General features: G+C 60.3%; 54 protein-coding genes and 1 tRNA gene (2 of these 55 cut by a window edge). 40 read left to right on the forward strand and 15 right to left on the reverse strand.

Going from position 1 to position 56,515, the window contains the following annotated elements; genetic code table 11:
- The 15 genes from leuD to L6Q67_RS00590 all read left to right on the forward strand — a co-directional run.
- On the forward strand, nt 1–442 hold the 3' portion of the coding sequence (gene leuD / locus L6Q67_RS00520) for a 3-isopropylmalate dehydratase small subunit (protein ID WP_296563593.1). Its footprint begins 197 nt before the window's first position; only the last 442 of its 639 coding nucleotides appear in the window; its start codon lies beyond the left edge, outside the window; its stop codon occupies nt 440–442.
- Between the two features lie 51 nt (nt 443–493).
- Entirely contained in the window at nt 494–1,555 is a 1,062-nt protein-coding gene (gene leuB, locus L6Q67_RS00525) for a 3-isopropylmalate dehydrogenase (protein WP_296563595.1), read from the forward strand.
- Nucleotides 1,556–1,595: 40 nt separating this feature from the next.
- On the forward strand, nt 1,596–2,720 hold the full coding sequence (gene asd, locus L6Q67_RS00530) for an aspartate-semialdehyde dehydrogenase (protein ID WP_296563598.1): 1,125 nt from the start codon (nt 1,596–1,598) through the stop codon (nt 2,718–2,720).
- A 133-nt stretch (nt 2,721–2,853) separates the two neighbouring features.
- Nucleotides 2,854–5,781, forward strand: a complete 2,928-nt coding sequence (locus L6Q67_RS00535) for a FimV/HubP family polar landmark protein (RefSeq protein ID WP_296563601.1) — start codon at nt 2,854–2,856, stop codon at nt 5,779–5,781.
- A 30-nt stretch (nt 5,782–5,811) separates the two neighbouring features.
- Complete coding sequence (locus tag L6Q67_RS00540) at nt 5,812–6,414, forward strand: CbiQ family ECF transporter T component (RefSeq protein WP_296563604.1); 603 nt, start codon at nt 5,812–5,814, stop codon at nt 6,412–6,414.
- Nucleotides 6,408–7,205, forward strand: a complete 798-nt coding sequence (gene truA / locus L6Q67_RS00545) for a tRNA pseudouridine(38-40) synthase TruA (protein WP_296565168.1) — start codon at nt 6,408–6,410, stop codon at nt 7,203–7,205. The genes L6Q67_RS00540 and truA overlap by 7 nt, the downstream gene beginning before the upstream one ends.
- A 5-nt stretch (nt 7,206–7,210) precedes the next feature.
- The gene (locus tag L6Q67_RS00550) at nt 7,211–7,834 is read left to right on the forward strand and encodes a phosphoribosylanthranilate isomerase (RefSeq protein ID WP_296565170.1); all 624 of its coding nucleotides are present in this window, start codon (nt 7,211–7,213) and stop codon (nt 7,832–7,834) included.
- Nucleotides 7,821–9,032 (forward strand): tryptophan synthase subunit beta, encoded by a 1,212-nt coding sequence (gene trpB / locus L6Q67_RS00555; protein WP_296563606.1) that lies wholly within the window; start codon nt 7,821–7,823, stop codon nt 9,030–9,032. The genes L6Q67_RS00550 and trpB overlap by 14 nt, the downstream gene beginning before the upstream one ends.
- Nucleotides 9,033–9,088: 56 nt before the next feature.
- Nucleotides 9,089–9,901: a tryptophan synthase subunit alpha gene (gene trpA / locus L6Q67_RS00560; protein WP_296563609.1), complete on the forward strand. Its 813-nt coding sequence runs from the start codon at nt 9,089–9,091 to the stop codon at nt 9,899–9,901.
- Nucleotides 9,898–10,773 (forward strand): acetyl-CoA carboxylase, carboxyltransferase subunit beta, encoded by an 876-nt coding sequence (gene accD / locus L6Q67_RS00565; RefSeq protein ID WP_296563611.1) that lies wholly within the window; start codon nt 9,898–9,900, stop codon nt 10,771–10,773. The genes trpA and accD overlap by 4 nt, the downstream gene beginning before the upstream one ends.
- 1 nt (nt 10,774) lies before the next feature.
- A complete protein-coding gene (gene folC, locus L6Q67_RS00570) occupies nt 10,775–12,046 on the forward strand; it encodes a bifunctional tetrahydrofolate synthase/dihydrofolate synthase (RefSeq protein WP_296563617.1) in 1,272 nt (423 codons plus the stop codon).
- A 16-nt stretch (nt 12,047–12,062) separates the two neighbouring features.
- Nucleotides 12,063–12,848, forward strand: a complete 786-nt coding sequence (locus L6Q67_RS00575) for an SPOR domain-containing protein (protein ID WP_296563620.1) — start codon at nt 12,063–12,065, stop codon at nt 12,846–12,848.
- A 13-nt stretch (nt 12,849–12,861) separates the two neighbouring features.
- Complete coding sequence (locus L6Q67_RS00580) at nt 12,862–13,353, forward strand: CvpA family protein (protein WP_296563623.1); 492 nt, start codon at nt 12,862–12,864, stop codon at nt 13,351–13,353.
- Nucleotides 13,354–13,363: 10 nt separating this feature from the next.
- Nucleotides 13,364–14,893: an amidophosphoribosyltransferase gene (gene purF, locus L6Q67_RS00585; RefSeq protein ID WP_296563625.1), complete on the forward strand. Its 1,530-nt coding sequence runs from the start codon at nt 13,364–13,366 to the stop codon at nt 14,891–14,893.
- Complete coding sequence (locus tag L6Q67_RS00590; protein WP_296563628.1) at nt 14,890–16,080, forward strand: O-succinylhomoserine sulfhydrylase; 1,191 nt, start codon at nt 14,890–14,892, stop codon at nt 16,078–16,080. Before purF ends, L6Q67_RS00590 begins: the two co-directional genes overlap by 4 nt.
- A 6-nt stretch (nt 16,081–16,086) precedes the next feature.
- On the opposite strand, the gene L6Q67_RS00595 is transcribed toward L6Q67_RS00590, so the two are convergent.
- From L6Q67_RS00595 to L6Q67_RS00615, 5 genes are read right to left on the reverse strand one after another with little or no spacing between them, the layout of a single operon-like run.
- The gene (locus L6Q67_RS00595; protein ID WP_296563631.1) at nt 16,087–16,824 is read right to left on the reverse strand and encodes a UDP-2,3-diacylglucosamine diphosphatase; all 738 of its coding nucleotides are present in this window, start codon (nt 16,822–16,824) and stop codon (nt 16,087–16,089) included.
- A gap of 26 nt (nt 16,825–16,850) precedes the next feature.
- Entirely contained in the window at nt 16,851–17,345 is a 495-nt protein-coding gene (locus L6Q67_RS00600; protein ID WP_296563636.1) for a peptidylprolyl isomerase, read from the reverse strand.
- A gap of 27 nt (nt 17,346–17,372) precedes the next feature.
- Entirely contained in the window at nt 17,373–17,942 is a 570-nt protein-coding gene (locus tag L6Q67_RS00605; RefSeq protein ID WP_296563662.1) for a peptidylprolyl isomerase, read from the reverse strand.
- A 32-nt stretch (nt 17,943–17,974) separates the two neighbouring features.
- Entirely contained in the window at nt 17,975–19,171 is a 1,197-nt protein-coding gene (locus tag L6Q67_RS00610; protein WP_296563666.1) for a L,D-transpeptidase family protein, read from the reverse strand.
- Nucleotides 19,171–20,295 (reverse strand): tetratricopeptide repeat protein, encoded by a 1,125-nt coding sequence (locus L6Q67_RS00615; protein ID WP_296563668.1) that lies wholly within the window; start codon nt 20,293–20,295, stop codon nt 19,171–19,173. The genes L6Q67_RS00610 and L6Q67_RS00615 overlap by 1 nt, the downstream gene beginning before the upstream one ends.
- Nucleotides 20,296–20,512: 217 nt before the next feature.
- Here L6Q67_RS00615 and cysS point away from each other — a divergent pair, with 217 nt between their 5' ends.
- On the forward strand, nt 20,513–21,895 hold the full coding sequence (cysS, locus tag L6Q67_RS00620) for a cysteine--tRNA ligase (RefSeq protein WP_296565172.1): 1,383 nt from the start codon (nt 20,513–20,515) through the stop codon (nt 21,893–21,895).
- An 85-nt stretch (nt 21,896–21,980) separates the two neighbouring features.
- On the opposite strand, the gene L6Q67_RS00625 is transcribed toward cysS, so the two are convergent.
- From L6Q67_RS00625 to grpE, 4 genes are all read right to left on the reverse strand, one after another.
- Entirely contained in the window at nt 21,981–23,135 is a 1,155-nt protein-coding gene (locus tag L6Q67_RS00625) for an ABC transporter substrate-binding protein (RefSeq protein WP_296563671.1), read from the reverse strand.
- A 145-nt stretch (nt 23,136–23,280) separates the two neighbouring features.
- A complete protein-coding gene (dnaJ, locus tag L6Q67_RS00630; RefSeq protein ID WP_296563674.1) occupies nt 23,281–24,414 on the reverse strand; it encodes a molecular chaperone DnaJ in 1,134 nt (377 codons plus the stop codon).
- A 114-nt stretch (nt 24,415–24,528) separates the two neighbouring features.
- Nucleotides 24,529–26,460, reverse strand: a complete 1,932-nt coding sequence (dnaK, locus tag L6Q67_RS00635; protein ID WP_296563677.1) for a molecular chaperone DnaK — start codon at nt 26,458–26,460, stop codon at nt 24,529–24,531.
- A gap of 95 nt (nt 26,461–26,555) precedes the next feature.
- A complete protein-coding gene (gene grpE / locus L6Q67_RS00640; RefSeq protein ID WP_296563680.1) occupies nt 26,556–27,146 on the reverse strand; it encodes a nucleotide exchange factor GrpE in 591 nt (196 codons plus the stop codon).
- Between the two features lie 161 nt (nt 27,147–27,307).
- Here grpE and L6Q67_RS00645 point away from each other — a divergent pair, with 161 nt between their 5' ends.
- Nucleotides 27,308–28,669, forward strand: coding sequence for a serine/threonine-protein kinase (locus L6Q67_RS00645; RefSeq protein WP_296563683.1), 1,362 nt, complete (start codon nt 27,308–27,310; stop codon nt 28,667–28,669).
- A 25-nt stretch (nt 28,670–28,694) separates the two neighbouring features.
- On the opposite strand, the gene trxC is transcribed toward L6Q67_RS00645, so the two are convergent.
- Nucleotides 28,695–29,138: a thioredoxin TrxC gene (gene trxC, locus L6Q67_RS00650; protein ID WP_296563685.1), complete on the reverse strand. Its 444-nt coding sequence runs from the start codon at nt 29,136–29,138 to the stop codon at nt 28,695–28,697.
- A gap of 245 nt (nt 29,139–29,383) precedes the next feature.
- Here trxC and L6Q67_RS00655 point away from each other — a divergent pair, with 245 nt between their 5' ends.
- The gene (locus L6Q67_RS00655; protein ID WP_296563689.1) at nt 29,384–29,833 is read left to right on the forward strand and encodes an AP2 domain-containing protein; all 450 of its coding nucleotides are present in this window, start codon (nt 29,384–29,386) and stop codon (nt 29,831–29,833) included.
- Nucleotides 29,834–29,845: 12 nt separating this feature from the next.
- Here the strand turns inward: L6Q67_RS00655 and L6Q67_RS00660 are convergent, their stop codons facing one another.
- From L6Q67_RS00660 to hrcA, 3 genes are read right to left on the reverse strand one after another with little or no spacing between them, the layout of a single operon-like run.
- Nucleotides 29,846–30,190 (reverse strand): phage holin family protein, encoded by a 345-nt coding sequence (locus L6Q67_RS00660; RefSeq protein ID WP_296563691.1) that lies wholly within the window; start codon nt 30,188–30,190, stop codon nt 29,846–29,848.
- Between the two features lie 34 nt (nt 30,191–30,224).
- Nucleotides 30,225–31,322 carry a ferrochelatase gene (gene hemH / locus L6Q67_RS00665; RefSeq protein ID WP_296563694.1) on the reverse strand — a complete coding sequence of 366 codons (1,098 nt, stop codon included), beginning with the start codon at nt 31,320–31,322 and terminating at the stop codon, nt 30,225–30,227.
- Nucleotides 31,323–31,335: 13 nt separating this feature from the next.
- On the reverse strand, nt 31,336–32,367 hold the full coding sequence (hrcA, locus tag L6Q67_RS00670) for a heat-inducible transcriptional repressor HrcA (RefSeq protein WP_296563696.1): 1,032 nt from the start codon (nt 32,365–32,367) through the stop codon (nt 31,336–31,338).
- Between the two features lie 132 nt (nt 32,368–32,499).
- Between hrcA and L6Q67_RS00675 the strand changes: the two genes are divergently transcribed.
- Together L6Q67_RS00675 and recN are read left to right on the forward strand one after the other, a co-directional pair.
- Nucleotides 32,500–33,384 (forward strand): NAD kinase, encoded by an 885-nt coding sequence (locus L6Q67_RS00675; RefSeq protein ID WP_296563699.1) that lies wholly within the window; start codon nt 32,500–32,502, stop codon nt 33,382–33,384.
- 33 nt (nt 33,385–33,417) lie between these two features.
- Complete coding sequence (gene recN / locus L6Q67_RS00680; protein ID WP_296563702.1) at nt 33,418–35,079, forward strand: DNA repair protein RecN; 1,662 nt, start codon at nt 33,418–33,420, stop codon at nt 35,077–35,079.
- Nucleotides 35,080–35,149: 70 nt separating this feature from the next.
- Here recN and fur read toward each other — a convergent pair whose 3' ends face one another.
- Nucleotides 35,150–35,587 (reverse strand): ferric iron uptake transcriptional regulator, encoded by a 438-nt coding sequence (gene fur / locus L6Q67_RS00685; protein WP_296563705.1) that lies wholly within the window; start codon nt 35,585–35,587, stop codon nt 35,150–35,152.
- Nucleotides 35,588–35,709: 122 nt separating this feature from the next.
- Between fur and L6Q67_RS00690 the strand changes: the two genes are divergently transcribed.
- The 7 genes from L6Q67_RS00690 (at nt 35,710) to L6Q67_RS00720 (ending at nt 45,208) form a co-directional block, all read left to right on the forward strand.
- Complete coding sequence (locus L6Q67_RS00690) at nt 35,710–36,054, forward strand: outer membrane protein assembly factor BamE (RefSeq protein ID WP_296563707.1); 345 nt, start codon at nt 35,710–35,712, stop codon at nt 36,052–36,054.
- A 58-nt stretch (nt 36,055–36,112) separates the two neighbouring features.
- The gene (gene dapB / locus L6Q67_RS00695; RefSeq protein WP_296563710.1) at nt 36,113–36,919 is read left to right on the forward strand and encodes a 4-hydroxy-tetrahydrodipicolinate reductase; all 807 of its coding nucleotides are present in this window, start codon (nt 36,113–36,115) and stop codon (nt 36,917–36,919) included.
- 159 nt (nt 36,920–37,078) lie between these two features.
- Nucleotides 37,079–39,652 (forward strand): response regulator, encoded by a 2,574-nt coding sequence (locus tag L6Q67_RS00700; protein ID WP_296563713.1) that lies wholly within the window; start codon nt 37,079–37,081, stop codon nt 39,650–39,652.
- Nucleotides 39,653–39,785: 133 nt separating this feature from the next.
- Nucleotides 39,786–40,967 carry a glutamine-hydrolyzing carbamoyl-phosphate synthase small subunit gene (gene carA, locus L6Q67_RS00705; RefSeq protein WP_367171613.1) on the forward strand — a complete coding sequence of 394 codons (1,182 nt, stop codon included), beginning with the start codon at nt 39,786–39,788 and terminating at the stop codon, nt 40,965–40,967.
- Nucleotides 40,968–41,038: 71 nt separating this feature from the next.
- The gene (gene carB, locus L6Q67_RS00710; protein ID WP_296563716.1) at nt 41,039–44,263 is read left to right on the forward strand and encodes a carbamoyl-phosphate synthase large subunit; all 3,225 of its coding nucleotides are present in this window, start codon (nt 41,039–41,041) and stop codon (nt 44,261–44,263) included.
- On the forward strand, nt 44,260–44,736 hold the full coding sequence (gene greA / locus L6Q67_RS00715; RefSeq protein ID WP_296563719.1) for a transcription elongation factor GreA: 477 nt from the start codon (nt 44,260–44,262) through the stop codon (nt 44,734–44,736). Before carB ends, greA begins: the two co-directional genes overlap by 4 nt.
- 10 nt (nt 44,737–44,746) lie before the next feature.
- On the forward strand, nt 44,747–45,208 hold the full coding sequence (locus L6Q67_RS00720) for a DUF4149 domain-containing protein (RefSeq protein WP_296563722.1): 462 nt from the start codon (nt 44,747–44,749) through the stop codon (nt 45,206–45,208).
- A gap of 10 nt (nt 45,209–45,218) precedes the next feature.
- Here L6Q67_RS00720 and L6Q67_RS00725 read toward each other — a convergent pair whose 3' ends face one another.
- Complete coding sequence (locus L6Q67_RS00725) at nt 45,219–45,668, reverse strand: YhbY family RNA-binding protein (RefSeq protein WP_296563725.1); 450 nt, start codon at nt 45,666–45,668, stop codon at nt 45,219–45,221.
- A 38-nt stretch (nt 45,669–45,706) separates the two neighbouring features.
- Between L6Q67_RS00725 and L6Q67_RS00730 the strand changes: the two genes are divergently transcribed.
- The 13 genes from L6Q67_RS00730 to nuoF all read left to right on the forward strand — a co-directional run.
- The gene (locus L6Q67_RS00730; RefSeq protein WP_296563728.1) at nt 45,707–46,327 is read left to right on the forward strand and encodes an RlmE family RNA methyltransferase; all 621 of its coding nucleotides are present in this window, start codon (nt 45,707–45,709) and stop codon (nt 46,325–46,327) included.
- A gap of 118 nt (nt 46,328–46,445) precedes the next feature.
- Complete coding sequence (ftsH, locus tag L6Q67_RS00735) at nt 46,446–48,338, forward strand: ATP-dependent zinc metalloprotease FtsH (RefSeq protein WP_296563730.1); 1,893 nt, start codon at nt 46,446–46,448, stop codon at nt 48,336–48,338.
- 212 nt (nt 48,339–48,550) lie between these two features.
- Complete coding sequence (gene folP / locus L6Q67_RS00740) at nt 48,551–49,342, forward strand: dihydropteroate synthase (RefSeq protein ID WP_367171614.1); 792 nt, start codon at nt 48,551–48,553, stop codon at nt 49,340–49,342.
- Between the two features lie 39 nt (nt 49,343–49,381).
- The gene (glmM, locus tag L6Q67_RS00745) at nt 49,382–50,740 is read left to right on the forward strand and encodes a phosphoglucosamine mutase (protein WP_296563736.1); all 1,359 of its coding nucleotides are present in this window, start codon (nt 49,382–49,384) and stop codon (nt 50,738–50,740) included.
- A 133-nt stretch (nt 50,741–50,873) separates the two neighbouring features.
- Nucleotides 50,874–51,638: a triose-phosphate isomerase gene (gene tpiA, locus L6Q67_RS00750; protein WP_296563741.1), complete on the forward strand. Its 765-nt coding sequence runs from the start codon at nt 50,874–50,876 to the stop codon at nt 51,636–51,638.
- A 15-nt stretch (nt 51,639–51,653) separates the two neighbouring features.
- Nucleotides 51,654–52,025, forward strand: coding sequence for a preprotein translocase subunit SecG (gene secG / locus L6Q67_RS00755; protein ID WP_296563744.1), 372 nt, complete (start codon nt 51,654–51,656; stop codon nt 52,023–52,025).
- Between the two features lie 61 nt (nt 52,026–52,086).
- A tRNA-Leu gene (locus L6Q67_RS00760) sits at nt 52,087–52,171 on the forward strand.
- 85 nt (nt 52,172–52,256) lie between these two features.
- On the forward strand, nt 52,257–52,631 hold the full coding sequence (ndhC, locus tag L6Q67_RS00765) for an NADH-quinone oxidoreductase subunit A (protein WP_296563747.1): 375 nt from the start codon (nt 52,257–52,259) through the stop codon (nt 52,629–52,631).
- 46 nt (nt 52,632–52,677) lie between these two features.
- The gene (locus L6Q67_RS00770) at nt 52,678–53,154 is read left to right on the forward strand and encodes an NADH-quinone oxidoreductase subunit B family protein (RefSeq protein ID WP_079433620.1); all 477 of its coding nucleotides are present in this window, start codon (nt 52,678–52,680) and stop codon (nt 53,152–53,154) included.
- 12 nt (nt 53,155–53,166) lie between these two features.
- Nucleotides 53,167–53,769 carry an NADH-quinone oxidoreductase subunit C gene (locus L6Q67_RS00775; RefSeq protein WP_296563756.1) on the forward strand — a complete coding sequence of 201 codons (603 nt, stop codon included), beginning with the start codon at nt 53,167–53,169 and terminating at the stop codon, nt 53,767–53,769.
- On the forward strand, nt 53,762–55,015 hold the full coding sequence (locus L6Q67_RS00780) for an NADH-quinone oxidoreductase subunit D (RefSeq protein WP_296563759.1): 1,254 nt from the start codon (nt 53,762–53,764) through the stop codon (nt 55,013–55,015). Before L6Q67_RS00775 ends, L6Q67_RS00780 begins: the two co-directional genes overlap by 8 nt.
- A gap of 49 nt (nt 55,016–55,064) precedes the next feature.
- Nucleotides 55,065–55,541 carry an NADH-quinone oxidoreductase subunit NuoE gene (nuoE, locus tag L6Q67_RS00785; protein ID WP_296563761.1) on the forward strand — a complete coding sequence of 159 codons (477 nt, stop codon included), beginning with the start codon at nt 55,065–55,067 and terminating at the stop codon, nt 55,539–55,541.
- On the forward strand, nt 55,538–56,515 hold the 5' portion of the coding sequence (gene nuoF, locus L6Q67_RS00790; protein WP_296563763.1) for an NADH-quinone oxidoreductase subunit NuoF. Its footprint extends 333 nt past the window's final position; 978 of the gene's 1,311 nt are visible here — the first part of the coding sequence; the start codon lies at nt 55,538–55,540; the stop codon falls past the right edge of the window. Before nuoE ends, nuoF begins: the two co-directional genes overlap by 4 nt.

Raw genomic sequence — 56,515 nt, forward strand, 5'->3', positions numbered from 1 at the left:
TTTCGTGCTCAATCAGGCGCGCTATCAGGGCGCCCAGATTCTGCTCGCCCGCGACAACTTCGGCTGCGGCAGCTCCCGGGAGCACGCCCCCTGGGCGCTGGAGGATTTCGGCTTCCGCGTCATCATCGGGCCGAGCTTTGCCGATATCTTCTTCAACAACTGCTTCAAGAACGGCCTGCTGCCGATCAAGCTCGATGCAGCTGAAGTCGATGCGCTGTTCGCCCAGTGTCTCGGTACGGGCGGCTACCGCCTGAATGTCGATCTCGAAACCCAGACCATCACGCGCCCGGATGGCAAGGTGATCCCGTTCAGCGTGGATCCCTTCCGCCGCGAATGCCTGCTCAACGGCTGGGACGATATCGGCCTGACCCTGCGTCACGCAGACAAGATCCGCGAGTTCGAGGCCCGTCGCCGCATCGAACAGCCCTGGCTGTTTGCCTGATTGCCCGCCGGCCCGAGGGCCGGCGTCATCCAACCAAAACAGAAAGACATAATGAAAATCTGCGTTCTGCCGGGAGACGGCATCGGCCCTGAAATCATGGAGCAGGCCCTGCGCGTGCTCGACGCCCTGCGTGGTGATGGCTTCAACTTTGAAGCAGAAACCGCTTTGATCGGGGGCTGTGCGGTGGATGCAACCGGCACCCCTTATCCCGAAGCCACCAGCAAGCTGGCCAAGGCTGCTGATGCGATCCTGCTTGGCGCCGTTGGTGGCCCCCAGTGGGACAACCTGCCGCGTGAGCAACGTCCCGAGCGTGGTCTGCTGGCCATCCGCAAGGAGCTCAACCTGTTTGCCAATCTGCGTCCGGCCATCCTTTATCCGGAGCTGGCCAACGCTTCCACCCTCAAGCCGGAAGTCGTGGCGGGGCTGGACATCCTGATCGTCCGCGAGCTGACCAGTGACATCTACTTCGGCCAGCCCCGCGGTATTCGCGAGGAAGGCGGCGAGCGCGTCGGCTTCAACACCATGGTGTACGCCGAGTCGGAGATCCGCCGTATCGGCAAGGTCGCCTTTGAAGCCGCGCGCAAGCGCGGCAAGAAGCTGTGCTCGGTGGACAAGATGAACGTACTCGAGTGCACCCAACTGTGGCGCGACGTGATGATCGAGCTGTCGGCCGATTATCCGGACGTGGAGCTGTCGCACATGCTGGTGGATAACGCCTCCATGCAGCTGGTGCGCGCGCCCAAGCAGTTCGACGTGATGGTGACCGGCAACATGTTCGGCGACATCCTCTCCGACGAAGCGTCCATGCTCACCGGCTCCATCGGCATGCTGCCGTCCGCATCCCTCGACGCCAACAACAAGGGTCTCTACGAGCCCAGTCACGGCTCCGCACCCGACATCGCCGGCAAGGGTCTGGCCAATCCGCTGGCCACCATCCTGTCGGCGGCCATGATGCTGCGCTATACCTTCAATCTCGAGGCTCAGGCCGTGCGTATCGAGAATGCCGTGAAGAAGGTGCTTGCCGCTGGCTACCGTACCGGCGACATCTATGAGGCGGGCACCCGCCGCGTTGGTACCAAGGAAATGGGCGACGCGGTCATCGCAGCGCTGTAAGCAATCAAGAAAAACATATCAAGTCTGATCGGGGATCAAAATGAAGAGAGTAGGTCTGGTTGGCTGGCGTGGCATGGTCGGTTCCGTGCTCATGCAACGCATGCGCGAAGAGAACGATTTTGCACTGATCGATCCGGTGTTCTTCACCACCTCCAATCCGGGGGGCAAGGCGCCCAATTTCGGCAAGGAAGCGCCTGCGCTGAAGGACGCGAAGGACATCGACGCGCTCAAGTCGATGGACATCGTCATCACCTGTCAGGGCGGTGATTACACCAACGAGGTGTATCCCAAGCTGCGCGCCGCCGGCTGGAATGGTCACTGGATCGATGCGGCTTCCTCCCTGCGCATGGACCCGAAAGCCGTCATCATCCTTGATCCGGTCAACCTCAACGTCATCAAGGACTCCCTGGCCAAGGGCGGCCGTGACTGGATCGGCGGCAACTGTACCGTGTCCCTGATGCTGATGGCTTTGGGTGGGCTGTTCCAGCGCGATCTGGTCGAGTGGGCCACCTCCATGACCTACCAGGCGGCTTCCGGTGCCGGCGCCCAGAACATGCGCGAGCTGCTGTCCCAGATGGGCGAGCTCAACCGCTCCGTCAAGGAACTGCTCGACGATCCGGCTTCCGCCATCCTCGACATCGACCGTGAAGTGGCCGGCACCATGCGTGAAGATGCCTTCCCGGCCTCCAACTTCGGCGTGCCCCTGGCCGGCTCGCTGATCCCCTGGATCGACAAAGATCTGGGTAACGGCCAGTCCAAGGAAGAATGGAAGGGCGGTGTCGAAACCAACAAGATCCTCGGCCGTGGCGAAGGCTTCGGCTCCCCGGTGGTGCCCATCGATGGTCTGTGCGTGCGGATCGGTGCAATGCGCTGCCACAGCCAGGCCCTGACCCTGAAACTGCGCAAGGACATCCCGGTCGACGAGATCGAGGGCATGCTGGCGTCGGCCAACGATTGGGTCAAGGTGGTGCCGAACCAGCGCGATGTGACGATGCGTGACCTGACCCCGACCGCCGTGACTGGCACTCTGACGGTTCCTGTCGGCCGTCTGCGCAAGCTGGCCATGGGGGGCGAGTACCTGTCGGCCTTCACCGTGGGCGACCAGCTCTTGTGGGGGGCGGCGGAGCCCCTGCGGCGCATGCTGCGGGTCCTGCTGGAGGACTGATGAAAAAGGCGGCCATGGCCGCCTTTTTTATTGATGCAGGAAGGGTGAGCCAACTTCAAACATGGCTTGAACTTGCCTCACCAAACCCATGATGTTATGTTCATCAGCAACTCGATTTCGACGATAAGCCTTCGTGCATAAGAACCTCGTGAAAAGCCGGCTCAAACGCACCCTGATCGCGGCATCCATTGGCGCCCTGTCTCTGGGCGCCAATGCCGCTGGCCTCGGACGCATCACTGTTCTCAGCGGCCTCGGCCAGCCTCTTCGCGCTGAAGTGGATATTGCCGCAACGCCTGAAGAACTCCAGAACATGACCGCGCGGCTTGCTTCAGCCGAAGCCTTCAGGCAGGCGGGCATCGATTTCGCACCATCGGTGAGTGGTCTGCGCATGTCCATTGAGCGGCGGGGCAGTGGGGCTGTGGTCAGGGTGAGCAGCGATCGTCCGATCAACGAGCCTTTCGTCGATATGCTCGTGGAGCTCAACTGGTCTGCTGGCCGGCTGATCCGTGAATACACCTTTCTGCTTGACCCGCCCGATCTGGGTTCCAGCCGCGCAGCGGCACCCGTGGCTTCTCCCGAGATGCGTCCCGGTGTTTCCAGTAGTGGCATAGCTGCTGCGCCCAAGCGCCAGCCCGTAGCCCGGGTTGCCCGCCCAGCGGCAGCGCCGGCGGCCGGGGCTGGGCGCACTTATATGGTTCAACCCGGTGACACCCTGAATCGCATTGCCGCCGAGAATCGTCCCGAGGGCGTCTCGATGGAGCAGATGCTCCTGGCCCTGTTCCAGGGCAATCGTTCTGCTTTTGATGCGGACAACATGAACCGCCTGCAGGCCGGCAAGATTCTCCGCATTCCTGATGCCGAGAGCGCCCGCCAGCTGGCCGGTGATCCATCGCGGCAGCAGGTTGTTGCCCACTCGTCAGATTTCGGTCGTTACCGCCAGAAGCTCGCCGAGCAAGCTGCCGCCATGCCGGCCAAGGATGCGCCCGCCCAGCAGGGAAGCAGCGGAAGGATTGGGGCCAAGGTGGAGGATCGCGCACCCGCTGCGGCAGGGGCTAGTGATCAGTTGAAGGTTTCCAAGAGTGATGAAGGCCTCAAATCCGGTTCGGCGCCGGGGGGTGAAAAATCCGTAGCCCGCCTGCAAGCCCTGGAAGAAGATCTCGTTTCCCGGGACAAGGCCCTGCGTGAAGCCAACACCCGTCTGGCCGAGCTTGAAAAGAGCATCAAGGAACTGCAGCGTCTGGTGGAACTGAAGAGCCAGGGTATGGCCCAGGCTCAGCCCGAGGCGCCGCGGGCCGAGGCGCCAGCGGCTCCGCAGCCTGCCGAGGCAGCGCCGCCGGTCCCCCCGGCCGCTGGAGCAGAAGCACCCAAGGCCCCCGAACCCGTTGCCGAGGTCAAGCCGGCTCCGCAGCCCGAAACGAAGCCTGTTCCGCCGGAGCCTCCAAAGGCGCCCCAGGTGCAGGCTAGCGCCCCTGAAGACATGTCCCTGCTGCTGGGCGGGGGCGGAATTCTGGCCCTGCTGCTTGGCTGGGGGGGGTACAAGATTTACCAGCGTCGCAATGGCGGCGGGGCGCCGACCACGACGCCGGCACTCTCCGAGTTTGGTGATGGCTCCAACTCCGTGTTCGGTAGTGCTGGCGGACAAAGCGTCGATACCGGCAGCACCAGTCAGATCCAGACCGACTTCAGCCAGTCGGGGCTGTCGTCCATCGATACGGATGAAGGTGTCGATCCGGTAGCCGAAGCGGATGTGTACATGGCTTATGGGCGTGATGCCCAAGCCGAAGAGATCCTGCTCGATGCGCTCAAGACTGATCCGGGGCGCACTGGCGTTCATCTCAAGCTGCTCGAGATCTATGCCCAGCGGAAGAACCTCAAGCAGTTCGAAACGACCGCAACAGAGCTCTACTCCCTTACCGGTGGCAACGGCCCCGACTGGGAGAAGGCTGCCTCGATGGGCAGAAAATTTGATCCGGACAGCCCGCTGTACCGCATTCCTGCGCCTGGTGCCGCGCCGGTTGCGCCGCCGGTCAGGCCGGCCGTTGCAGCCGCGGCTGCGGCGGCGGTTGCCGCAGGCGAGACGGGTTTTGTGCAGGCGGGGCAGGTTCGACCCGTCGTCCGGGAGCCGGTGCCGAGTCAGGCCGATTTCATGGCGACTGCCACGGCTTCCGACCCCCTTGAGTCCCCTTCGCAGCTGAAGGACACCTGGGCTTTGCCGGGCGAGCTCAATCAGTATGCAAGCCTTGAGGACATCGAGCGGGCAGCTTCGCCGTCTCCGACGACGACGTTGACGCCGAATATTCCTGACACTTCGGTTCTTGATTTCGATCTCGATCTGAATGCGGATGCACATGTCTCCGCGTCTACCGTGACGGCTTCGCCCGCAGGGGGCGAACTGGGCGGCGGGCTCGATTTCGATCTCGGGCTTGACATGGACACCACCTCTGCCGTTCCGGCGGGGGCGGGGGCCACGCTGGTTGCGGGTGACGCAATGGCGCGCAGTTTCGAGGAGACATCCACACGCCCGCAGCGTGTGACGGAAGACTTCAGCCTTCCCGATCCCAGCGATCTCGACTTCGAGATCAGCTCGGAGTTTGGCGAACGGCAGGTGTCGCCGCGTGCGGACGCCACGGTGGATGTCGATCTCACTGCCACCCTCTCCGACGACGGGCTCAGATTGCCCCTGGATAGGGCAACGGTCGATCTCGAGAAAACGAGCTTCGACAGCAGCCTGCTCGACTTCGACTTTGAACTGGACGAAAAATCCGACACGAGTCCTGCGCCTGTCAGGTCCTTTACGCCTGCTGCCGATCTGAGTGCCATCGATCTTGAACTCAATATCCCGGCGACCACACAGATCGAGTTGCCGGATGCCGGCCCGCCGACGGAGCCGCCCCTTGATCTCGATCTGCAGCAGGAGGTTGCGACCAAGCTGGAACTGGCCCGCGCCTATGAAGAGATGGGTGACAAGGACGGCGCGCGAGAGCTGGTTGAAGAGGTCTTGCGCGAAGGGTCTGGTCGGCAGAAGGATGAGGCTCAGGCCATTCTGGCCCGCCTGTCCTGATCTCTCCGAGGAAGCTTCCAGCGACGATTGATGCCTGCGTTTCATCCGGCCACCCGTCTGATTGTCTGGGCGGCGCTGGTCGTGCTGGTGCAACTGGCCCGAGGCCCCTTGCTAGGGGGTTTCGGGCTTTTCATTGGGGTCGTGGCGCTGAGGTTTGCGGCCCGGCGTTCGTGGTTGCTGGTCCGTCGGGTTCGCTACCTGCTTCTTGTGTCAGTTGTGCTGTTTGCCTTTTTTACGCCCGGCGAGCTTGCCCTGCCTTTGCTGGGGCAAGTGAGTCCGAGCCTTGAAGGCCTGGGGCTTGCCCTGACCCAGGGGCTAAGGCTGGTGGCCGTCGTCCTGCTCGTGGCGCTGCTTCTTGAATACACCGATGAGCGTGCGCTGATTTCCGGAATGCTGACCCTGTCCCGTCCCCTGTCCCTGCTCGGCATGTCATCCGGGCGACTGGCAGTGCGTCTGCTGTTGGTCTTTCGATATGTAGAGAACCCGCCGGCCGGGGGCTGGAGAAGCCTGCTTGCCAAGGGAGGGGATGTGGAAGAAGGCGTGTTGGCCTTGCGGGATGTGGCCTTGCATTGGGGCGATCGGGTGGTCATCGCTGGTGTGGTGCTGGTGGGTGTAGGAGGGGTGTTCTGGTGAGGGTGGCGATTGGCGTCGAGTACGCAGGCAATGCGTTTGAAGGCTGGCAGACCCAGCCCCATGGACGGACCGTCCAGGATGCGCTCGAGCAGGCCCTGGCCGTCATTGCCCAGGAACCGATCAAGCTGGTCTGCGCGGGGCGGACCGATACCGGCGTGCATGCCACCGCTCAGGTCGCCCATTTCGACACGACCGTGGACCGTCCGCTCGAGGCCTGGGTGCGTGGTGTCAACAGTCATGCCCCGGCGAGCGTCGGGGTATTGTGGGCTGTGCCGGTGGATGATGAGTTTCACGCCCGTTTCAGCGCCGAGTCCCGACGCTACCGGTATGTGCTGCTGAATCGGCGGGTGAGGCCGGGGATGCTGAACGGCCGGGTCGGGTGGACCCATGGCCCGCTTGATGAGGTGGCCATGAATGAGGCTGCCCAGTGTCTCCTGGGGGAGCACGATTTCACGTCATTCCGGGCCGCCCAGTGCCAGGCAAAATCCCCTGTGCGTTTCATGCACTCCGTCTCGGTGAAGCGCTCGGGTGATGTGTTCGTGTTTGACTTTCACGCCAACGCCTTTCTTCACCACATGATTCGCAATCTTGTCGGCTCGCTCGTGTATGTCGGCAAGGGGAGGCGCCCGGTTGCCTGGATGGGCGAGCTTCTCGCCGCCCGCAAGCGCAGTCTTGCAGCGCCGACCTTTGCCCCCGATGGTCTCTATCTTTGTGGGGTGGAGTATCCGGAGCGGTGGCCGCTGCCCGGTGGGGGGCGTATCATCGCGCCTCCGCAACTCCTTATCCCGTGATCGCCGTGCATCGCACCCGAATCAAGATCTGCGGCCTGACCCGAGAGGGCGATGTTGTCGCGGCCGTAAACGCAGGAGCGGACGCCATCGGCTTCGTCTTCTATCCCCCCAGCCCGCGCTATGTGAGCCCTGCCAGGGCCGCCGAGCTCGCGCGTCTGTTGCCACCCTTCGTCACCGCGGTCGGCCTGTTTGTCAATCCGTCACGGGATGATGTGGCCGAAGTGCTGGGTAGTGTGCCTTTGCAACTGCTGCAGTTTCACGGGGATGAGGTGGAGTCTGATTGTCTCGGATACGGGCTCCCTTACATCAAGGCTGCGCGGATGCGGTCGGGTCTCGATCTGTTAAAATACGCGGCTTCCTTCGCGGGCGCCCAGGGATTGCTCCTGGACGCCTTTGTCGAAGGCTATGGTGGTGGTGGCGAAACGTTTGACTGGTCGCTGATTCCTTCGGATTTGCCCATGCCCCTGATCTTGTCTGGTGGCCTGCATGCAGGCAATGTTGCCGAGGCCGTGAGGCGCGTCCGGCCGTGGGCCGTGGATGTGTCCAGCGGTGTCGAGAGCGCGAAGGGCATCAAGGATGCCGCCCGTATCACCGAGTTTGTTGCCGGAGTTCGAAATGCACATGGCTGATGCCCCCTATGATCTTCCCGACGCACGTGGTCACTTTGGTCCCTACGGCGGTATCTTCGTCGCGGAGACCCTGATCCCTGCATTGACCGAGCTGCGAGAAGCTTACGAAGAAGCTCAGCGTGATCCTGCGTTCGTGGCCGAGTTTGAGTACGAGCTCAAGCACTATGTCGGGCGTCCCAGCCCTATCTATCACGCCAAGCGCTGGTCCGAGCTTCTTGGCGGCGCCCAGATCTATCTCAAGCGTGAAGACCTGAATCACACCGGCGCCCACAAGGTAAATAACTGCATCGGTCAGGCCATGCTGGCACGTCGCATGGGTAAGCCGCGGGTGATCGCCGAGACGGGCGCTGGTCAGCACGGCGTGGCCACGGCGACCGTGGCGGCCCGCTACGGAATGGAGTGCGTGGTGTACATGGGCTCCGAGGACGTCCGTCGTCAGGCGGCAAATGTCTACCGCATGAAACTGCTCGGTGCGACGGTCGTGCCGGTCGAGAGCGGCTCGAAGACCCTCAAGGATGCCCTCAATGAGGCCATGCGTGACTGGGTCACCAACATCAACAACACCTTCTACATCATCGGCACGGTGGCAGGCCCGCACCCGTATCCCATGATGGTGCGGGATTTCCAGGCGGTGATTGGCAAGGAGTGCATCGAGCAGATGCCTGACATGGCCGGTCGTCAGCCGGATTACGTGATTGCCTGTGTGGGCGGCGGCTCCAACGCGATGGGGATCTTCCATCCCTATATCGGCCACGGGGACGTACGTCTGGTTGGCGTCGAAGCCGCCGGTAGCGGTATCGACACGGGCCGGCATGCCGCTTCCTTGTCGGCTGGTCGGCCCGGTGTCCTCCATGGAAACCGGACTTACCTGCTGCAGGACGAGGACGGTCAGATCATCGAAACCCACTCGATCTCGGCGGGGCTCGACTATCCTGGCGTCGGCCCCGAGCATGCATGGCTGAAGGACATCGAGCGAGCCGAGTACGTCGGGATCACCGACGCCGAGGCGCTCCAGGCCTTCCATAACCTGTGTCGTTTCGAGGGCATCATTCCTGCACTGGAGTCGTCCCACGCGCTGGCTTATGCTGCCAAGCTCGCTCCGACCCTCCCGAAGGACAAGGTCCTGCTGGTGAATCTGTCCGGTCGTGGCGACAAGGACATGCATACCGTTGCCGAGAAGTCCGGCATCCAATTCTGATTTTCGTGGCCCTGGCCGGGTTTCCGGGCAGGGCCACTGACCATTGATACCCATCCATGTCCAGAATTCAACAGACCTTCAAGCGGCTGGAGAGCGAAGGGCGCAAGGCGCTCATTCCCTTCATCACCGCTGGCGATCCTGCCCCTGATATGACCCTGCCCTTGATGCAGGCGCTTGTTGCAGGCGGCGCGGACATCATCGAGCTCGGTGTCCCGTTTTCAGATCCGATGGCTGACGGCCCGACCATCCAGCGCGCTTCCGAGCGTGCCCTGGCTGCCGGCATGAGCATGCGCAAGGTGCTCGATATCGTGCGCAGCTTCCGGGCCACAGGCGACGAAACCCCTGTCGTGCTGATGGGGTACGCCAACCCCATCGAAGCCATGGGTGCCGATCGCTTTGCCAAAGCAGCCGCGGAGGCGGGGGCTGATGGTGTGCTGGTGGTGGACTATCCGCCTGAGGAGTGTCGTGCCTTTGCCGACATCTGCAAGGCCTCGAGCCTGGATCCGGTCTTCCTGCTGGCGCCCACTTCCACTGAGCAGCGTTTCGATGACGTGGCTGCGGTGGGAGGCGGTTACATCTATTACGTCTCCCTCAAGGGTGTCACCGGCTCGGCCACCCTTGATCTGGAAGAAGTGGCCCGCCGGATTCCGGCGATCCGGGAGCGTGTAGGCATGCCTGTCGGGGTCGGCTTCGGTATCCGTGACGGCGCGACTGCGGCAAAGATTGCCGCTTTGGCCGATGCCGTGGTGATCGGCAGCCGGATTATCGAAGAGATCGAGGGCAGTACGCGCGAACAGGCGCCGGCCAAGGTTGAAGCCTTTCTGCGTGGTGTCCGGACTGCCATCGATGCAGCGGGAGCACAGGCATGAGCTGGCTGAAAAAGCTGTTACCTCCCAAGATCAAGCGCGAGACCCCCTCCGCCCGGAAGTCCATCCCGGAAGGCTTGTGGAGCAAATGCCCGGCCTGTGAGGCGGTGCTGTATCGCTCCGATCTGGAGAGCAATCTCAATGTCTGCCCCAAGTGCGGTCATCATCAACGCATCCGGGCACGTCAGCGCATTGATTTTCTGCTTGATCCTGAAGGTCGTTTCGAGATCGGTGCCGAGGTGGTGCCGGTCGACCCGTTGAAGTTCAAGGATTCCAAGCGCTATCCGGATCGCCTGGCCGCTGCCAATGAGGACACCGGGGAAGCGGATGCGCTGGTGGTGGTGCAGGGGGCGATCAAGACCGTCCCGGTCATCATCGCCTGCTTCGAGTTTGAATTCCTCGGTGGTTCGATGGGTTCGGTGGTTGGCGAGCGTTTCGTGCGCGGCGTCAAGGCTGCGCTGGAGCAGCGCCTGCCCTTCATCTGCGTCACCGCAACCGGTGGCGCACGGATGCAGGAAGGTCTGTTCTCGCTGATGCAGATGGCCAAGACGACAGCGGCCATCACCCGGCTTGCCGAGCGTCGGCTGCCCTTCATCACTTTGCTGACCGACCCTACCATGGGCGGTGTGTCCGCCAGCTTCGCCTTCATGGGTGATCTGGTGATTGGTGAGCCGGGGGCGCTCATCGGCTTTGCCGGGCCCCGGGTGATCGAGCAGACCGTGCGTGAGACGCTGCCAGCCGGTTTCCAGCGTTCCGAGTTTCTGCTCGAGAAAGGTGCGCTGGACATGATCATCGATCGCCGTGAGCTGCGGGACAGGCTGTCGGAGCTCATCACGCTGCTGACCCGGCAGGCGTCTGTTGCGACTGCGTCCTGACATGCAGTTGCCTGAAACTCTTGATGGCTGGCTGGGCCTGCTGGAGGCCCGCCATGGTCAGTCCATCCAGCTCGGGCTGGATCGGGTGCGGACGGTGCGGGATGCCCTGCAGCTTCCTCAGACCTGCCCGGTCTTTACCGTGGGTGGTACCAATGGCAAGGGCTCGACCTGCGCGCTGCTCGAGGCCGTGCTGCTCGCTGCCGGGTATCGGGTCGGGGTGTACACCTCTCCCCATCTGCTGCGCTACAACGAGCGGGTGCGGATCAATGGGCGTGATGCCACCGATGGCGTGCTCGTGGATGCCTTCGCGGAAGTCGAGCGTGCACGGGGCGACATTCCCCTGACCTATTTCGAACATGGAACCCTGGCGGCCTGGGCGGCGTTCTGCCACGCCGGGCTCGATGCGGTGATTCTCGAAGTGGGCCTGGGTGGGCGTCTTGATGCCGTCAATGTCTTCGAGCCCGATTGTGCCATCGTCACCAGTGTGGCCATGGATCACATGGATTACCTCGGCGACACCCGCGAAGCGATTGGTTTTGAGAAGGCCGGAATCTTCCGCGCGGGTCGTCCGGCAATCTGTAGTGATCCCATGCCGCCGGCCTCGCTGGTCGAGCATGCGGAAGCGATCGGTGCAAAGCTCTGGGTCAGCGGTCGCGATTTCGGTTTTTCCGGCGACCAGAACCAGTGGGCGTTCTGGATCGCGGGTGGTAGTCGACGGGGTGGGTTGGCCTATCCGTCACTGCGAGGTACCAACCAGTTGCTGAACGCGGCGGCGGTGATGGCGGCCTGTGAGGCTGTCCGTGATCTGCTTCCGGTGCCCATGCAGGCGGTGCGCCAGGGGTTCATGCTGGTGGATCTGCCCGGGCGTTTCCAGGTTTTGCCGGGCCGTCCGACGGTGGTGCTCGATGTCGCCCATAATCCCCAGGCTGCCGGTGTGCTGAGTGAGAACCTCGCCAGCATGGGATTCTTCCCTGAGACCTGGGCGGTGGTCGGCATGCTCGCCGACAAGGACGTGGCCGGCGCCGTTCGCCTGCTGCGGGATAGGGTCGACCATTGGGTTGTCGCGAGCCTCCCCGGCCCTCGGGGGCTGGAAGCACAGAGGCTTGCTGCGATCCTCCGCGAGTGCGGTGTTGCCGGTGGCATTTCTGAGTGCGCCTCGCCTCAGGAGGCCTACGCGCTGGCACATGAGCAGGCGGCCGAGGGTGATAGAATCGTGGTCTTTGGCTCTTTCCTGACCGTGGCAGACGTGCTTGCCGCCCGGAAAGCCCCGTAATTGGTATAGCAGCAAGATGGCGGACAACGATTCCCAGGTTGACCTCAAGAAGCGCGCCCGCAGGCGCCTCGTCGGATCCGCTGCGCTCGCCCTCGCGGCAGCCATCGTCCTTCCGATGGTGATGGATCATGAGCCTCGCACGCCCTTGCAGGACGTTCAGATTCGCATCCCCGGTCAGGAAGGCAGCAACTTCACATCCCGCGTGATCACTGGCAAGGGGCCGACGCCGAGCCAGCCTGTTGCGGGTGCCGTGGCTGAGGAGACCGCGCCTCCTATTGTGGATGACGTCGCGCGTCGCAAGTCTGAGCCTGAGGCGGACAGCCCGGTGTTCAAGCCGGGCGAGGAGCTCATTCCTCCTCCCCGCAAGGTGGATCAGCCCAAGGCAGATGCCCGGGCCGAAGTGCCTTCCAAACCAGATCCCAAACTTGAAGCTGCAAAGCAGAAAGAGAAAGAGCGGGAGAAGGAGCGTGATCGGGAACGCGAGCGGGAGAAGGAAAGAGAGAAGGAGAAGGCCCAGGCTGAGGCTGCTCGTGCGAAGGCACTGCTTGCAGGCACCACTCCGAAGGCGAGTGGCCCGGACAGCCCCCACGTGGTGTCGCTCGGAGCCTATCGCGAGGCCTCCAACGTTGCCGGACTCCGTGCCAAGTTGAAGGCCGAGGGCTATTCTTCTTACGTGGAGCCCCTGGGCGACAAGGTGCGGGTTCGGGCCGGGCCGTTTCCGAACAAGGCTGCTGCCGACAAAGCTGCAGCACGGATCAGCAAGATCCTGGGCGTTTCTGCGTCCGTGGCGGCCAAACCCTGACAGCGTCTGACACTTGAACGGTCTTGATTACGCCCTTCTGGGCCTGCTGGGATTGTCGGCTGTGCTGGGTTTCTGGCGTGGCCTGCTATCCGAGATCGTGGCATTGGGTGCCTGGATATTGGCGTTTTTCACGGCTAGGGCGTTCATGTCCGACGTTCAGCCGTATACCTCCACCTGGGTCAAGGAGCCCATGCTCCAGGGCGCGGCAGCTTTTCTGCTGGTGTTTGTCGCCATCCTGATTGTGGTGGCGCTGGTGCGTTGGTTGTTGAGTGAGTTGATTCGGGCTGCCGGACTGGGTATCGCAGACCGTTTCCTGGGTGCCTGTTTCGGCTTGATGCGTGGTGGCGTGATCGTTTTTGCAGTGGCCTTGCTCGTCGGCATCGGCGGCTTTGCCAAGGAGGCGTGGTGGCAGGCGGCCCAGTTGTCGGCCCCCCTCGAAACCGCTGTGATGGCTTCCAGACCGTGGCTCCCCGAGCTTCTGGCAAATAGACTTAGATACCGATAGGTGGTTTGAAATGTGTGGGATTCTGGGCGTAGTAGCGACGACACCCGTCAATCAGCTTCTTTATGATGGTCTGCAGGTGCTTCAGCACCGGGGGCAGGACGCGGCCGGCATTGCCACTGCCGAGGGCGGAAAGTTCCACATGCACAAGGCCTCCGGTCTTGTTCGTGATGCGTTTCGCACGCGCAACATGCGTGACCTGCCGGGCAACTGGGGGATTGCACATGTCCGTTACCCTACCGCTGGTTCGGCTTCGGCTGCCGCAGAAGCGCAGCCTTTCTATGTGAATTCGCCTTTCGGGCTGATGTTGGCCCATAACGGCAACCTCACCAACTCCGAAGAGCTCAAGCGGGAGATGTTCCTCTCCGACCTGCGGCACATCAACACCAACTCGGATTCGGAAGTGTTGCTCAATGTGCTGGCCCATGAGTTGCAGGCCGCAGCCAAGAGCTTCCGTCTGGACGAAGAAACCGTGTTCACGGCAGTTGCAGGTGTGCATCGCCGTTGCCGTGGTGCCTATGCCACGGTCGCCATGATCTCCGGAACCGGCCTGCTGGCCTTCCGTGATCCTTACGGCATCCGGCCGTTGGTCATCGGGCGCAATGACACGCCCAAGGGTACCGAATGGCTGGTGGCGTCCGAGAGCGTGGCCCTTGATGTGATGGGCTTCAAGCTCGTCCGCGATGTGGCTCCGGGCGAGGCCATCCTGATCGATACGGAAGGCCGCTTCCATAGCCGCCAGTGCGCGAGCCACACGGTACATGCGCCCTGCATGTTCGAGTTTGTCTATCTCGCCCGTCCGGATTCGCTGATCGACGGGATCTCGGTGTACGACGCACGTATCAAGATGGGCGAGTTCCTTGCGCGCAAGCTGCGTTCCACGATGCCGCACCTGAAGGTGGATGTGGTCATTCCCATCCCCGACTCCAGTCGCCCGTCGGCCATGGAAATGGCCCATCAGTTGAACGTCCCTTATCGTGAGGGGTTCGTCAAGAACCGCTACATCGGCCGCACCTTCATCATGCCGGGGCAGGCCATCCGGCGTAAATCGGTGCGTCAGAAGCTCAATACCATCCATCAGGAATTCAAGGGCAAGAACGTGCTGCTGGTGGACGACTCCATCGTGCGAGGTACCACCAGCCGCGAGATTGTCCAGATGGCCCGGGATGCAGGTGCAAGCAAGGTCTTCATGGCCTCCGCGGCACCTCCCGTGCGTTACGCCAACGTGTATGGTATCGACATGCCGACCAAGGGCGAGCTGATTGCGAGCGACCGCACCGAGGAAGAGATCTGCGCCGAGATCGGTGCCGATGCCCTGATCTACCAGGATCTGGATGACCTGAAGCTGGCTGTTCAGGCAATCAATCCGGCCATTTCGGTGTTCGAAACCTCCTGTTTCGATGGTTTCTACGTAACCGGTGACGTCACGCAGGAATACCTCACCGGGGTTGAATCCCTGCGTAACGATGCGGCTGGCAAGCCTGTCAACGAGGATGGCGGTGGTCAGATGGACCTCAATCTTGTGTCCCGGAGCGAAAGTTGAGCCAGCATCCCAAGGAAGGGCTGGATCTCGATACCCTGGCCGTCCGGTCGGGGATCGAGCGTAGCCAGTTCAACGAGCATTCCGAAGCCCTGTACCTTACGTCCAGCTTCGTCTTCGAGAGCGCCGCCCAGGCGGCGGCGCGTTTCTCGGGTGAAGAGGAGGGGAACGTCTACGCCCGCTTCACCAATCCCACCGTTACGGCGATGCAGCAGCGTCTGGCGGCCCTTGAAGGGGCCGAGGCCTGCGTGGCCACGGCCTCGGGTATGGCTGCAATCATGTCGACCGTGATGGCGTTGCTCAGCGCCGGTGACCATATCGTTGCGTCGCGCGGCCTGTTCGGTGCAACGCAACAGCTGTTCGGTAACATCCTTTCCCGCTTCGGTATCGAAACGACCTTCGTGCCGGCGACCGACCTGGATGCCTACCGTGCTGCGGTGACGCCGAAGACACGCTTGTTCTTTGTCGAGTCCCCGTCGAACCCGCTTACCGAACTGGTGGATATCCCGGCCGTGGCCGCGATTGCGCACGAGGCTGGCGTGCTGCTGGCAGTGGACAATTGCTTCTGTTCGCCGGCCCTGCAGCAGCCCCTCAAGCTGGGCGCCGATCTGGTGATCCACTCCGCCACCAAGTATCTGGACGGTCAGGGGCGGGTGCTGGGTGGCGCGGTATGTGGCAGCAAGGCCTTGGTGGACGAAGTGTTCAAATTCCTGCGCACTGCAGGTCCGTGCATTTCGCCGTTCAATGCCTGGGTGATCCTGAAGGGGCTTGAAACCTTGCGCATCCGCATGGAAGCCCAGTCTGCTGCGGCGCTGGAGCTGGCCCGCTGGCTCGAGGCCCAACCCCAGGTGGCCCGCGTGTATTACCCGGGTTTGCCATCGCACCCGCAGCACGAATTGGCGTGTCGGCAGCAGAGCAGCGGCGGTGCGATTGTCAGCTTCGAGGTGCGCGGTGGGCGCGAAGAGGCCTGGAAGGTGGTGGATGCGACCCGTATCGTGTCGATTACCGCCAATCTTGGGGATACCAAGACCACCTTGACCCATCCGGCGTCGACAACCCACGGGCGCATCTCCGCGGAAGCACGTGAAGCCTCGGGGATTCTTGAAAGTCTGCTGCGTGTTGCGGTGGGACTGGAGTCGGTGGATGACCTGAAGGCCGATCTGGCCCGTGGTCTGGCGCTTATCGCCTGAGCAAGTTCATGCAAGGGGCTGGCGGGACAAGCTTCCGTCAGCCCAGACGAGCACTTCTCCGCTCGCCTTTCCCGCTTCTTCCCTCCAGTCGGCCAGCACCCAGCGTTCGCAGCTGTGACCATCCACGTCAAGGTGGTGGAGGGCGGGCCGATGGGTATGGCCGTGAATCAGGCCGGGATAGCCATGTTCGCGGAGAAGGGCGGCGATGGCCTCTTCATTCGCATCCATGATCTCGGCGCTCTTGCCTGCCTTGGCGGCTTCGCTTTTCTGGCGTACGCCCGCGATGAAGTGTTTGCGGGCGGCAAGGGGCTGGCTCAGAAACTGTGCCTGATAGGCCGGGGTACGGACTTGCGCGCGAAAGGCCTGGTAGGCCACATCATCGGTGCATAGGCTGTCGCCATGACACAGCAGCACAGCCTGGGGGCCGAGATGAATCAGTGAGGGCTCGGGCAAGATCTCGAGCCTGGCCCGGCGGGCAAAATCGGCGCCGATCAGGAAGTCCCGGTTGCCGGGCATGAAATGGATGCGGGTGCCACCGTCGGCAAGCGCAGCCAGTTGTCGTGCCAGATCGCCGTTCAGGGGGTCGTCCTGATCGTCGTCCCCCGCCCAGTACTCGTAGAGATCACCCAGGATGTAGAGTGACTCGGCATTCCGGGCCGGGCCGGCGAGATAGCGCTCGAAGACCGCAGTCAGTGCGGGGCGGTCGACCGTGAGATGCAGGTCGGAAATGAAATGAACTTGCATGCGTCTCGCGCCCCTGGTGAGCCGGTTTAGATGATCTCTGCGCTCTGGATGACCACGTCTTCCTTGGGGACATCCTGATGGAAGCCGCTGGTGCCTGTCTTTACGCCCTTGATCTTCTCGACCACATCCATGCCTTCGCTGACCTTGCCGAAGACACAGTAGCCCCAGCCCTGCATGTCGGGGGAGCGATGGTTGAGGAACTCGTTGTCGGCAACGTTGATGAAGAACTGGGCGGTGGCCGAGTGGGGGGCGTTGGTACGGGCCATGGCGATGGTGCCGGCATCGTTCTTGAGGCCGTTGTTGGCTTCATTCTGGATGGGCTCGCCACAGGGCTTCTGCTTCATGCCCGGCTCGAAGCCGCCACCCTGGATCATGAAACCGTTGATCACACGATGGAAAACGGTGTTGTTGTAGTGGCCGGCTTCCACGTAGGCCAGAAAGTTCTTGACCGTTTCGGGGGCTTTTTCGGCATCCAGTTCGAGAACAATGTCGCCGTGATTGGTGGTGAGTTTGACAGCCATGGGGTGCTCCTGTTGGAAAGGGGATCGTTATTTGGCAGCTTTTTCGGGCAGCTGGCGGGCCGATTCAATGGTGATCGGAGTCGCGGGAACGTCCCGATGGAAGCCTCGGGTGGTCGTCGGCTCCTTGCCGATCTTGCGGACCACGTCCATGCCTTCCGTCACCTTGCCGAAAACGGTGTAGCCCCAGCCGTCCGGGGACGGGTAGTTGAGGGACCGGTTGTCTTCAAGGTTGATGAAGAACTGGGCCGTGGCCGAGTGCGGATTCTGGGTGCGGGCCATGGCGATGGTGCCCGCATCGTTCTTGAGGCCGTTCTTGCCTTCGTTCTCGACCGGGGCACGCGTCGCCTTTTCTTCCATGGCGCTGTTCATGCCACCGCCCTGGATCATGAAGCCGTTGATCACCCGGTGAAAGATCAGGCCGTTGTAATGGCCGCTCTTCACATATTCGAGAAAGTTGGCGACGGTCTTGGGCGCCTTTTCGGGGTAGAGCTCGAGGACGACGTTGCCAGCGCTGGTCTTCAGTTCGACCAGGGGATTCGCGGCTGCAGCGAGGAGAGCGTGGCCAGCCAGTGCGGCGGCAAGGAGGAGTTTCTTCATGGGAGTCCTGTGTTGTTTGGCGAGGTGCGCGGTCAGGCGAAGCCTTCGTAGATGATCTTCCAGCGACCACCTTCCTTGATCCAGTACTGACGCTTCTTCAGGACGTTGGAGAGGTTGTTGCTGCGGTAATCCTGTTCAAAGGTGACGACAATCATGTCCTCCTTGCCCGGGTTGCGGAAGACGCTGAGCTTGCTCAGCTCGACCTTGACCCAGGACTTGCTTGCGGCCACCTGGTGCTTCTGTCTGGACCACAGGGAGAAATCCCCTTCGTTGTTGCGGAAGGAGCGGGAATAGTGGGAAAGGTAGCGATCCACATCGCGACTCTCCCAGTCCTTGCGCCAGGCTTCGATTTCGCGGTTGAGGGCGGTGCGTTCGCTTGCCCAGTCGTCAAGGCTCAGCCATTCGATGGTGTTGCTGATGATGACCGGCGTAAGCCCGACTTGAAGGTAACCGGAAAGGGCGTCCAGATCCTGGTTGGTCAGCACCACGCAGCCATCGGAGGCGCGAGGAGGGCGGGAATAGGTGTCGCTGGGGGTGCCGTGCAGCCAGATGCCGTGCCCGTTACGCCCCTGCTGCCTGTCCCACTCGTTGGGGTAATTGATCGGAAAGGCGCCGCTGCCGTAGAAGTCGGAAAGCTTCTGGCGCGGCAGATTGGCAGTGACGTGATAAACGCCTACCGGCGTGCGCTTGTCGCCCTCTCGGGTCTTTTCTGCACCGAGCTTGCCGTGGGCAATGTAGTAATCCGCCACGAAGCGCGGGCGTCCGCCATCGTTCTGATAGATGTAAAGCCGGGAGCGCTGGGTGTCCACCACAATCGCAAACTTCTGATCGGGCTCCATCTGCAGCAGGTAGCGCGGGACGTAATTGCTCGGTGGACGGTTGCGGTAGGCCTTGAGGCGGGCAACAGCCTCTTCACGCAGATCGGCGAGCTTTTCTGCCGGTGCATCCGGCGATCCGCCAAAGGCGCTCAAGGGGCGCGTGCGGGCGAGGAGCAGGTCGCCACGGATCAGGTGTGCAAGACGGAAGTTGGGGTAGCGCACCAGGAGTGCATCCACCTTTTTAAGGGCTTCGTCCGTCTTGCGTTGCTCGATGGCGCGGATCACCTCGCCCAGGGCGACGTCCGCGTCGGCGACGGACGCACCCACACCGCCCGAGCCGGAGGCTGCGAGAGAAATACATGTAAGGGCCAGAGCCAGCCCCGAGCGCAAGGCGACCCGCAAACGGTGCATCAACCGCCGACCCGCTCCTGCTGGATCACCCACTTGCCGTCCTGATTGATGAGGTTGAGTGTCTTGTTGGAAGACGTGGACAGGTTTGCGGAGCGATAGTGCTGACGAAGTTTGACGGTGGCGCGATCACCGTTGACGGAGACGACCTTGACGTTCTCCAGGTCGACTTCGATGGTCCCCGGCTTGGTGAGGCGCTGGGTGCGCTCCTCTTCCCAGGCCTTGCGGTTCAGGCCCTTGGGCGGCTCGAAATCACGGGCGTAGTGCCCGAGATAGGATCTCACGTCCTTGCGTGCCCACGAACCGGCCCAGCTCTGCACCGCCTTTGAGATGGCTGCGGCCTGGGGTGGCGTTTCGTCCTTGGGCTCGGGGCGCTTGGCGACCGGCTTGGGTTCTTCCTTGACGACCGGTGCGGGGGCCGGGGCGGAAGCGGGGGCTGCTGCGACCGCAGGCTTGGTCGAGGCGACCACGGCAGGCGCTTGGGCCGGGGTGGCAGTTGCAGGGGCGGGAGCGGGCTTGGCCGGAGCCGGTGGCACCACAGCTGGCGTCGGGGCGGAAGGTTTGGGCGCTGCGACAGGGGCTGCTGCGACGGCCGGTGCTGCCGGTCGGCCGGGCTTGCCACCCGAGACGCTGATCATTTCCCGGATGAGGGCGAGCTTGTTCTGGGCCGCCACGTTCGACGAGTCCAGGGCGAGGGCCTTGTCGTAGGCCTGGCTTGCCAGACGGGCGTAGATGTCACCGAGATTTTCGTGGGCCGTGGCGTAGCTCGGATGGGTCCGGATGGCCATTTCGAGCGCGTTGCGTGCCTTGTCGTACTGGCGCTGCTGGGCATACAGAACGGCGAGGTTGTTATAGGGCTCGGGGAGCTCTGGATAATCCTCGGTCAGCTTCTGGAACACAACGATCGCTTCGGCGCCACGATTGAGTTCGGAGAGCACGACACCCTTGAGAAAGCGCACCTGAGCGTCCCGCGGCTTGGAGGCGAGCATGCTGTCGGCGCGTTCGAGGGCCTGGGAGAACTGCCCCTGTTTGACCAGGGCTTGCAGATCCTGGATGGGGTCGGCCCGGACAGGGCTGCAGATCAGACTTGCGAGTAGCAGGGAGGCGGCCAGGGCTCGTTTTGACATGTGATATGATTCGCCAGCGCGCGCGGGCACGCGGAGGCTGTTGTTTTCAGGTTGATTGCCAGCTGCGTATTTTATCAAGAAGCTCCGCTGCCTACCATGAGCGCCTCCCGGTTTCTTCGATCGCGGCCCCGTGAGCCGCGCAGTGCCTGCAGGGCCGCCACGCAGTGCGGTCGTACAGTCAAATTCTCCATCCTACGGTTTCAGTGCGGTCTCTCTCATGTTGAAAATTCATAACTCCCTTTCGCGCAAGAAGGAGCAGTTCACCCCCATCGAGCCCGGCAAGGTCCGCATGTATGTCTGCGGAATGACTGTCTATGATTATTGCCATCTGGGGCATGCACGGGTGATGGTGGTGTTCGACATGGTGGTGCGCTGGTTGCGGTCGAGCGACTACACGGTGACTTATGTCCGCAACATCACCGACATCGATGACAAAATCATCAAGCGTGCGGGTGAGAACGGGGAGAGCATCCGGGCCCTGACCGACCGCTTCATTGCCGCGATGCATGAGGATGCGGATGCACTGGGGGTTCAGCGCCCCGACCATGAGCCCCGTGCGACCGAGTACGTGGAGCCGATGCAAAAGCTGATCTCGGAGCTCGTCGGGCATGGGCTCGCCTACAAGGCGGACAACGAGGACGTTTGCTTTGCGGTGCGCAAGTTTGATGGATACGGAAAGCTGTCCGGCAAGTCGCTGGATGAGTTGCGCGCGGGTGAGCGTGTTGAGGTGGCGGGCGGCAAGCAGGATCCCCTGGATTTTGTGCTCTGGAAGCATGCCCGGGTGGATGAGCCCGAAGAGGTCAAGTGGGCCTCACCCTGGGGGGTTGGCAGGCCTGGCTGGCACATCGAATGCTCGGCGATGAGTTCCGAGTTGCTCGGTGCGCAGTTCGACATCCATGGTGGCGGCGCCGATCTGCAGTTTCCCCACCATGAAAACGAGATTGCCCAGAGCGAAGGGGCACACCAGTGTTCCTTCGTGAATTACTGGATGCACAACGGGTTCGTGCGTGTGGACGATGAGAAGATGTCCAAGAGCCTGGGCAATTTCTTCACCATCCGCGACGTGCTCAAGGAATACGCACCAGAGGTGGTACGTTTCTTCATCCTGCGTGCCCACTACAGAAGCCCGCTCAACTATTCCGACGCCCACCTCGTGGATGCGCGCAATGCGCTTTCCCGTCTGTACACGGCCTTGCGCAATGTGCCGCCGACGGATCTGCCCGCAGTGGATTGGTCGGCGCCCATGGCGGCCCGCTTCAAGCTCGCCATGGACGACGATTTCAACACGGCGGAGGCGCTGGCTGTTCTCTTTGATCTGGCAGCCGAGGTGAATCGGAGCCAGTCTGCCGAAGTGGCTGGCCTGCTCAAGGCCTTGGGCAAGGTATTGGGTTTGCTGGAGCAGGAGCCCACCGCGTTCCTGCAGGGCGGCGCTGACAGTTCGGGCGACGATACGGCCGCGATCGAAGCCCGGATCGAGGCACGGATCTCCGCCAAGAAGGCGCGCAATTTTGCCGAAGCCGACCGTATCCGTGCCGAATTGCTGGCTGAGGGTATTGCCCTGGAGGACACGGCCCAGGGGACGATCTGGCGCCGTGCCTGATCTTCACTGAAGCACTTTCCCGCGTTGAAAATGAATAAGGCCACCTGGAGTGGCCTTATTTACGTTCATGGGCTGGTGGTGTGCGTCAACGCAGCACGCGTCCATCCCGACCCAGCACGGTCAGGTCAACAAAGCGTGAGCCGTTGTGGCTGGCGGGGGAGTAGCTGATCCGATAGCCGCCGAGGTCGAAATTACCGCCCTCCAGGGTGCTGACCAGCTTTTCGCGGGTGGGGTCCTTGCCCACCTTCTTAAGGGCCTCGCCCATCAGTTTTGCATTCAGAAAGCCCTCTATGCCGTAGTAGCTGTAATTGCTGTGCTTGGCATAGGCCTGAATGGCCTTGTGGTACTCCTTGACCACCGGGGTGGTGTCGTTCCAGGGATAAGGCATCACCTGGGAAATGCCGATCCCATGCGCGTCCTTTGCGCCCATCTCGGCGACCAGCAGGTCTGCACCAATCGGCGATAGCGTGGAAAACTGGGGCGCCTGACCGGCCTTGCGCATTTGCCGGACAAATTCGGCTGTAGGTTTATAGAGCGTGGCCATGATGACCGCCTGGGGATTGCCCTTGGCGATCTGGGTGACGGCGGACGCGACGTCGAGGGAATTGCGCTCTACCGAGCCAACGGCAACAGGCTTGAGCTTGTGGCGGGCTAGGGTTGCGACCACGCCATCCAGTCCGGATTTGCCGAACCCATCGTTTTGATAGAACACGGCGATCTGGGTGATGCCGAGGCCAACCAGGTGGTTGACGATGGCCTCTGTTTCGTCGGCGTAGCTGGCGCGCAGGTGGAACATGTAGCGGTTCACCGGGGTGCGCAGGGAGCCGGCGCCGCTGATGGTGCCCAGGAGTGGAACCCGTGCTTCAGAAAAGACTTTCATGGCCTCCGTGGTGGGGGAGGAGCCGTAATACGCCATCAGGGCAAAGATCTTCTGCTCGTTGATGAGCTTGCGGGTGTTGGCGACTGCCTTTTCGGTCTCGTATCCATCATCCAGGGCGACGAGCTCCACCTTCTTGCCATGGATCCCGCCTGCCGCATTGAGTTGCGCAAAGTAAGCCATCGCGCCTTCCTTCATCTCCTTGCCGTAGGCGCCGTTGGGGCCGGAGAACGGGGCGGACATGCCCAGGGTGATGGTGCCCTCGCTGATACCCGGGTCGGCGGCCTGTGCGACCCCGCCGGCGGCAAACATCAGCCCGGTGCTCACGGTGGCGATCAGCGACTTGATGGAGTGGATAAGCATGATGGGCGCGGTTCTTGAGTGATGAGGATGCTGGCGGAGCCGAGTATAGGTTAAAAAGGAATGTGTTTCGCAAAAGACACTGGCCGCCGTTCCAGGAGCGGCGGCCAGCGCTATTTGTGTCGCAATGCAGCAATGCGGAGGTGTTTCAGGCGCTGAAGAAATCCTTCACCTTATCCATCCAGGATTTGGCTTTCGGATTGTGGCGCTCGGCATTGCTGGAGGCGATGTCATCGAACTCCCGCAGCAGTTCCTTCTGGCGGTCGGTCAGCTTGACCGGGGTCTCGACGATCACGTGAACCATCAGATCACCCGGGGCATGGCTGCGCACATTGCGGATCCCCTTGCCGCGCAGGCGGAATACCTTGGCGCTTTGGGTTTCTGCGGGGATACGGATGTTGGCGGCTCCGTCGAGGGTCGGGATCTCGATCTCGCCGCCCAGGGCTGCCGTGGTGAAGCTGATCGGCATCTCGCAATGCAGATCATCGCCATCGCGCTGGAAGACCGGGTGCTGCTTGATGTGGATCTCCACGTAGAGGTCGCCGGCCGGCCCGCCATTGACACCAGGTTCGCCGTGGCCTCCATGGCGCAGACGCATCCCGTCGTCAATGCCCGCGGGGATCTTGACCTCGAGGGTCTTCTGTCGCTTGACCCGGCCGGCACCGCCGCAGGAGGTGCAGGGCTCGGGGATGATGCGACCACTGCCGTGGCACTTGGGGCAGGTCTGCTGGATGGAGAAGAAGCCCTGCTGGATGCGGACCTGACCGGCTCCGCCGCAGGTGGGGCAGGTCTTGGGTTGCGTGCCGGGCTTGGCGCCGCTGCCGTGGCAGCTGTCGCACTCTTCCAGGGCCGGAATGCGGATGGTCTTCTCGGCGCCGCGGGCGGCTTCTTCCAGCGAGATCTCGAGGTTGTAGCGGAGGTCGGCGCCCCGATATACGTTGGAGCGGCCACGCCCGCCACCACCGCCACCGAAGATGTCACCGAAGATGTCGCCAAAGGCGTCGGCGAAGCCGTCGAAGCCCTGGCCGCCTCCACCGCCCCCGCCGCCCATGGATTGTTCCACCCCGGCGTGGCCGTAGCGGTCGTAGGCAGCGCGCTTGTTTGCGTCGGTCAGGATCTCGTAGGCTTCCTTGGCCTCCTTGAACTTGTCTTCCGCGTCCTTGTTGTCCGGATTGCGGTCCGGGTGGTACTTCATGGCCAGCTTGCGGTAGGCCTTTTTCAGTTCGTCCTCGGAGGCGTCACGATTGACGCCGAGGATCTCGTATAAATCCCGTTTCGCCATGTTTGGGTGCTCTGGCTATCTTGTGTAAAGGCCGAGCCGAGCGGTGCAGGGCGCACCAGCAGGGGCTCGGCCGGATCTGTCGGGTCGGCTGACCAGCTGTTCAGCCAGACAGGCTTACTTCTTGTCCTTCACCTCGGTGAATTCCGCGTCGACCACGTCCGGGTCGTTGGCCTTGGCACCGCCGGCAGAGGCGCCGGCACCGCCTGCAGCGCCACCAGCAGCTTCGGCCTGAGCCTGGGCGTAGATGTGCTCGCCGAGCTTCTGGCTGACGGCACCAAGAGCTTCGCTCTTGGCGTCGATGGCGGCCTTGTCGCCGGACTTGATGGCTTCTTCGGCTTCGGCAATCGCAGCTTCGATCTTGGCCTTGTCGTCACCGATCTTGTCGCCGTGCTCGGCCAGGGCCTTCTTCACGGAGTGCACCAGGGTGTCGAGCTGGTTACGGGCGTCGACCAGTTCGTGGGCCTTCTTGTCTTCCTCGGCGTGGGCCTCCGCGTCGCGCACCATGCGCTGGATCTCGTCATCGGACAGGCCGGAGTTGGCCTTGATGGTGATCTTGTTTTCCTTGCCGGTGGCCTTGTCCTTGGCGGACACGTGCAGGATGCCGTTGGCGTCGATGTCGAAGGTGACCTCGATCTGCGGCATGCCGCGGGGGGCCGGCGGAATGTCGGACAGGTTGAACTGACCCAGGCTCTTGTTGCCGGCGGCCATCTCGCGCTCGCCCTGCAGCACGTGGATGGTCACTGCAGACTGGTTGTCGTCGGCGGTGGAGAATACCTGCGAAGCCTTGGTCGGGATCGTGGTGTTCTTCTGGATCAGCTTGGTCATCACGCCGCCCAGGGTCTCGATGCCCAGGGACAGGGGGGACACGTCGAGCAGCAGCACGTCCTTGACCTCGCCCTGCAGCACGCCACCCTGGATGGAGGCGCCGACAGCCACGGCCTCGTCCGGGTTGACGTCACGGCGGGGGTCCTTGCCGAAGAACTCCTTGACCTTGTCGATGACCTTGGGCATGCGGGTCTGGCCGCCGACCAGGATCACGTCGTCGATGTCGGAGACCTTCACGCCGGCATCCTTGAGGGCCACACGGCAGGGCTCAATGGTGCGCTCGACCAAGTCTTCCACCAGGGATTCGAACTTGGCGCGGGTGATCTTGAGCGCCAGGTGCTTCGGGCCGGTGGCGTCTGCGGTGATGTAGGGCAGGTTGATCTCGGTCTGCTGGCCGGAGGACAGCTCGATCTTGGCTTTTTCAGCGGCTTCCTTGAGGCGCTGCAGGGCCAGCACGTCGTTCTTGAGATCGACACCCTGTTCCTTTTTGAACTCGGTGACGATGTAGTCAATGATGCGCTGGTCGAAGTCTTCACCGCCCAGGAAGGTGTCGCCGTTGGTGGCCAGCACTTCGAACTGGTGTTCGCCGTCGATGTCGGCGATTTCGATGATGGACACGTCGAAGGTGCCGCCGCCGAGGTCGAACACGGCGATCTTGGAGTCACCCGGTTTTTTGTCCATACCGAAGGCGAGGGCTGCAGCGGTGGGCTCATTGATGATCCGCTTGACTTCCAGACCGGCGATGCGGCCGGCGTCCTTGGTGGCCTGGCGCTGGCTGTCGTTGAAGTAGGCCGGTACGGTGATGACCGCTTCGGTGACTTCCTCGCCGAGGTAGTCTTCGGCGGTCTTCTTCATCTTGCGCAGCACTTCGGCGGACACCTGCGGCGGGGCAATCTTCTTGCCGCGCACTTCAACCCAGGCGTCGCCGTTGTCGGCCTTGGCGATGGTGAAGGGCATCAGGTCGATGTCCTTCTGCACTTCCTTCTCTTCGAAGCGGCGACCGATCAGGCGCTTGATGGCGTAGAGGGTGTTTCTGGCATTGGTGACGGCCTGGCGCTTGGCCGGCGCACCGCACAGGATCTCGCCATCGTCGGCGTAGGCGACGACGGACGGGGTGGTGCGTGCACCTTCGGAGTTTTCGATGACCTTGGGCTTGCCGCCTTCCATCACGGAAACGCAGCTGTTGGTGGTGCCGAGGTCGATACCGATGATCTTGCCCATGAGTTTTCCTTCAGTTCAATTCTGTTTGTCAGCGGGGCAGGCCATGTTTGCCGCCCCTTGGCTTGCTATCGAATATGGGGATGCTGACGCTGGTTTCAAGCGGCAGATTTTGCTTTTGAAACCACGACCAGTGCCGGGCGCATGGTGCGCTCGTTCAGCAGGTAGCCCTTCTGCAGCACCGTCAGGACGGTGTTCGGCTCACCATCGGCCTCGATTGCACTGATGGCCTGGTGTTTGTTGGGGTCGAATTTCTCACCAACCGGGTTCACCTCGGTCACGTTGGCGCTCTGGAATGCGGCCACCAACTGCTTGAGGGTGAGTTCGACACCTTCCTTGAGGCTTTCGAGGGTGGCGTTTTCGGTGGCCAGGGCGGCCTCAAGGCTGTCCTTGACTGGCAGCATGGCCTGGGCGAACTTGTCAGCGGCAAATTTGCCAGCCTTGACGATGTCCTCCTGAGCGCGGCGGCGGACGTTCTCTGTCTCGGCCTTTGCCCGTAGCCAGGCGTCGTGGTGTTCCAGGGCCTTCAGTTCGGCTTCGCGAAGCTGCTCGGCGAGGGAGGGGAGGGTGTCGATGCCCGCGGTATCCTCGGCGGTGATTTCAGCCGCAGCGCCCGTCTCGGCGATGTTCTCCGCCAGCTTGTCAGCAATCTTGTTTTCGGCGCCCAGCGTGGGGTCTTGGTCTTGCATGGGTAACGGCTCCTATTTTTGACTCGCAGTAGCTGGGGGCGCAGGATAAGATTTCAAGAGGGGGCGTGCATTGAAGCGGGAAAGTTCCCGTCTGACGTGTAAAATCCGGGAGTCCCGGCGCTGTCCGGTCATCGTTGGAACCTCTGCGGTGCAGGATGGGTATGGAAAATACACCTGAAAAAATCGGCAAGTACAAGCTGATCCGAGAGGTCGGTAGAGGTGCTACGGCTACGGTTTACCTTGCCGAGCACCCGCAGTACCCCGATCCCGTGGCCCTCAAGCTGGTGCGCTTCGACGACAAGGCAAAGGACGAGGCCAAGTGGAACCGGCGCCTGATGAAGCTCCTCCGTGCCGAGCGCGACGTATCCACCCGGCTGGATCACCCCAACATCATCAAGATCTTCGACACCACGGTTGAGAAGGATTACGCCTATATCGTGATGGAGTACTTTCCGGGGACAACCCTCGAACAGTACTGCTCGTTCCAGAATCTGCTTCCCCTCCATCGGGTGATCGGCATGATCTTCAAGTGCGCCATGGCCTTGGATTACGCCTACCGGCAGGGGATCGTGCACCGGGATATCAAGCCTGCAAACATCCTTGTGGATGATCAGGACAACGTCAAGATCACGGATTTCGGCCTGGCGCTCAATATCAGCAAGAAGAGCGCGTCCGATTCGACTTTCATCATGGGGGTGGGCTCGCCGGCCTACATGAGCCCCGAGCAGATCAAGGGCTATCCGCTCAACCAGAAGACCGACCTTTTTTCCCTGGGGGTTGTTCTTTTTCACATGCTTACTGGGCGCCTCCCATTCAGGGCAAAAAATCCGGCCCAGCTCATCTACAAGATCATCAACACGGAGCCGCCCCAGGTTTCCCAGATCAATTCCGAGCTTCCCGAGCAGCTCGACGGCGTGATCCGTCGCGCCCTCGAGAAGGATCTGTACTCGCGCTACAAGAACGGCGCCGACTTTGCCAAGGATCTGTCGGCAGTCCGGTACAAGATCCTGGATGACAATTCGGCGCCGGTGGACAACACCCGGTATTCGATACTGCGCAAGATGCCCTTCTTCACCGAGTTCGAAGATGTGGAGATCTGGGAAATCCTGCGCATCTCGCGCTGGCGCAAGGTTGAAGCCAATACCCTGCTGATCCGTGAGGGGGATTCGGACCAGCGCTTCGGGATCATCATCGAGGGGCGCGTCGAGATGTCGGTGGATGGACACCGGGTGTGCGAGCTGGCTTACGGCGAGGTGTTTGGCGAGCTGGCCTACCTGGATCAGCAGGACCATCGGCACACCTGTACCGCGGTCGCAACCACCGGGACCGTCTACCTCGAGATCAACCCATCGGCCCTGTCCCTGGCAACGGATGAGTGCCAGGATGCCTTCCGCACCCGACTCGTGACCATCGTTGCCCGTCGGCTGGGTCAGGCTTATCGGGAGCTCTCGAAGGACGGGCCGCCCGCAGAGCGGATTACCGTGAGTGGTTTCGGCATGGAGCTGCAGCTCGTCGACAACTGAATCCGGGGGCCGGATGCAGGCCTTTTCATTTTGACGGTGAATGGGCCTGCGCCCACCGCACGATGTCTGCACTTCCCATGGCGCCAGACTGCCGGGCGATTTCCCTGCCTCGGTGAATCAGCACGAGGGTCGGGATGCTGCGGATGGCGAATTGCGCCGCGATCTCTCCGAACGCTTCCGTATTGAGTTTTCCCAATCGAAGCAGCGGCTCCAGAGTGCCGGCTGCCGCTGAAAATGCCGGCGCCATGGTTCTGCACGGCCCGCACCAGGGCGCCCAGAAGTCCACCAGCAGCGGTAGATCGCCACGCAGGGCATGTGTTTCGAAGTTGGCTGCGGTCAGCTCGACAGGGAGCCCCTCGAAGAGCGCTTTCTTGCAGCGTCCGCAGTTGCCGTGATCATGCAAGCGTGTGGCTGGAATGCGGTTCAGGGCAGCGCAGTGCGGGCAGGGGATGAGCAGGCTGTCGGTCATTGTCGTCTCTCTGGAAGTCCAGCTGCAGATGTGGGGTGGAGGCAGTACCCTTTCAAGGGGCAGGTCTGTTCCGATGCGCGAACGCGGCTGTGAACTGGGCTCTAAAGTTTCCAAGAAACCGGCCGAAATCCCTCCTGAAGCCGCGATATCTTCGCGGATCGGACAGGAGGTGGCTTGTGAGCCGAGGCAGCACTTATGGAATCAGCCGTGTCGACAACGAGACCAGCCGGACTCACGGATGGCTCGTGACCATCCAGCGTCGTGGCGTGATCTATCGCAAGCACTTCAGCGACGGTGTGTTCGGCGGGAAGCAGCGCTCCTTTGTTGCCGCCAAGGAGTATCGGGACCAGATCATCGCCGAGCATCCGCCCTTGTCGATGCAGGAGTATTCCAACATCGTCAAGAAGAACAATCGCTCGGGCGTTGTGGGCGTATGCCGTTATTGTGCCTCTGAGACCCGCGATCTGCCCGAGGAAAAACAGCGCTGGTTCTGGGTGGCCTCATGGCCCTTGCCGGACGGACGGCGCAAGCGGGTCAAGTTTTCGGTAAAGAAATACGGCGAAGACGGGGCCTTCAGGATGGCCATGGATGCGCGTTCTGCAGCTTTGGGCAAGCTTGTCGGAGCATTCGATCCGGGGGCTGTCCGGCGCAGAACCCCCCGCCGCCGCAGCGCGCAGGTAATGGCCGGCAGTTGAGATTCCCTTCGGTCAGTCCTTGTCGCTCAGGGCGAGGCTGACCATCCAGGTGAGAACACTGTAGAGCAAGGCGCCCCAGAACGCGGTCCAGAAGTCTGGCACCACGAAGCCTTTCACCAAGCCTGACACCGACCAGAACATCAAGGCATTGATCACCAGGGTGAACAGACCGAGGGTCAGAATGGTGATGGGCAGGGTGATCAGGATCAGAAGCGGCCGGATGATGGCATTCACAAATCCCAGGAGCAGGGCGCTCAGGAGCGCTGCGGTGTAGCTCTCGACGGTGATGCTTGTTAGCACCTCGGGGATCAGCATCAATGCCACGGCATTGAGTATCCAGCGAATGATGAGTCTCATGGGGGCCGCCTCCTGCTTGGGCTTTCGTGAGTTGTCAGTTTTCGGCTCCGAGCGTGCACGCCCGGGTACGTTGCAGTGCCAGCGTGCCTGCGTCGGGGTGAGGATCCGTCAGCCAGTTTCCCAGGTGGGTCAGTGAGAGCGCCATCAGTGCCTTGATCCAGTCGTCGCTTTCATTCAGGCAGGGAATGTACCCGAAGCGCTCGCCACCGGCGTGAAGGAAGGCCTCACGGCATTCCATGTTGATCTCTTCCAGGGTCTCCAGGCAGTCCGAGACAAAGCCGGGGCACATCACATCCACGGATCGGATGCCCTGACTTGCCAAGGCCTCCAGGCTTGGCTGCGTGTAGGGCTGTAGCCACTCGGCCTTGCCGAAGCGCGACTGGAAGCTCACCAGCATGCGTTCTGCAGGCAGTTGCAGGGCTTCGCTGAGCAGGCGGGCGGTCTTGTAGCATTCACAGTGATAGGGGTCGCCGAGGTCAAGGGCGCGGCGCGGTATGCCATGGAAGCTCAGAATCAGCTTTTCGGCCTGGCCGTTGCGTTGCCAATGTGCCCGTACCGTGGCGGCCAGGGCCTGGATATATCCCGTGTCGTCGCCGAAGCTGCGGACGTATCGGACTTCCGGGAGGTTCCGCCAGTGCCGCAGGCAGTCGGCCACTTCGTCGATGACGGTTGCTGTGGTGCTCGCCGCAAACTGGGGGTAGAGCGGTAGTACGAGGATTCGCGTACAGCCTGCAGTGCGCATTTCGTCCAGGCGGCTGCGGATCGACGGAGCTCCGTAGCGCATGGCCCAACTGATCATCAGGTCACGGTGCCCTGCGTTGGTCAGAAATCCCGCCAGCAGTTTGGCCTGCTTTTCAGTGTGGGCCTTGAGGGGCGAGCCTTCATCCGTCCACACGCTGGCATATTTTTGGGCCGATTTGGCCGGGCGTGTGCGCAGGATGATGCCATGGAGAATCGGCCACCAGATCAGTCGGGGGATCTCGACGACGCGGGGGTCGGAGAGAAACTGCGCGAGATACGGGCGGAGGGCCGCCGCTGTCGGGGCGGAAGGAGTGCCGAGATTGACCAGCAGTACACCTGTCCTGGGCGGCGTGCCGTGGACGTACGCTGGCTCCTGCCAGAATCGGGTCATTGAGAAGGACTTTCTAATTGTTCTGGCCCGAGAGGGCGCTGGTCAGGAGTCGGGCGGTGACGTCGACGATGGGGATAACCCGCTCATACGCCATGCGGGTCGGACCGATGACGCCAACTGAGCCGACCACCTGACCGTCGACCTGGTAGGGCGCGGTGACAACGCTGCAATCGTCCAGAGGGCTGAGGCCGCTTTCACCCCCGATGAAGATCTGTACACCCTTGGCCCGATTGGAAATGTCCATCAACTGCATCAGACCGGTTTTCTGTTCGAACAGTTTGAACAGCTCCCGCAGGCGCGCCATGTTGGAGGAAAGGTCCTCCGCATCCAGGAGATTGGTCTCTCCGGTGATGACGTAGGTGCTCCGGGTTTCCTCAAGGGCTTCGCTGCCCGCTTCGACGGCCGCACTCATGAGTTCGGTCATGTCGGAGCGCAGTTGCTTGAGTTCGTCCTGGATCCGGGCGCGTATCTCTTCAAAGGCCAGCCCGGCGAAATGCTGGTTCAGATAGTTGGCGGCACTGACCAGCTCAGAGGGCGAATACGGGCGCTTGGTGAACAGGATCCGGTTCTGCACGTCTCCGGTTGTGGTGACCAGAATCAGCAGGACACGGGTGTCCGAAAGGCTGACGAACTCGATCTGGCGGATCTTGATGGCATCCTGCTTGGGAGAAATGACGACCCCGGCGAAGTGTGTCAGCCCCGAAAGCATCTGGGAGGCCGCATTGATGACTCGCTGGGGTTCCCCCGGCTGAATGTGTCCCTTGATTTCCTGAAGCTGGCCGATGCCGAGGGGCTGGACGGTGAGCAGGCTGTCAACGAAGAAACGGTAGCCTCGCGCCGTGGGAATCCGCCCCGCCGACGTGTGAGGGCTGGCGATGAAGCCCAGTTCCTCAAGGTCGGACATGACGTTGCGCACGGTGGCGGGGGACAGTTTGAGTCCGGAGTGCCGTGAGAGCGCCCGCGAACCCACCGGTTGTCCGTCGGTGATGTAATGCTCGACAAGGGTCTTGAGCAGGACTTGCGAGCGTTGATCGAGGCTGGTCATGGTCATGGGTTCTTGAAGACGCCCCGATTCTAAGGAAGGGCGACGGTCGTGAGAAGCACCGTTAGCAGGCGGGTCCGGAGTTTTGCCGCGGCGTGCTGCGGTGCCGAGGAAGAATGTGGTTTAATCAAATCCATGACCTGCGAGTTCAAGACAATAGCGCTGATAGGCAAATATCAGAGCCCGGAAGTGGCGGAAGCAGTCCTTCGCCTGGCCAGTTATCTGAGGGGCCTCGGGCTCAGTGTTCTGATTGAACAGGGTACCGCAAGTTCCACCGGTTTGACGGCCGGCTTCACCGTGGCCAGCTATGAGGAAATCGGTGATCGTGCTGATCTGGCAGTCGTTCTGGGGGGCGATGGTTCCTTGCTCAACAGTGCGTGTCGGCTGGCTGAGTACAACGTGCCTCTGGTTGGGGTCAATCAGGGGCGCTTGGGCTTCCTGACCGATATTTCCCGTGAGGTTGCCCTCGAGAAGGTCGGTGAGATCCTCGAGGGGCGCTTCACCGAGGAAAGCCGGGTGTTGCTGGACGCAGAAATCCTGCGTAATGGCCAGCGGGTGTTTCATACCGTTGCCCTCAACGACGTTGTCGTCAATAAGGGCGATCTGGGGCGGATGATCGAGTTTGATCTGCGGATCGATGGCGAGTTTGTCTACACCCAGCGCTCCGATGGAATGATCATCTCGACACCGACCGGCTCCACGGCCTACGCCCTGTCGGCAAACGGGCCCATCCTTCATCCGAGCGTTGATGGGATAGCTTTGGTGCCCATGTGTCCGCACACGCTGACGGCGCGGCCCATCACCTTGCCTGATCGTTGCCAGATCGAGATCGTCCTGCTGCCACCCCACGATTCACGGGTCCATTTTGACGGGCAGACCCGTTACGATACCCGGGCTGGTGATTCCGTCCGGATCACACGCTCGCCCCACAGGGTGCGTCTCCTTCATCCAGTCGGTTACAGCTATTTTGCGATGCTGCGCGAGAAGCTGCACTGGAGCTCGACACCTCGCCACAGCTGATTTTCTCGTCCTCTTTCCGCTCGTCCTCCTTCCATGCTGCGCCATCTCACCATTCGTGACTTCGTCATCGTCGACCAGCTCGAGCTGGATTTTGGTGCCGGTTTCGGGGCGCTGACCGGTGAAACGGGCGCTGGCAAGTCCATTCTGCTTGATGCGCTCGGGCTCGCCCTCGGGGCCAAGGCCGAGGCGGGTGTCGTGCGAACCGGTTGCCTGAAGGCGGAGATCGTCGCCGAATTCGATGTGCCGGCCAGTGGCCCCTTGCAGCGCTGGCTGCAGGACGAAGCCCTGAGTGGGGACGACGATGTGGTGTTGCTGCGCAGGGTTGTCGAAAGCAGCGGTAGATCCAAGGCCTGGCTCAATGGCACGCCGGTGGTGTTGAGTCAGTTGCGCGCGGTGGGGGAGTTGCTGGCTGATATTCATGGTCAGCACGCCCACCATGCCCTTCTGCGTGGCGATGCCCAGCTCGCCCTTGTGGATGCCCATGGGAGCTTGCAGGCCCTGGCCCGGGAGGTCTCTGAGCGCTATCGCGGCTGGTCGGCCCTCCGTCGTGCGCGCGAACTGGCGGAGGAGGATGCGTCTTCGTCGGAGCGCGAGCGCGAGTTACTCGGCTGGCAGGTCAGCGAGCTTGGCGAACTGGCTTTTGATCCCGATGATTGGCGTGCGCTGAACCAGGAACAGGCCCGTCTGGCCCACGCAGCAAGTTTGATTGAGGGTGGTGCCGAAGTGCTTGAGGGGCTCGCCGAGGGGGAGTATGCGGTAGGCCCCCAGCTGGACCGGCTGCTGGGCCGTGTTGCCGAGATGGCTGCGCACGATGCTCAGCTGGCCGATGTGCAGGAGCTGCTGGGTAGTGCCAGCATCCAGCTCGACGAGGCCATCCATGCGATGCGCCGCTACCGGGATCGACTGGATCTGGATCCCCAGCGTCTCGGCGAAATCGATCAGCGCATTCAAGCCATCACCGGAATGGCGCGCAAGTACCGGGTGGCCCCGGAAGGCCTGCCGGACGTTATGGCGGAGAGCGTCAGCCGCCTTGAACGCCTGACGCGTCAGTCTGATCCGGTGGCGCTGGCTCGTGACGAGGCGTTGGCTCGCCAGGCTTACATGACACCGGCGCAGGCTTTGTCTGAAGCGCGCCGCAAGGTGGCTGCCGAGTTGTCGGCAGCGGTCACGGAGGCCATGCAGTCCCTGGCCATGTCGGGAGCACGCTTTGAAATTGCCCTCCGGGCGGTGGAAGAAGGGGCGGCGAGCGGCCTGGAGAGTGTCGAGTTCCTGGTGACGGCGAATGCCAGTCAGCCCTTGCGCTCGATGGCCAAGGTGGCTTCGGGGGGCGAACTTTCACGCATCGGTCTGGCCATTCAGGTGATCACCAGTCGCAATGCTGCAACGCCGACCCTTATCTTCGACGAGGTGGATGTAGGGATCGGGGGGCGGGTGGCCGAGATCGTTGGCCGCCTGTTGCGGCAGTTGGGTGTTGATCGCCAGGTCCTGTGCGTCACCCACCTCCCTCAGGTGGCGGCCCAGGCAGACTGGCAGTGGAATATTTCCAAGGAAACCCGGGGGGGTGAAACTCTTTCCCGGATGCGACTGCTTGATGCGTCTGGCCGGATCGAGGAAATCGCGCGCATGCTGGGAGGGGTCAATATCACCGATACGACCCGCCGGCATGCTGCGGAGATGCTTGCCCTGGAAGCCTGAGGGCTCGGGCTGCCGGCTGTGTCAGAGGGCTACATGGCGGCAGGCTTGCAACCCCGCCGCGACGTGGCTTTCAGTTGTTGCCGGGCTTGTTTGGGCAGGCGGCCTTCTGGCAGTCAGCGTACAGATAGAGGGCGTGCTCCTTGACGGCGAACCCTCTTTCGGCTGCGATACGGTTCTGGCGTTCTTCGATCTCCGGATCAAAAAACTCCTCGACCTTGCCGCATTGCAGGCATACCAGATGGTCGTGGTGGTGACCTTCGTTGAGCTCGAAAACCGCTTTACCAGACTCGAAGTAGTGACGTTCAAGCAGGCCTGCCTGCTCGAATTGGGTGAGAACCCGATAGACGGTGGCCAGACCGATATCCATGTCTTCGCTGATCAGGAGGCGATACACGTCTTCTGCAGTGAGATGGCGGTTTTCTGCCTTCTGGAAAAGGTCAAGGATCTTGAGACGCGGGAAGGTCGCCTTGAGGCCGATGCTTTTGAGGTTCTGAGAATTGTTGGACATGGAGGCCCCGAAGAACTGAAGAGGCCGGCCAGAAGCCTGGCCGGCCCCGTATGATATAGTTTCCGACCTTCGTTGAGAATGCGGCTTCCAAGCCGACGCTCGCCCCCGCTTTCCGAGACGCCATGCGCACACTGCTTTCTTCCGCACTTCTGATCGCGGCCCTTGCGGGTTGCTCGTCCACCTCCGATTTTCTGCGGCCCTACCGGATTGATGTCCGCCAGGGAAATTTCGTGTCTCAGGAGATGGTGGCTCAACTCAAGCCCGGCATGAGTCGTGATCAGGTGCGTTTCGTTCTTGGTGCCCCGTTGCTGGTGGATGTCTTCCACAGTGATCGCTGGGACTATGTCTATCGTTTCCAGCCGGGCAAGGGAAAGCTTCAGGAGCGGCGACTGACCGTGATCTTCGAGGACGGAAAGCTTGCCCGGCTTGACGGCGACGTACGTGCCGATGAGGCCGGGGCCCAGTGATTGACTGTCGGGTCGCCCATGTCCGGCTGGCCCATTACCGTTTTACTCCGGGAAGAAAATGAACAAAATTCGTATCGCGATCGCCGGCGCGTCCGGGCGCATGGGCCGTATGTTGATCGAAACCACGCTCAAGGCCGAGGACGCTGTGCTGGTGGCAGCCTTCGAGCGGCCGGAGAGCATTTTCATCGGTCGCGATGCGGGCGAGTTTGGCGGTGTGCAGTGCGGCGTTCCGATCACCAGCGATGTGGCTGAAGGGCTGGCCCGCGCCGATTGCCTGATCGACTTCACCCGTCCGGAAGCGACGCTTCAGCACCTGGCGGTGGCCAGGGCGGCCGGCTGTGGCATGGTCATCGGCACGACCGGGTTTTCGGCGGAGGGCAAGGCCACCATTGCCGATGCGGCGCGCGACATTCCGGTGGTTTTTGCCCCCAACATGGCGGTGGGTGTGAATGCGGTGTTCAAGCTTCTCGATATGGCGGCGCGGATCCTCAACGAGGACTACGACGTGGAGGTCATCGAGGCGCATCATCGCCTGAAGGTGGATGCGCCTTCGGGCACCGCCCTGCGCATGGGGGAAGTGGTGGCCAAGGCGCTCGGGCGGGATCTGGACGACTGCGCCATCTATGGTCGCGAAGGGGTAACCGGCGAGCGGGATGCACAGACGATCGGTTTCGCCACCGTGCGCGGGGGAGATATCGTCGGTGATCACACGGTTCTTTTTGCCGGTATCGGTGAACGGATCGAGATTACCCACAAGTCTGCCAGCCGCATGCCCTATGCCACCGGTAGTTTGCGCGCAGCACGTTTCCTGGCGGCTCACACCTCGGGCTTGTTCGATATGCAGGATGTGCTCGGTCTGAAGTAGCCAAGGCCCGCATGGGCTGCTCAAGGTGGGGAGGGAAGGTGCCGTTATAGGCGGTATTCCCGGGTAGGCGTGTCGGCTGGTCTGGCGCGCCTTCTTTCATTTCTTACCGTGCCTTCATGATGCCTGGCGGACCACGTGAATCGTCCTGAGTTGGAATCCATGACCGCTGATGCCGATCTCGGGCGTGCCTTGAGAGCCTATCTGCTGGAGCAGGCTGCAGCTGGCGGGCTTGTCGGGGGGCGTAATGCGAGTCTCGCGTCGACCGCTGAACTGATGGCGCAGGTGCGAGGTCTGGTGACGGCACGTGAGCGCGCAGAACGTACTGCCGCAGAAACGGGGAAGCGCCTGGAGCTGGCGCTGCAGAATACGGACGGTGGGTTGTGGGACTGGGATCTTGTCGGCGGCGGGATCGTTCTGGATGATTCATGGCGACGGGCCCTCGGTTACGAGGAGTCCGAATGTTCGAGCGATTTTTCTTCGTGGTTGCCGCTTCTTCATCCGGACGATCTGGCGATCACCCGCCATCAGCTGATAACGCATCTCCGGGGTGAGCTGGACTCTTTTGAAACCCAGTTTCGGGTGGCGCCCAAGGCCGGAGGCTGGCGCTGGATGCTGGTTCGCGGGAGGGCTTCCGGTCGGGGAGCGGACGGGCGCTGGACGCGGATGGTCGGCACCTACTGGGACGTTACCCAGGCCAAGTGTGCAGAGCTGGAGCTGTTGCACGCCAAGGAGCAGGCAGAAGCGGCGAATCGTGCCAAGAGTGATTTTCTGGCCAACATGAGCCACGAGATCCGTACCCCGATGAACGGAATCATCGGGATGACCGAGTTGGTGCTGGATACGCAGCTGGACGAGGAGCAGCGGGAATATCTGAACACGGTCAAGAGTTCTGCTGATTCCCTGCTCCGGATCATCAACGACGTGCTCGATTTTTCGAAGATTGAGGCCGGGCATCTCAGCCTGGAGAGAGTGGAGTTTTCGCTTCCGGATCTCCTTGGCGATACGATGAAGTCCTTGGCCCTGCGTTCGTATCAGAAGGGGGTCGAGTGCTTCTATTCGGTTGCCCAGAACGTTCCGGCTGTCTTGCTGGGGGATCCGACCCGTCTGCGCCAGGTGTTGACCAACCTCGTCGGTAACGCCATCAAATTTACAGAGCTTGGTGAGGTGGAGGTGTCGGTCGGCGGCCGTGAGGCGGAGGGGGGAGAATTTGTCCTCGAGTTCTCGGTGCGGGATTCTGGGGTGGGTATCCCGGAAGATAAGCACGAGGCCGTTTTCGGTGCGTTCTCCCAGGCTGATGAATCCACGACCCGGAAGTACGGCGGGACGGGTCTTGGCCTGGCGATTTGCAGGCGGATCGTTGAGCTCATGGGTGGGGCCATCACCTTGAGTAGTCGTCCCGGAGAGGGAAGTACTTTCCGCTTCTCGGTGCATGTGGGCGTTGGCCTGGCGCGAAGGAGCGAGTTGCCGGCTTTCGGTGCCCGCCGAGCCTTGTTGGGCGTCCGCAATTCAGCCTTGCGTCGTAGCGTGGGAGCCCAGTTGCGCTCCCTGGGGCTGGATGTGCGTGAGGCTGACAGCGGCGAGGCGGTGGAAGAGATGCTGGCTGTGGCGAGCAAGCTCAATACGCCATTCGACTGGGTTCTCATGGAGACCGCGATGCCTGCGCCTGGTGGCTATGCGCTGGCAGAGAAGCTGTTTCAGGGATGGCCGCGCCTGGACCGCCTCATCATGATGCTTGATGCCAACACGCAGCGTGGAGACTCGGTGAAGTGTGAGCGCCTCAAGGTCGGTGCGCGCCTGATCAAACCTTTCTCCCGTAGCGATCTGGTTGACGCCCTCGGCTTGACGCTCCATGGTTCGACTGCCGAGGAGGAGCGTTTCCTGGCCTTCGAGGCGGAGCAGACCTTTGCCTGCACTCCGCCGCAGTCCCGTTCAAATCAGCGTCTCAAGATCCTGCTGGTCGAGGACAATCCGGTCAATCAGACCGTTGCGGTGAAGATGCTCGAGAAGGTGGGGCATACGATCATCGTTGCCGCCAATGGTCAGGAGGCGCTTGATTGCTTCGACAAGGAGCGTTTCGACCTGATCCTGATGGATGTGCAGATGCCGGTGATGGGTGGGCTGGAGGCCACTCAGGCGATACGGGCTCGTGAGGCGCGACGAAGCTGGGCTGCAGGAGGGAAGTGGCAGTCGACACCGATTGTGGCGATGACCGCCCATGCGATGCAGGGCGACAGGGATCGTTGCCTGATGGCGGGCATGGACGATTACATCGCCAAACCGATCAAGCCCGTGGAGCTGCATGGGGTGATAGACCGGGTGATGGGAGATCTGGACGATGCGCCTCAGGTGGGTGGCGGCCGGGTTGCGAGCTGTATCGATGTGGGGGCGGATTCCGCGATTGCCGATATTGGCGCGACCCGCGAGTTGCTTGATGGTGATGAGGCCGCCCTGCAGCAACTTATCAGTCTCTTCTTCAGCGATCTGGAGCGCAATCGAAAGGCGCTTGAGCTCGCCCAGCGCACTTCTGACTTCGCGACGATCCGTAGTCTGGCGCACTCCATTAAGGGGTCGGCTGGGGTGTTCAATGCCGCCGGTACCGTAGCCTCAGCCCAGCGGCTCGAGAATGCGGGCAAGGAGCAGGACGGTGCGGCGGTTCGTCGTGAGTTGCCTGAACTGCTCAATGAGCTCGGAAATCTTGCAGGCGTGCTGCGTCGGGCGCGTGGGGGACGGTGAGCTTGTCAGCGCCTTGTCAGTTTTCCTACAGTCGGATTTGCCCGAAATCGTGTCGCGGGCTATAATTAGAAAGTTTCTCAGCGGGATGGCCGGTCAAGGCTGATCCCGTTTTTCATGTGTAGCCTGGCTGCCCATGTCTGTCGTCCAATCACAAGATTTCGAGGAGTTCACCGTGTCAGCTTTCCCGCCCGCCATTCTTGCTCTTGCCGACGGGACGGTGTTTTACGGTAAAGGCATCGGGGCGATAGGGATGACAACCGGTGAGGTGGTGTTCAACACCTCGATGTCCGGTTATCAGGAAATCCTCACCGACCCCAGCTACTGTCGTCAGATCGTTACGCTCACCTATCCGCATATCGGCAACACCGGTATCAATCGGGAAGATTGTGAGGCCGACAAGGTCTACGCGGCGGGCCTGGTCATTCGCGATCTGCCCATGCTGGCGTCCAACTGGCGCTGCGAGCAGACGCTGGATGCTTACCTCAAGTCCGAGAACATCGTCGCCATTGCTGGTATCGACACCCGCAAACTGACCCGCATCCTTCGCGAGAAGGGGGCCCAGAGCGGCTGTATCGTTACTGCAGCAAACGCTGCCGAACTTAACGTCGAGGCAGCGCTTGCCCAGGCACGATCGTTTCCGGGGCTCGCCGGCATGGATCTGGCCAAGGTGGTTTCGTCCACGGCTGCCTACCCTTGGACGGAAGGCGAGTGGCAGCTCGACAAGGGCTATGTGCCCCAGCAGAGGGCACGCTTCCATGTGGTGGCCTTTGACTACGGTGTCAAGCGCAACATCCTGCGCATGCTTGCGGAGCGTGGGTGTCGCCTTACCGTTGTGCCGGCACAGACGTCCGCTGCCGAGGTGCTGGCGCTCAATCCGGATGGTGTTTTCCTGTCCAATGGCCCTGGTGATCCCGAGCCCTGTGATTACGCTATCGAGGCAATCCGCGCGATTCTCGCCAAGGGTGTCCCGACTTTCGGCATCTGTCTGGGGCATCAGCTCCTGGCTCTCGCGTCTGGCGCCAAAACCATGAAGATGAAGTTCGGCCATCACGGAGCCAATCATCCGGTCAAGGATCTCGATTCCGGTCAGGTCCTGATTACCAGCCAGAACCATGGTTTTGCCGTCGATGCGGCAAGCTTGCCGGCCAATCTCCGGGCAACCCACGTTTCCCTCTTCGATGGCAGCCTGCAGGGCTTGGCCCGGACCGACGTTCCGGCCTTCTGCTTCCAGGGTCATCCTGAGGCGAGCCCCGGTCCCCACGATGTGGCCTACCTGTTCGATCGATTCATTTCGCTGATGGAGGCGAGGGGCTGAAGCCGATAGCTGTGAGGGCACCCGTCGAGGTGCCACCCCTGAACCGTCAGCTTTCCAGTCTCTGAAGAACCATGCCCAAACGTACAGATATCAAGACCATTCTCATCATCGGCGCCGGCCCGATCATCATCGGCCAGGCCTGTGAATTCGACTACTCCGGCGCCCAGGCCTGCAAGGCCCTGCGCGAGGAGGGTTACAAGGTTGTGCTGGTGAACTCCAATCCGGCGACCATCATGACCGATCCGGGTACGGCGGATGTCACCTATATCGAGCCCATCACCTGGCAGGTGGTCGAGCGGATCATCGAGAAGGAGCGTCCGGACGCGGTGCTGCCGACCATGGGTGGTCAGACGGCCCTCAACTGTGCCCTCGATCTCGCCAAGCATGGCGTGCTCGCCAAGTACGGCGTGGAGCTGATTGGTGCCAAGGAAGAGGCCATCGACAAGGCCGAAGACCGCATGAAGTTCAAGGATGCGATGACCAAGATCGGTCTTGGTTCGGCGCGTTCCGGCGTTGCACATACCCTTGATGAAGCGCATCAGGTTCAGGCCGAGATCGGCTTTCCGGTCATCATCCGTCCGTCCTTCACGCTGGGTGGAACGGGGGGCGGTATTGCCTATAACCCCGAAGAGTTTGTCGAGATCTGCAAGCGCGGTCTTGAGGCCAGCCCGACCAACGAGCTCCTGATCGAGGAGTCGCTGATCGGCTGGAAGGAATACGAGATGGAGGTTGTCCGCGACACGGCCGACAACTGCATCATCGTATGTTCCATCGAGAACCTTGATCCCATGGGCGTGCACACCGGTGACTCGATTACTGTCGCGCCTGCCCAGACCCTGACCGACAAGGAATACCAGATTCTCCGTAATGCCTCGATCGCCGTGTTGCGCGAGATTGGCGTGGATACGGGTGGTTCGAACGTGCAGTTTGCGATCAATCCGAAGGATGGTCGCATGATCGTCATCGAGATGAATCCCCGTGTGTCCCGTTCGTCGGCGCTGGCATCGAAGGCTACAGGCTTCCCGATTGCCAAGATCGCGGCCAAGCTGGCAGTGGGCTTCACCCTTGACGAGCTCAAGAATGACATCACTGGCGGCGCGACGCCGGCCTCCTTTGAGCCGTCGATCGACTACGTGGTCACCAAGATCCCCCGTTTTGCCTTTGAGAAGTTTCCGCAGGCCAATGACCGCCTGACCACCCAGATGAAGTCCGTGGGTGAAGTCATGGCCATGGGGCGTACCTTCCAGGAGTCTTTCCAGAAGGCGTTGCGTGGACTCGAAACTGGCGCCTACGGCCTGGATGAAGTCGAAGCGGATCAAGATGATCTCGAGCGCGAGCTCGGCGATCCGGGCGCCCAGCGCATCTGGTATGTGGGGCAGGCTTTCCGTGAAGGCATGAGTCTGGACCAGGTTCATGCCCTGACCCGTATCGACCCCTGGTTCCTGATCCAGATCGAGGACATCGTCAAAACCGAGAAGTCCCTCACCGGCCGGTCCCTCAAGGGCATCTCTGCGGCAGAACTGCGGGAGCTCAAGCGCAAGGGCTTTGCCGATCGTCGGCTGGCCAAGCTGCTGAGTACCGACGAGACCTCGGTCCGTCTGCACCGTCATGCGGCAGGTGTTCGGCCGGTGTTCAAGCGTGTGGATACCTGCGCAGCCGAGTTTGCCACTTCTACCGCCTATCTCTATTCCTCTTACGAGGATGAGTGCGAGGCGCTGCCGACCGGCAACAAGAAGATCATGGTGCTGGGTGGCGGTCCGAACCGGATCGGTCAAGGCATCGAGTTTGACTATTGTTGTGTCCATGCGGCACTTGCCCTGCGTGAAGACGGCTTCGAGACCATCATGGTCAACTGCAACCCCGAGACCGTTTCCACCGACTATGACACCTCCGATCGCCTGTACTTCGAGCCGCTGACGCTGGAGGACATCCTCGAGATCGTTGCCGTGGAGAAGCCCGTCGGAGTGATCGTCCAGTTTGGTGGGCAGACTCCGCTGAAGAGGGCTCGGGAGCTGGAAGCGAACGGTGTGCCCATCATCGGCACCAGCCCGGACATGATTGATGCTGCCGAAGACCGTGAGCGTTTCCAGAAGCTGCTGTTTGAACTGGGTCTGAAGCAGCCCCCCAACCGTACTGCACGTACGCCGGAAGACGCCGTTCGACTGGCTGCCGAAATCGGCTATCCGCTGGTTGTGCGCCCCAGCTACGTGCTCGGTGGGCGGGCAATGGAAATTGTCCACGAACAGAAAGATCTTGAGCGCTACATGCGCGAAGCCGTCAAGGTTTCCAATGATTCGCCTGTTCTTCTCGATCGATTCCTCAACGATGCCACCGAGGTGGACGTCGATGCGCTGTCGGACGGCAAGCGCGTGATGATCGGCGGGATCATGGAGCACATTGAGCAGGCCGGCGTGCACTCCGGTGACTCGGCCTGTTCGCTGCCCCCCTACACATTGTCACCGAAGCTGCAGGATGAGCTGCGTCGTCAGACTGAGGCAATGGCTCGTGCCCTCAACGTCTGTGGCCTCATGAATGTCCAGTTTGCCATTCAGGGTGATGGCGACGACGCCGTGGTTTATGTGCTCGAGGTCAATCCCCGGGCCTCGCGAACTGTGCCCTTCGTATCCAAGGCGTGCAGTCTGCCGCTGGCGAAGATCGCTGCCCGATGCATGGCTGGCCGCAGCCTGGATGACCAGGGTGTCGTTGGCGAAGTCGTGCCTCCTTACTACTCGGTCAAGGAAGCCGTCTTCCCCTTCGTCAAATTCCCCGGTGTCGATACGATCCTCGGGCCTGAAATGAAGTCTACGGGCGAAGTGATGGGCGTTGGCCGGACTTTTGCCGAGGCCTTCGTCAAGAGCCAGCTCGGTGCCGGCGTCCGTCTCCCGACTTCGGGCAAGGCCTTCATCAGCGTCAAGCATGCGGATCGTCCGAAGGCCATCGAGGTTGCCCGCGAACTGGTCGAGCTCGGATTTTCCGTTGTTGCGACACGGGGTACTGCTAGCGCCATCGCTGCTGCGGGCCTGCCGGTTTCGGCGGTGAACAAGGTCAATGAAGGGCGCCCCCACGTTGTCGACATGATCAAGAACAACGAGATCAGTCTGGTTATCAACACCGTTGAAGAGAAGCGGCAGGCCGTGACGGACTCTCGCTCCATCCGTACCAGCGCCCTGGCAGCAAAGGTTACTGTCTATACGACCATCGAAGGCGCACGTGCAGCCTGTATGGGCATGCGCCATCTCTCGGGTCTCGAGGCCTATTCGCTGCAGGATCTTCATGGCGAGCTGGTGAAGGCATGAGCAAGGTTCCACTTACTGTCGCCGGTGCGGAAAAGCTGAAGCAGGAGCTCCATCGCCTGAAGACCGTGGAGCGTCCCAATGTGATCGCCGCGATTGCTGAGGCCCGCTCCCACGGCGATCTCTCTGAAAACGCCGAATATGATGCAGCCAAGGAGCGCCAAGGCTTCATCGAGGGGCGTATCCGGGAGGTCGAGGGCAAGCTGTCCAACGGTCAGATCATTGACCCCAAGCTGCTTGATGCCGATGGTCGCTGTGTGTTCGGAGCGACCGTCGAGCTTGAGGATCTGGATACCGGTGATACGGTGACCTACCAGATCGTTGGTGATGACGAGGCGGATATCAAGGACGGGAAGATTGCGATCAGCTCGCCGATCGCCCGTGCCCTGATCGGGAAGTTTGCAGGTGATGTTGCCGAGGTGCAGGCGCCGGGTGGGGTGCGCGAGCTGGAATTGATCGACGTTCGTTACGTTTGATTTCTGTCAGATGCATCGTTTTGCCGAACATCTTTACTCTGTTTTTATAACGCTGTGGGTTGGCGCCCTTTGGGCGATCGGCTATCTCGCCGCACCCATCCTGTTTCGCGTCCTCGGAGACCGGGCGCTTGCAGGGCGGGTCGCGGGTGAGATGTTTGCCTATCTGGGGTGGCTGGGAATGGCCATGGCGGCGTATCTGCTGGTCTTTCTTGCTTTGCGAAAGAACGGCGCAGCTTTCAGGAGCAGCGTGTTCTGGCTGGTCCTGCTCATGCTGTTATTGACCGTAGCAGGGCAGTTTGGTGTGCAGCCGATTCTTGCTCAGCTCAAGGCTGATTCTCTCCCGCGTGAAGTGATGGAAAGCGCCCTGCGTGACCGTTTTATGGTTTGGCATGGCGTTTCCAGCGTGGTCTACCTGATTCAGAGCGTACTTGGCCTCCTGCTCGTCGTCCTTCAGGGGCGCGGACTGCGCTGAACTGCGTAGGTCAGCGATCCGAGCCGCGGGGGGTCTTGGGCGGAGCCGGAAACCAGCGAGGCTTTTTGTCCGCGGCCTTGTTCAGCGAGGAAATACCGCGGCGAGCAGACAGCAGCTTGGCAGATTTGGCTTTTGCAGCAGCTCGCTTGGGTTTCTCGGACGGAGCACTGGTGGTGTTTGACTCGGTTTGAGCTTTTTCCCGCCAGACGATGAGTGTTTTCCCGATGTGCTGAACCGAGGCTGCCCCAAGTTCGCTGCATACCGTTGTCAGAATCTGCTCGCGCTGCGCACGATCCTCACCATAAACCCTGATCTTGATGAGTTCGTGGGACTGGAGTGCGTTGTCGATTTCCTTGAGCACGGCAGGCGTAAGACCATTGCCGGCCACGCTCACCACGGGGTGCAGATGGTGGGCTTGCGCACGAAACGCTCGCCGCTGTGTGGGCGTGAGTTCAATCATTTTACAACTCTTTGAAAAAAGGGCGTTATTGTACCGCGATGAAGCGTACCAAGACCAGCAAATCCTGGATGACGGAGCATGTCAATGATCCCTTCGTTCAACGTGCAAAAGCCGAGGGTTTCCGTGCCCGTGCCGCTTACAAGCTCATGGAGATTGACGACAGGGATCGGTTGATCCGCCCGGGTATGGTTGTTGTCGATCTGGGGGCGGCGCCCGGCTCCTGGAGTCAGGTGGCGGTCTCGCGGGTAGGGGCGGCGGGGCAGGTTTTTGCGCTCGACCTGCTACCGATGGAGCCCATCAAAGGTGTGGCGTTCATGCAAGGGGATTTTCACGACGAAGCCTTCGTCGTCGAGTTTGAAACCCTGCTTGGAGGCCGGTCGGTGGACCTTGTAATGTCGGATATCGCCCCCAATATCTCGGGTATTCCGACCAGCGATCAGGCCCGTTCGATCTATCTTGCGGAGCTCGCCCTGGATTTTGCCTGTCAGCATCTGTCCTCAACAGGTAAGTTTGTGGTCAAGGTGTTTCAAGGTCAGGGTTTTGACGAGTTTCGCAAAGCCATGGAGGCCGTTTTCAAGTCTGTGCTAGTCCGCAAGCCTCAGGCCTCGAGAGGGCGCAGTTCCGAGGTCTATCTGATCGGTGCTGGGTTGAAGGGGTAGGTCGGGTAGTGCTGTCGATCGGCTTTCTCTATGGCGATCATAATTTGATCCAGCGAACGATCAGACATAGAATCAGTCCACTAGGCTGTGGCCCCTGTCGGGCCTTCAAGGAATCGTTTTGAACAATCTATTCAAGAATCTCGCGATCTGGCTTGTGATCGGCGTCGTACTGATGACCGTTTTCAACCAGTTCAACAACCGCCAGGCAGCACAGAACTCCGTAGAGTATTCGCAGTTCATGGAGGACGCGAAGCAGGGGAAGATCGCCAAGGCGATTGTGGATGGGCGTACGGTACGAGCGACCACGCAGGATGGCCGTCAGGTTACTGTTTACACACCGGGTGTGCAGGATATCTGGATGGTTGGCGACCTGATGCGTTACGGCGTGAAGGTGACTGCAGCCAAGCCTGAGGAGGAACAGTCCTTCCTCATGAATATTTTCGTCTCCTGGTTTCCGATGATCCTGCTGATTGGCGTGTGGGTGTTCTTCATGCGTCAGATGCAGGGAGGCGGGCGTGGTGGTGCGTTCTCTTTCGGAAAGTCCAAGGCAAAGATGCTTGACGAGTCCGCCAACACCGTCACCTTCGCAGACGTAGCCGGCTGTGACGAAGCCAAGGAGGAGGTAGGAGAGCTCGTCGAGTTCCTGCGGGACCCATCCAAATTCCAGAAGCTTGGTGGGCACATTCCCAAGGGAGTGCTCATGGTTGGCTCTCCTGGTACCGGTAAGACTTTGCTGGCCAAAGCCATCGCTGGCGAAGCGAAGGTGCCGTTCTTCTCGATTTCGGGCTCTGACTTCGTCGAGATGTTTGTCGGCGTTGGGGCGGCGCGTGTCCGGGATATGTTCGAGCAGGCGAAGAAGCAGGCGCCTTGCATCATTTTTATCGATGAAATCGATGCTGTCGGTCGGCAGCGAGGTGCTGGTCTTGGCGGTGGAAATGATGAGCGGGAGCAGACGCTCAATCAGCTGCTCGTTGAAATGGACGGGTTTGAAGGAGTTTCCGGGGTTATCGTGATCGCGGCCACCAACCGGCCTGATGTGCTTGATCCTGCTCTGTTGCGCCCCGGGCGTTTCGATCGGCAGGTGGTCGTGCCTCTGCCGGACATTCGTGGGAGAGAGCAGATCCTGCGTGTGCACATGCGCAAGGTGCCGATTGCTCCTGATGTCGACGCGATGATTCTCGCGCGTGGCTGTCCGGGGTTCGCCGGTGCGGATCTGGCCAATCTGGTCAACGAAGCAGCCTTGTTTGCAGCGCGTGGCAACAAGCGTCTGGTGGATATGGATGATTTCGAACGGGCCAAGGACAAGATCATGATGGGTGCGGAGCGGCGCTCGATGGTCATGCCCGAGGAAGAGCGTCGTAACACGGCCTACCATGAGTCCGGTCACGCGGTTGTGGCCAAATGTCTGAGCAAGACAGACCCCGTGCACAAGGTGACCATCATCCCTCGCGGCAGGGCGCTGGGTGTGACGATGCAGTTGCCGGAGCAGGACCGATATAGCCAGGATAGGGAGCGCCTGCTTCAAACGATTGCGGTTCTTTTTGGAGGGCGGATCGCTGAAGAGGTGTTCATGAATCAGATGACTACCGGGGCTTCGAATGACTTCCAGCGCGCTACGGATCTGGCTCGGAGAATGGTGACCCAGTGGGGGATGTCTGACAACCTGGGGCCGATGGTCTATGGCGAGGAAGAGGGGGAGGTGTTTTTGGGGCGGTCCGTTACGACTCACAAGAACATGTCCGAAGCAACGCTCCAAAAGGTTGATGCGGAAATTCGTCGTATCCTTGACCAGCAGTACGCGCTCGCTCGACGCCTCCTTGAAGATAACCGGGACAAGGTTGAGGCGATGACTGCAGCGCTGCTCGAACTCGAGACGATTGACTCGGATCAGATCAACGACATCATGGCAGGAAAGGCTCCTCGGCCTCCAAAACCGTCGTCGATAGCTCCGAGACGCTCGGGTGATGATACGCCAGGGGCGGAGCCAACTGCGACGGCTCCCGCAGCCTGATGTTTTAATCGATATTTTAAGGCCGGTCCTTGTGACCGGCCTTTCTTCGTTTTTCGGCCGAGTTATCCCTGAATTCCATTCTTGCTGGTTTGGCTTGAGGTTTTGGGTGGAGAGGGGGTGCTCGGATTGCTATATATACATTTCGAGTTTCGACGATGCTTCCTATGTTGAGCTGTGGCCGGTTTCGCCTGGATCTTTCCGTGCCACGAATAATGGCGATCATTAACGTTACGCCAGACTCATTTTCTGGAGACGGATGCGCTAGCCTTGGTGCCGCCATGCGGGCGGCTGAATCCTTGATCTCCGAAGGGGCTGAGATACTGGATATTGGAGGTGAGTCTTCCAGGCCTGGGGCTCAGACTGTCGGAGTGCAGGAGGAAATCGATCGAGTTGTGCCCGTGGTTGAGGCGCTTGCCCAATTTGGGGTGCCGTTGTCGGTTGATACGGTCAAGCCTGCCGTGATGCGTGAGTCGATCAAGGTCGGTGCGGATATCATCAACGACATCGCTGCGTTTCGAGCGGACGGGGCGGTTGATGTTGTCAAGAACTCCGCGGCAGCCTTGTGTGTCATGCACATGAAGGGTGTGCCGGAGACAATGCAGCTCTCGCCTCGCTACACCAGCGTCCTCGCTGAAGTGGAGAGTTTTTTGGTGGATCGGTTGCAGTCGCTGATTGGAGCAGGGATATCTGCTGACCGGATACTCGTAGATCCCGGGTTTGGTTTTGGCAAGACTGTCGAGCACAACTTTTCTCTTCTCAAGGGGTTGCGTCAACTTGATGTGCTCGGCTACCCAGTACTCGTCGGGATGTCGAGGAAGTCCATGCTCGGTTCAGTTACGGGGCGGGATGTTGCTGATCGTGTCGTAGCAGGGGCCCTTGCCGCCATGCTGGCAATTCAGAACGGCGCACGGATCGTTCGGACCCATGATGTTGCTGCCACACGTGATGCAGTCCGCATCTGGTTGGCGCTTGAGGCTGCGGACGGTGAGGCGTCTCCGGAATAATTATGTGCTCGATATATCTTGGGCTTCAGTGAGGGAAACATGTCTCGACGGTACTTTGGAACAGATGGTGTGCGCGGTTGTGTCGGCGAAGCGCCCATTACGCCAGATTTCTGTTTGCGTCTTGGGTACGCGGCAGGTAAGACTCTCGTCGCCCATGAGCGTCTGCGGGTAGGTGAGCATCCGGCGGTGATCATCGGCAAGGACACCCGGATTTCTGGTTACATGCTTGAGTCAACGCTCGAAGCAGGTTTTTCCGCTGCAGGGGTGGATGTCTATCTGGCTGGGCCTTTGCCGACGCCTGCCATTGCTTATCTGACACGCGCGTTACGTCTGCAGGCGGGTGTTGTCATTTCTGCTTCACATAATCCTTTTCAGGATAATGGGATTAAATTTTTCTCTGCCCGGGGTACAAAACTTCCTGATTCCGTCGAGTTGGAGATCGAGGGGCGTCTCGATGAGCCGATGGGGTGTGAGGCTTCGGCGAGTCTTGGGAAGGCACAGCGCATTGACGATGCACGGGGGCGCTACGTTGAGTTCTGCAAGAGTTCCTTTCCCAACGAGCTCGATCTGCGGGGGCTGAAGATTGCTCTCGATTGTGCGAACGGAGCGGCCTACATGGTTGCTCCGAAGGTGTTTCACGAGCTCGGAGCCGAGTTGGTACTCGTTGGTGTCGAACCTAACGGATTGAATATCAACGAGAAGGTTGGGGCGACATCTCCCCAGTCTCTCCGGACGGCAGTGCTTGAAAGTGGTGCAGATCTGGGGATCGCCCTTGATGGCGACGGTGATCGCATCGTGATGGTCGACGCTGATGGTGAGATCTACGATGGCGACAAGTTGTTGTACGTCATCGCCAAGGCCGCCAGTCTCGCTGGAAAGGCGAATGGCGTTGTGGGTACCCTGATGAGCAATCTTGGGTTTGAGCATGCCGTTGCCCGACTCGGGCTGCCGTTTGCTCGGGCTAAGGTCGGCGATCGCTATGTGCTTGAACTGATGCACGAAAAGGGTTGGTCGCTAGGTGGTGAGAACTCGGGGCACATTATTTGCCTGGATTGTCACACCACCGGTGATGGAATCATCGCCGGTCTTCAGGTTTTGGCGGCCCTGCGCGAGCACGGTGCGACACTGAAGGAAATGTGCCAGGACTTGGTGTTTTATCCTCAGAAGCTTGTCAATGTGCCTGTGAAGCCAGGCTTTGATTGGTCGTCGAGCTCGTCGATCAAGACGGCGGTTGATAAGGCAACGCAGGAACTCGATGGGCAGGGGCGGGTGCTGCTGCGTCCTTCGGGCACGGAACCTCTGCTTCGGGTGATGGTTGAGGGCGTTGGTGAAGATCGCGTCAGTCGGATCGCGCATGGGCTTGCAGAAGTGGTTCGGGCGGCTGTTGCCGCGTCGTGATCAGGGCATTCTCAAGCCGCATGTCGGGCGTTTGTATCCTGTGTGACGGCCCAGGTGGGCATGTCGAACTTTGCAGTTTTGACCGGGGCTCTTTCAGGCGATACAATCAGCAGATTTGGCTTTGGTGCCCAAAGTGAGAAAAAAGCTGGTTATCGGCAACTGGAAGTTGCATGGCGGAGTGGCTCGGAATGAAGCTCTGCTGCTTGGGATTCGGGGTTCGGACGTGATGAGCGGGATTGATGTCGCTATCTGTCCGCCGTTTCCTTATCTTCAGCAGGCGGTTGAGCTGTTGCGCGGCACTTCCATTGCGGTTGGTGCTCAAGATCTTAGTGCGTTCCGGGAGGGGGCTTACACTGGCGAGGTGGCTGGTGAGATGCTTGCTGATCTGGGTTGTCGGTGGGTGATTGTTGGGCATTCCGAGAGGCGGGAGCTTTTTGGCAATGGCGATACGGTCGTGGCAGCCAAGGTGGGGGCTGCGCTCGACGCAGGGCTTGTGCCAGTGCTTTGCGTCGGTGAAAGCCTGGAGCAGAGGAGGGCTGGCTCCGCTGAGATGGTGGTTGCGGCCCAGCTGGAGGCGATCATATCTGCTGTTGGCTCCAAAGCCTTTTCGGGGTTGGTGGTGGCTTATGAGCCTGTATGGGCAATCGGTACGGGATTGACGGCGACTCCCGATCAGGCTCAGGCGATGCATCTATTCATCAGGGCCTTCCTTCGGAATGCGGGGGTTGATGCTCAAGAGGTCAGAATCCTCTATGGTGGCAGTGTGAATGCAGGAAATGCAGCCAGCCTGTTTGGTGAAAAAGATATTGATGGCGCGCTTGTGGGGGGCGCATCTTTGATGGTTGACGGTTTTCTCGCTATATGTGGTGCTGCGTCAGCAGCTGGCACGATAGGGTAATTTACGGAGATGGTGATGGGTAGTATGGTTTTTAGCTTGGTTCTCACTGTTCATGTTCTTGCCGGGCTTGGTGTTGTTGGTCTGGTTCTGATGCAGCATGGTAAGGGTGCAGACATGGGGGCGGCGTTCGGTAGTGGGGCTTCGGGCAGTCTTTTTGGTTCGTCCGGTTCTGCGAATTTTCTCAGTCGGCTTACCGCGGTGCTTGCTGGTGTGTTTTTTGTTACCAGTCTCGGTCTGAGCTATCTGGCTGGTGCCAAGTCGCCGGCGGCGTCCAGTGTCATGGAGGGGGTGGTTGTTCCTGCTGCTGGTGTGCCGGCTGTGCCTGCGGAGGCCCCTGTTGCTGCGCCTGCGGGTGATGGCTCCAAGTCGAAGGATATCCCCCGATAGAAATATGTAATGCTTGGCGCTGCGGGGTGATTGCCTTATAATGCGCAGCATCAAAACGTAAGCCGACGTGGTGAAATTGGTAGACACGCTATCTTGAGGGGGTAGTGGCGAAAGCCGTATGAGTTCGAGTCTCATCGTCGGCACCACAATAATACGCAGGTCGCCCGCATTTAGCGGGCGTTTGCTTGAAGGCAGCTACAATAACTGCTATCGGTTGCGGGAGCTCAAGCTATGTTGGAAACCTATTTTCCAGTTCTTGTTTTTATCCTGTTTGCGGCTGCTTTCGGTTTCATTCCCATTGTAGCGGGCTGGGTTCTTGGTCCGAACAAACCTGACGCTGAAAAGCTTTCGCCTTTTGAGTGCGGTTTTGAGCCTTTTGAAGATGCGCGTATCAAGTTTGATGTGCGTTATTATCTTCTCGCCATTCTCTTCATTCTTTTTGATCTGGAAATCGCTTTTCTCTTTCCGTGGGCAACCATTCTGAGAGAGATTGCTGCGAGCGAGTCGATCCGCTTGTTCGGTTTCTTTGAAATGATTGTCTTTCTGGGCATTCTCTTGCTCGGTTATGTCTATGTCTGGAAGAAGGGTGCGCTCGACTGGGAGTGATTCCTTGGATTGCCTTGGCGGGTAAATCGTTGCATAGAGGGTGTCTATGAGCATCGAAGGTGTCTTCAAGGAAGGGTTTGTTACTACTTCCCTTGATACGGTAATCAACTGGACTCGCACGGGTTCGCTCTGGCCAATGACTTTCGGGCTTGCATGCTGTGCGGTCGAAATGATTCATGCGGGCTGTTCGCGTTATGACCTTGATCGATTTGGGGTTGTGTTTCGCCCGAGTCCTCGTCAGTCTGATTTGATGATTGTTGCAGGTACGCTCTGCAACAAGATGGCGCCGGCATTGCGCAAGGTCTACGATCAGATGTCGGAGCCCCGTTGGGTTATTTCGATGGGTTCCTGTGCCAACGGTGGTGGCTACTATCACTATTCTTATTCCGTTGTTCGCGGATGTGATCGGATCGTTCCTGTCGATGTGTATGTGCCTGGTTGTCCGCCGACGGCTGAGGCGCTCCTCTACGGGATTGTTCAGCTTCAGAACAAGATCAAACGTGATTGCACCATTGCGCGCTGAGTGCTGAATGTCATGAATGAAAAACTTGAACTTCTGAATAACGCGCTTGCTGAAAAGCTTGGCGAAAAGATTCTTCGGTCGACTGTGTCCAGGGGTGAATTGACGGTTGAGGTCTCGGCTGCCGATTACTTGCCTGTTGCATACGCCCTGAGGGATGAGCCTGATCTACGTTTTGAACAGCTGGTCGATCTGACAGGGCTGGATTATTCGACGTTTTCCGGTCAGGACTATCCCTCCCGGTTTGCCGTCGCAGTTCACCTGCTCTCTGTAAGCAATAATCAGCGTCTGCGTCTTCGCGTTCATGCGGACGATGATTCTTTTCCTATGCTTGATTCCGTCTGTCAGGTGTGGCCAAGTGCAAACTGGTTTGAGCGCGAAGCTTTCGACCTGTTTGGAATCGTTTTCGGCGGACACCCTGATCTGCGGCGTATCCTGACAGACTACGGTTTCGTTGGTTACCCGTTCCGCAAGGATTTTCCTGTTACTGGATACGTAGAAATGCGTTACGACCAGGAGCAGGGTCGCGTTGTCTATCAGTCCGTCACCATTGAGCCGCGTGAGAATACGCCGCGTATTGTGCGTGACGAAAACTACGGGAATGCAGGTCGTGGCTGAAATCCGAAATTACACTATCAACTTTGGCCCTCAGCACCCGTCCGCGCACGGGGTTTTGCGTTTGGTGCTTGAGCTTGACGGCGAGGTTGTTGAGCGCGCGGATCCGCACATCGGCTTGCTGCATCGTGGGACGGAGAAACTGGCTGAAACTCGTACATGGGTACAGTCGGTGCCTTACATGGATCGACTCGATTACGTCTCGATGATGTGTAACGAGCACGCGTACTGCATGGCGATCGAGAAGCTCATCGGTTTGGAAGTGCCTCTCCGGGCTCAGTACATTCGTGTGCTCTATGACGAGATCACTCGGATTTTGAATCACCTGCTTGCTGTCGGAACGCACGCGCTGGATATCGGTGCGATGACGATGGTGCTGTATACCTTCAGAGAGCGCGAAGATCTGATGGATGCATACGAGGCTGTTTCTGGTGCTCGCATGCATGCGGCCTATTACAGGCCTGGTGGAGTCTATCGGGATTTGCCGGACAGGATGCCTCAGTATGAGGTCTCTAAATGGAAGTCCGCAAAGACGGTTGAGCAACTGAACGAGAACCGCCAAGGAAGTCTTCTGGATTTTCTGGAGGATTTTACGAAGCGCTTCCCTAAGTATGTAGATGAGTACGAGACGTTGTTGACAGATAACCGTATCTGGAAGCAAAGAACGGTTGGTATTGGCGTCGTCTCGCCCGAGAAAGCACTTGCTCTTGGATTCTCTGGCGTAATGCTGCGCGGGTCTGGTGTTGAGTGGGATATCCGGAAGAAGCAGCCGTACGAAGTTTATGATCAACTTGATTTCGACATTCCGGTTGGCGTTGAAGGTGATTGTTACGACAGATACCTTTGTCGAATCGAGGAAATGCGTCAGTCGAATCGAATCGTCAAGCAGTGTATTGACTGGCTGCGTAAGAATCCGGGGCCAGTGATTTCCGGTGATCACAAGGTTGCTCCGCCGCCCAGAGAGCGGATGAAAAGCAACATGGAAGAGTTGATTCACCACTTCAAGCTCTTCACTGAAGGGATGCACGTGCCTGCTGGAGAGGTCTATGCTCCGGTCGAGCATCCGAAGGGTGAGTTTGGCGTGTATGCAGTGTCGGACGGTGCCAACAAGCCATACCGGTTGAAGTTGAGATCGCCGGGCTTTGCGCATCTTTCCGCCATGGATGAGATGTCCCGTGGTCACATGATCGCTGACGTTGTTGCGATTATCGGGACGATGGACATCGTGTTCGGAGACGTGGACCGCTAGATCGCAGCAAGCGCTCCCTATGACATTCTGCTGACAGTAGATATAGAAAATGCTAAGCCCGGAATCCCTACAGAAAATAGATCGAGAGATCGCCAAGTATCCTCCTGATCAGAAGCAATCGGCATCAATGGGTGCCTTGCGTATCGCACAGGAAGAAAAAGGATGGCTTGCAAACGAGACCATTGAGTTTGTGGCCAAGTACTTAGGTATGCCGGCAATAGCTGTCTACGAGGTCGCGAGTTTTTACAACATGTACGATCTTGCACCTGTTGGTGCCAAGAAGATCGCTGTGTGTACGAATCTTCCTTGTGCTCTTTCTGGTGGCGTGCATGCTGCCGAATACATCAAGAAGAAGCTCGGGATTGACTTCAACGAAACCACTGCTGACGGACGGTTCACCCTAAAGGAAGGGGAGTGCATGGGGGCATGTGGTGATGCCCCGGTGCTGCTGGTTAATAACCACCAGATGTGCAGCTGGATGACTGAAGAGAAAATCGACCAACTGCTGGCTGATCTAAAAAAATGACTGTACAAGGCATTATTCTCTCCGATCTCGATGGTGACCGAACCTGGCGACTGGCTGATTATGTCAAGCGTGGCGGGTACGAAGCGCTCAAGAAGATTATTGCGGAAAAGATCCCCGCCGATCAGATCATCGGCGAAGTGAAAAAATCCGCGTTACGCGGTCGAGGTGGTGCAGGCTTTCCGACGGGCCTGAAGTGGAGCTTTATGCCTCGTGCGTTCCCCGGGGCAAAGTATCTGGCTTGTAATTCCGATGAAGGGGAACCTGGTACTTTCAAGGATCGGGATATTCTTCGCTATAACCCGCACACGGTTATTGAAGGGATGATCATTGCAGGTTATGCAATGGGCTGTGAGCGTGGTTATAACTACATTCACGGAGAAATTTTCGAAGTTTACGAACGATTCGAAGAGGCCCTTCAGGAAGCACGTGATGCAGGTCTTCTTGGCCAGGGTATCCTCGGCTCGGACTTCAGTTTCGAGTTGTATGCTCACCATGGCTATGGGGCATACATCTGTGGTGAAGAAACTGCTCTTCTTGAGTCTATTGAGGGCAAGAAAGGCCAGCCTCGTTTCAAACCTCCTTTCCCTGCCAGTTTTGGTCTGTACGGCAAGCCGACAACCATCAACAATACGGAAACTTTTGCTTCCATTCCGTTCATCATCCGTGAGGGAGGGGACGCGTTTCTTGCGTTGGGCAAGCCGAATAACGGTGGTACAAAGCTCTTCTCTGTCTCTGGGCACGTAAATAAGCCCGGCAATTATGAAATTCCGCTCGGTACGCCGTTTTCGACACTTCTCGAAATGGCTGGAGGGATGCGTGCCGGTCGTAAGTTGAAGGCCGTCATTCCCGGCGGCTCATCTGCCCCGGTGTTGCCGGGGAGTGTGATGATGGATTGCACGATGGATTATGACTCGATCTCCAAAGCGGGATCGATGCTGGGCTCCGGTGCAGTGATTGTCATGGATGAGACGACC

Origin of the sequence: Zoogloea sp., assembly GCF_023150065.1 — a bacterium.
Classification (GTDB): Bacteria; Pseudomonadota; Gammaproteobacteria; order Burkholderiales; family Rhodocyclaceae; genus Zoogloea.

Coding starts and splice junctions, on each gene's coding strand:
- trxC (WP_296563685.1), bottom strand. CDS start 29,138: ATGACCGACAGCCTGCTCATCCCCTGCCCGCACTGCGCTGCCCTGAAC.
- L6Q67_RS00615 (WP_296563668.1), bottom strand. CDS start 20,295: ATGTCAAAACGAGCCCTGGCCGCCTCCCTGCTACTCGCAAGTCTGATC.
- purF (WP_296563625.1), top strand. CDS start 13,364: ATGTGTGGGATTCTGGGCGTAGTAGCGACGACACCCGTCAATCAGCTT.
- carB (WP_296563716.1), top strand. CDS start 41,039: ATGCCCAAACGTACAGATATCAAGACCATTCTCATCATCGGCGCCGGC.
- L6Q67_RS00690 (WP_296563707.1), top strand. CDS start 35,710: ATGCGCACACTGCTTTCTTCCGCACTTCTGATCGCGGCCCTTGCGGGT.
- L6Q67_RS00605 (WP_296563662.1), bottom strand. CDS start 17,942: ATGAAGAAACTCCTCCTTGCCGCCGCACTGGCTGGCCACGCTCTCCTC.
- L6Q67_RS00720 (WP_296563722.1), top strand. CDS start 44,747: ATGCATCGTTTTGCCGAACATCTTTACTCTGTTTTTATAACGCTGTGG.
- carA (WP_367171613.1), top strand. CDS start 39,786: ATGTCTGTCGTCCAATCACAAGATTTCGAGGAGTTCACCGTGTCAGCT.
- trpA (WP_296563609.1), top strand. CDS start 9,089: ATGTCCAGAATTCAACAGACCTTCAAGCGGCTGGAGAGCGAAGGGCGC.
- L6Q67_RS00595 (WP_296563631.1), bottom strand. CDS start 16,824: ATGCAAGTTCATTTCATTTCCGACCTGCATCTCACGGTCGACCGCCCC.
- L6Q67_RS00725 (WP_296563725.1), bottom strand. CDS start 45,668: ATGATTGAACTCACGCCCACACAGCGGCGAGCGTTTCGTGCGCAAGCC.
- folP (WP_367171614.1), top strand. CDS start 48,551: ATGGCGATCATTAACGTTACGCCAGACTCATTTTCTGGAGACGGATGC.
- L6Q67_RS00645 (WP_296563683.1), top strand. CDS start 27,308: ATGGAAAATACACCTGAAAAAATCGGCAAGTACAAGCTGATCCGAGAG.
- L6Q67_RS00660 (WP_296563691.1), bottom strand. CDS start 30,190: ATGAGACTCATCATTCGCTGGATACTCAATGCCGTGGCATTGATGCTG.
- cysS (WP_296565172.1), top strand. CDS start 20,513: ATGTTGAAAATTCATAACTCCCTTTCGCGCAAGAAGGAGCAGTTCACC.
- L6Q67_RS00675 (WP_296563699.1), top strand. CDS start 32,500: ATGACCTGCGAGTTCAAGACAATAGCGCTGATAGGCAAATATCAGAGC.
- ndhC (WP_296563747.1), top strand. CDS start 52,257: ATGTTGGAAACCTATTTTCCAGTTCTTGTTTTTATCCTGTTTGCGGCT.
- dnaJ (WP_296563674.1), bottom strand. CDS start 24,414: ATGGCGAAACGGGATTTATACGAGATCCTCGGCGTCAATCGTGACGCC.
- grpE (WP_296563680.1), bottom strand. CDS start 27,146: ATGCAAGACCAAGACCCCACGCTGGGCGCCGAAAACAAGATTGCTGAC.
- L6Q67_RS00770 (WP_079433620.1), top strand. CDS start 52,678: ATGAGCATCGAAGGTGTCTTCAAGGAAGGGTTTGTTACTACTTCCCTT.
- L6Q67_RS00575 (WP_296563620.1), top strand. CDS start 12,063: ATGGCGGACAACGATTCCCAGGTTGACCTCAAGAAGCGCGCCCGCAGG.
- nuoE (WP_296563761.1), top strand. CDS start 55,065: ATGCTAAGCCCGGAATCCCTACAGAAAATAGATCGAGAGATCGCCAAG.
- recN (WP_296563702.1), top strand. CDS start 33,418: ATGCTGCGCCATCTCACCATTCGTGACTTCGTCATCGTCGACCAGCTC.
- L6Q67_RS00775 (WP_296563756.1), top strand. CDS start 53,167: ATGAATGAAAAACTTGAACTTCTGAATAACGCGCTTGCTGAAAAGCTT.
- hrcA (WP_296563696.1), bottom strand. CDS start 32,367: ATGACCAGCCTCGATCAACGCTCGCAAGTCCTGCTCAAGACCCTTGTC.
- L6Q67_RS00540 (WP_296563604.1), top strand. CDS start 5,812: ATGCCTGCGTTTCATCCGGCCACCCGTCTGATTGTCTGGGCGGCGCTG.
- glmM (WP_296563736.1), top strand. CDS start 49,382: ATGTCTCGACGGTACTTTGGAACAGATGGTGTGCGCGGTTGTGTCGGC.
- trpB (WP_296563606.1), top strand. CDS start 7,821: ATGCACATGGCTGATGCCCCCTATGATCTTCCCGACGCACGTGGTCAC.
- greA (WP_296563719.1), top strand. CDS start 44,260: ATGAGCAAGGTTCCACTTACTGTCGCCGGTGCGGAAAAGCTGAAGCAG.
- dnaK (WP_296563677.1), bottom strand. CDS start 26,460: ATGGGCAAGATCATCGGTATCGACCTCGGCACCACCAACAGCTGCGTT.
- L6Q67_RS00610 (WP_296563666.1), bottom strand. CDS start 19,171: ATGCACCGTTTGCGGGTCGCCTTGCGCTCGGGGCTGGCTCTGGCCCTT.
- accD (WP_296563611.1), top strand. CDS start 9,898: ATGAGCTGGCTGAAAAAGCTGTTACCTCCCAAGATCAAGCGCGAGACC.
- secG (WP_296563744.1), top strand. CDS start 51,654: ATGGGTAGTATGGTTTTTAGCTTGGTTCTCACTGTTCATGTTCTTGCC.
- L6Q67_RS00625 (WP_296563671.1), bottom strand. CDS start 23,135: ATGCTTATCCACTCCATCAAGTCGCTGATCGCCACCGTGAGCACCGGG.
- L6Q67_RS00730 (WP_296563728.1), top strand. CDS start 45,707: ATGAAGCGTACCAAGACCAGCAAATCCTGGATGACGGAGCATGTCAAT.
- leuB (WP_296563595.1), top strand. CDS start 494: ATGAAAATCTGCGTTCTGCCGGGAGACGGCATCGGCCCTGAAATCATG.
- hemH (WP_296563694.1), bottom strand. CDS start 31,322: ATGACCCGATTCTGGCAGGAGCCAGCGTACGTCCACGGCACGCCGCCC.
- fur (WP_296563705.1), bottom strand. CDS start 35,587: ATGTCCAACAATTCTCAGAACCTCAAAAGCATCGGCCTCAAGGCGACC.
- asd (WP_296563598.1), top strand. CDS start 1,596: ATGAAGAGAGTAGGTCTGGTTGGCTGGCGTGGCATGGTCGGTTCCGTG.
- L6Q67_RS00700 (WP_296563713.1), top strand. CDS start 37,079: ATGACCGCTGATGCCGATCTCGGGCGTGCCTTGAGAGCCTATCTGCTG.
- dapB (WP_296563710.1), top strand. CDS start 36,113: ATGAACAAAATTCGTATCGCGATCGCCGGCGCGTCCGGGCGCATGGGC.
- L6Q67_RS00600 (WP_296563636.1), bottom strand. CDS start 17,345: ATGGCTGTCAAACTCACCACCAATCACGGCGACATTGTTCTCGAACTG.
- folC (WP_296563617.1), top strand. CDS start 10,775: ATGCAGTTGCCTGAAACTCTTGATGGCTGGCTGGGCCTGCTGGAGGCC.